Source organism: Cellulomonas sp. EB106-03-03-XG116, assembly GCF_058792015.1.
The window spans coordinates 1-46,088 of the sequence record NZ_JBYTEP010000025.1 but is presented as its reverse complement, the minus strand read 5'-3'; the positions used below and the strand labels follow the sequence as shown (position 1 = coordinate 46,088).

The window sequence follows — 46,088 nt, the reverse complement described above, 5'->3', positions numbered from 1 at the left end:
GGGGTCCCTTCTTGGCGGACCCTCTCTCGTCCGACAGTGGAACGTCGTGACCGACACGCCGTCGGCGTGTTGGTCACGACGTTCCACCGTGAGGGAACGCGGGCGGCCCGGGACCGGACCGCGAGCGCTCCGGGGGTCAGCCGCGGGCCGCGGCCTCCTGGCGGCCGCGCTCCGCGAGGGCGCCCAGGCGGGACAGCGCGCGGTAGTACTTCTTCCGGTACCCGCCGGCGAGCATCTGCTCGGTGAACAGCGCGGACTCCCCCGCGCCGCCGAGCAGCACCGGCACGTCCCGGTCGTACAGCCGGTCCACCAGCGACACCAGCCGCAGCGCGACGTCCTGGTCCGGCACCGGCCCGACCCCGGTCAGCCCGACGAGCCCGACCCCGTCCAGCAGCGCCCCGTACCGCGAGGCGTGCACCGTCGACAGGTGCGCGAGCAGGTCGCCGAAGTCGTCCAGCGTCGCGCCGGCGACCCCCGCGGCCGCCGCCCGCACGGCGTCGTCGTCCAGGCCGGGTGCGTCGGTGACCGCCTCGCGCCGCCGGTAGTCCTGCCCGTCGATCCGCAGCACCTCGAACCGGTCGGAGAGGTCCTGGATCTCCCGGAGGAAGTCGTCGGCCGCGAACCGGCCCTCGCCGAGCGACTCGGGCAGCGTGTTCGACGTCGCCGCGAGCGCCACGCCCCGGTCGGTGAGCTCGCGCAGCAGCCGGGACATCAGCACGGTGTCGCCGGGGTCGTCGAGCTCGAACTCGTCGATGCAGACGAGCTTCCGGGTGGCCAGCGCGTCGACGGTGGGCCGGAACCCGAGCGCGCCGACCAGGTTGGTCCACTCGACGAACGTCCCGTACGCCGCCGCCTCGGGGCCCACGGCCGCGGCCAGCGACGCCAGCAGGTGGGTCTTGCCGACGCCGAACCCGCCGTCGAGGTACACCGCGGGCACCGCGGCGGGCCTGCGCCGCAGCCGGCTCAGCAGGCCGCCGGAGCCGCCCGCGCCGGTCAGCGTGGTCGCGACCTCGCGCAGCCGGGCCACGGCGGCGGCCTGGCTCGGGTACTCCGGGTCGGGCCGGTAGGTGTCGAAGGACTCGCCGGCGAAGTGCGGCGGCGGGACGCGCTCCGCCAGCAGGCGGTCGCGGCCGACGTCGGGGCGCCGGGAGGTCAGGCTGGCCGTCGTCGGCGTGGCGGGGCTCGGGCTCACGGCCGCACAGCCTACGACTAGCCTGACCGCCATGCCCCGCGAGCTCCCGCCCCTGGACGTGCTGCTGCCCCTCGACCGCGCCGGCGCGACGCTGGCCCCCGAGGCCGGCGAGCCCGCGCTGCACGGCCTGTACGCCCACCCGGAGCCCGCGCCCGGCCGGCCCGCCGCGGTGCGCGCGAACATGATCGCCACCGTCGACGGCTCCGCCCAGGGCCCCGACGGCCGGTCCCGCAGCATCAACGGCCCCGCGGACTGGCGGGTGTTCCGGGTCATGCGCGCGGTGGCCGACGTGGTGCTCGTCGGCGCCGGGACCGCCCGCGCCGAGGGGTACACGCCGCTGTCCGTCCCCGCCGACCTGCGCGCGGCCCGTGCCGCCCGCGGACAGGCGCCCGACCTCGAGCTCGCCCTGGTGACGGCGTCCGGCGAGCTGCCGGAGGGCCTGCGCGGCACCGACCGGCCGCCGTACGTCGTCACCGTCGCCGCGAACCCGCGGCTCGCCGACCTGCGCGCCGAGCTGGGCGACGACCGGGTCCTGGTGGCCGGCGAGCACGACGTCGACCTCGCCGCGGCGCTCGCCACGCTGGCCGACCGCGGCCTGACCCGCGTGCTCGCCGAGGGCGGTCCGCGCCTGCTGACCGACCTCGTGCGGGCCGGGCTGGTGGACGAGCTCTGCCTGACGACGAGCCCGCTGGTCGTCGGCGGGCCGGGCCTGCGCGCGGTGCAGGGCCCCGCGTGGCTCGACCCGCTGCCGGCCCGCCCGGCCCACCTGCTGCACAGCGGCGGGATGCTGCTCGGGCGCTGGGTCCTCGGCGCGGCCGGCTGACCCCGGGGCGCGCGGCCGCCTGACCGGGTGAGCAGCGCCGACGCCCGCTAGGGTCGAGCCGTGACCGACACGATCCTGGTCCTCACGGAGGACACCCTCGCCGCCGCCGACGTCGCGCACATCGTCTCGCTGCACGACGGCGAGCAGCTGCAGTACCGCGTGCTCGTCCCCGCCGACACCGAGCGCAACGTGCTCGTGTCGCTCGTCGACCAGCTCAGCCTGGGCGAGCTCCGCGAGGCGCTCGACACCGTCCTGGGCCGCGAGCCGGAGCCGACCGAGGCGACCGCCGACGCCGCCGAGCAGCTCGCCGACAGCCTGGCCGCGTTCGCCGACGCCGGCGTGAGCGCGTCCGGGACGGTCGTCGACGACGACCCGCTGCCCGCGCTGCGCGCCGCCGTCGCGTCCGAGGGCGCCCGCGAGGTGGTCGTCGTGACCTACCCGCACGCGCTGGAGGACACGTTCCACCGCGACTGGGCGTCCCGCGCCCGCGAGGAGCTGCACGTGCCGGTGCTGCACCTGTACTCGGGGACGTCCGAGCTGGGCTGAGGCCGAGGGGACCCGTGGTGAGGCCCCCGCTGCCCGGACCTAGGGCACGGATCGGGCCGCCGACCCGCCGGTAGCGTGGCGGCGTGACCGCCGCCGCCCCCCACCCCGAGCAGGTCGGGCACGTCGTCGCGTACCTGCAGGACGCCATGCACGTGCACGTGGCCGGTCTGCGCGCCTCCGGCCGGTCCGCCGTGGTCGCGCACGTCACCGACCGGCTGGCGGCACTCGGCGTGTCCACAGTGGCCGTACGGGGCATCCGGGCGCTGCGCGACCGGCCGCTCGGCGCGCTCGCGGTGGCCGGCGTCCCGATGGCCAGCACGCCGCACCAGCTGCGGCTCCTGACCTCCGCGGTGGACGGGCTCGTCGAGCGTCTCGGCTCCCCGTCGTCCGTCCTGCTGGTCGACGACGCCGACGAGCTGGACAGCGTGTCGATGGCCGCGATCGTCGCCGCGCAGGCCCGGCTCGGCGCCCGGGTCCTGACCACCAGCCGCCCCGCCGCGCACCCCGGGATGCTCACCGACGAGCTGCAGCCGGCCGCGCGGATCGTCCTCGACCCGCTGCCGTTCACCGAGGTGCACCGGCTGCTGCACGCGCGGCTCGGCCGGGCGGTGGAGCCGACGACGGTCGCGCGGGTCGCGGCGGCCTCCGGCGGCCTGCCGGGACTGGTCGTGGCGCTGGTGGACACGGCCCGGCGGGAGAACCGCCTGGTGCTCCGGGACGGCGTCTGGCGCGCCCGGGGCAGCCTGTGGACGACGGCGCTCACCCAGGCGGTCGACCCGTTCCTCACCGAGCTGTCGGACGACGACCGCGACGCGCTGACCACGCTGTCCTTCGCCGGCACCGTCGACCTGCCCACCGCCGACGACCTGGTGGGCACCGAGCGGCTCACCCGGCTGGACGAGTCCGGCCTGCTGCAGGTGGTCTCGGACGGCGACCGGGCGCTGGTCGGGGTGTTCCCGGCGCTGGTGGCCGACTACCTCGTGCACGAGAGCGCGACGACCCGCGGCCTGCTGGCCTCGGCGCGGATCGGCGGCGCGCGCGAGCGGCACGCGTCCCCCGAGGTGCCCGTGGGTGCGCGCACCGCCACGCCGGTCGTCGCGCGGCTGTTCGCCGAGCACTGGGAGCGGCGGCGCCGGTCGCTGCACCAGCGGTGGCGCGCCGAGCCGCGCGACGCGAACCTGGCCGCCGACCTGGTCGAGGCGATGCAGCTCACGCACGCCAGGCCGCACGAGATCGCGGACGTGCTGGCCGGCGCCGGGCTGGCGGAGGACTCCCCCGTGCTGGCCCCGGTGACCGGGCACCGGCACCTGCCGCCGGACGTCCTGGCCGCCGCGGACCCGGACCTGGCGCGCGCGGCGCGGGCCGAGGCGGCGGTCGCGGAGGGCCGTGCCGTGACCGCCCTCGACCTGCTGGACGGATTCGTCCCGGCCGATCCTCGGGTGCGCCGGGTGGCGGACACCGCGCGCGGGCTCGCCCTGCTCTACACGTGCGACGTGGCCGGTGCGGTGTCGACCGCGCTGGCGGGTGTGGAGCGCGCCCGGCAGGAGCTGGACCCCCTGGGGATGCTCGCGCACTCCACCGTAGCGGGCCTCGCGCTCGCCGTGCAGGGCCGGGCCCTGGACCTGGAGGGGCTGGTCGGGGACGCACTGGCCCTCGTCGCGGGCTGCCCGCACGAACCGCACCTGCGCACCGGGCTGACGGCGCTCGCCGCGGAGTCGGCGACCTGGCAGGGCCGGCGGGAGTTCGCCGACTCCCTGGTCGCCCAGGCGGGGCCGATGACCGGGACCCCCGGCCCGCACCCGTACCAGGACGCGGCGCTGATCGCCCCGCTGACCCGGGACGACGACGACCCCGCGGTCGCCGCGGCCGGCGCGGACAGGATCTGGCGCGTGGCCCAGGAGCGGCTCGCCGCGGGCTACCGTCCCGCGGGCGTCCTGGCGGGCGTGCTCGCCGTCGACCGGTTCCCCGACCCGCGCCGGGCGGCCCGGCTGCGCGAGGTGGCGGCGCAGTGCGAGGCACCGATGCTCGGCCACCTCGCGGACTACGCGGTCGCGGTCGCGTCCGGCGACCCCGCGCAGCTGGCGGAGATGGAGCCGGTGCTGCACGCGGCGGGGCTGCGCCAGTTCGCGGTCCGGGCCGCGGTGGCGCGGGCGGTCCGGCTGCTCGCCGACGGGCAGCCGGCGGCGGCGGTCGCCCGGGCGGACAGCGCGTGGAGCCAGGGCGGCCTGCGCGGCCGCGACCTGTGCGGCCTGTTCCTGCCGTTCGACCGCGCGGTGCGGCTGACCGCCCGGGAGCGGGAGGTGGCGGTGCTGGTGGCGCGCGGGCTGTCCTCCCCCGAGATCGCCACCCGCATGGTGCTCAGCGCGCGCACGGTGGAGCACCACATCCTGTCGGCCTGCCGGAAGGTCGGCGTGAACTCGCGCGACGGCCTGGCGCGCGCGGCCCGCACCTGGCTGACCTGCACCCAGCGCTGACCCCCACGGGGTCCGCCCCTGGTGCCGCGCGGCGGGCGGGCGCACCGCCGGCACCCGCCGCGCGACCGCTCACCCCTCGCGGAACGCGATGCCCATGCCCCCGCGCGGGTAGAACCAGGTCAGCACCCCGGGGTCGGCGACCGCGAGGCACGCCCCGCACTCGAGGCACGCGGCGTGCTCGACGCCGATCGTGCCGTCCGTCTCGCGGGTGTAGACCTTCGCCGGGCAGACCGCGATGATCCGGTCGCCGCTGCCGGTGGCCCGGGCCAGGTCCTGGTCGACCCGGATGTGCGACTCCTCCTCGTCGGTCAGGTAGCTGTTCGCGGCGAGCCGCTCGGTCACCGGTGGGATCCTCACAGCGCCCGCACCCCCGCCAGCCCGTCGGCCACCAGGTCGCGCACCCGGACGCCGGACCGCCGCAGCTCGCCGAGGGCGACGGTGCGCAGGTGCCGCCGCGGGCGCAGGTCGTGGTCGTAGACCGCGCGGAGGACGTCACCGAGCAGCGGCCCGTAGTCCTGGTACATCCGTCCCCTCTCCAGGAAGGCCGGCGCCTTCGCGTAGGTACGCAGGTCCCTCCCGGTGGTCGACGCCAGCAGCGCCTCCCGGTAGCCGGCGAGCCCGCGTGCGCTGACGTCGCCGGCGGTGAGCGCGGCGTCCACCGCGTCCGCGGCGACGAGGCCGGACTCGGCGGCCAGGTCCATGCCGCGCACCGTCAGGCCGGTGTTGAGCGTCAGCCCGGCGGCGTCCCCGACCACCACCATGCCGTCGCAGGCCACCTCGCCGAGCATGTCGAGGCCGCCCTCGGCGACCAGGTGGCTGCCGTACTCGACCAGGCGGCCGCCCGCGAGCAGCGGGGCGAGGGCCGGGTGCCCGAGGAAGTGCTCGAAGATCTCGGCGGAGTCCGCGCCGCGCGCCACCAGGTCGTCCAGCCGGAGCACGACCCCGACGGAGAGCGACTCCCGGTTGGTGTAGAGGAAGCCGCCGCCCGCGATGCCGCGGGTGCAGTCCCCCACGACGGCGTGGGCCGCGCCCTCGCCGTCCCCGACGCCGAACCGGTCCTCGATCGTCGCGGCCGGCAGCGCCACGACGCCCTTCACCCCGAGCGCCAGGTGGTGGGTCGGCGGCGGGCGCCGCAGCCCGGCGGACCGGGCGAGGAACGAGTTCACCCCGTCCGCGGCGACCACGACCCGCGCGGTCAGCTCCTCGTCCCCGGCCCGCACGCCGGTGACCCGGCCGCCGGAGCGCAGCACGCCGTCCACACGGACGCCCGCGAGCAGGTCGACCCCCGCCTCCTCGCACTGCGCGCCCAGCCACTCGTCGAGGTGCGCGCGCAGCACGGTGACGGCGTTCACCGGGTCGGCCAGGCGCCCGTCACGGTAGTCGACCGCGACCGCGGAGTCGGCGTTGAGGAACTGGACGACGTTGCGAGTGATGCGCCGCTCCACCGGGGCGCTGTCCAGCAGGTCGGGGAACACCCGCTGGAGCGACCGGCAGTAGAGCACGCCGCCCGACAGGTTCTTGCTGCCGGGGGCGACGCCGCGCTCGACCAGGATCACGGACCGACCGGCGCGGGCGAGCCGGTACGCGGCGACGCAGCCCGCGATACCCGCGCCGACCACGACGACGTCGACGTCGGGCTCGGTCATGCCAGTGCCTCGGTCAGCGCGGGCACGACGGCGTAGAGGTCGCCGACCAGGCAGAAGTCGGCCTCCGCCGCGTACGGACACCCGGGGTCGCTGTTGACGACGACGACGGTGCCCGCGCCGCGGGCGCCCACGGCGTGCTGCAGCTGGCCGGACACGCCCACCGCCAGGTACAGATCCGGGGCGACCTGCTGACCGGTGACCCCGACGTACCGGTCGTGCGGGAACCAGCCGACGCCCTCGGCCAGCGGGCGCGAGCACGCCAGCTCGGCGCCCAGGCGCTCCGCGAGCTCCTCCAGGAGCCCGAGGTCCTCCCGGGCGCGCAGCCCGCGGCCCACCGCGACGATCCGGTTCGCCCGGCCGAGGTCGGCCGCCGCCCGATCGGCGGTCCGCTGCTCGGTGACGGCGAGGCCGGCGACGGCGACCGTGGCAGCCTCGCTCACCGGCGCGCCGGCCCCGTCGCCGGTCGGAGCGGTGCCGCCCTCGGCGACCAGGACGGCGGTGCCGGTCACCCGCTCGGTGCGCACGGCCACGCCGCCGGCCACCGGCCGGGTCACGTCCACCGTGCCGGCCGCGTCGTCGGCGGTGACCGCCGTCACCCCGCTCAGGGCGGGGGCGCCGAGCCGCGCCGCGACCGCGCCGGCCAGGACCCGCTCGGCGGGGCGCGCGGCCGCCAGGACCACCGCGGGCGGGGCGGCGGCGACCAGGTCTGCCACCGCGCCGGCCGCGGCCTCGGCGGGCAGCCCGTCGGCGAGCGGCACCCAGGTCACGGCGGCCACGCCCGGGGCGGCGGCCACCGCGTCGGCGGCGGCCCGGTCCCCCACCACCACGGCGGCCACCGGGGCGGGCGCCAGCGCGAGCAGGCCCGCGACCCGCGGGTCCGTGGTCAGGACGATCGTGCTCATGGTGCTCTCCTCAGATCACGGCGTCGGCGCGCAGCGCCGCCACCAGCTCGGCCGCGGCAGCCGCGGGGTCGGACGCGTCGATCACGCGGCGGCGCCGGTCGCGCAGCTCCGGCGGCGCGGTGGCGATCACCTCGACCGCGGCGCCGTCGGCGGGGACCTGCGTCGCGTCGACCTGCTCGACGGGCCGCTTGCCCGCCGCGAGGATGTCCTTCATCCCGGGCACCCGCGGCACCGCGGCGTCGGCCGCCACGGCCAGGACGGCCGGCCCGGTCAGCGCGAGCACCTGGGAGCCGCCGGCGTGCGCGCGGTGCACCGTCAGGTGCCCGGGCGTGCCGGACACCGAGGTCACGCCGCTCAGGGCGGGCCAGCCGAGGGACCCGGCGAGCACCGCGGGAACCAGCTGCGCTCCCACGTCGACGGACGAGTCGCCCGCCAGCACGAGGTCGACCCCGCCGAGCCGCTCGACCAGCGCCGCGAGCGCCGTCCCGGTGCGGGTGCTGCCGGCCTCCGCCAGCGCGGCGTCGGCGAGCACGACGGCCCGGTCCAGCCCCCGGGACAGCGCGGCCTTCCGGGCCAGCGGCGTGGCCACCCCGGGGCCGCCCACGCTGATCCCGACGAGCTCGGCGCCGGCCTCGTCGGCGAGGCGGCGGCCGACCTCGATCGCCACGAGGTCGTACTCCGACACGGCGGGCTTGGCCCGGCTCCAGTCCACGACGCCGTCGGGTCCGACGGTCGCGTCCTGGGGGTTCGGCGCCCACTTGTAGGCGACGGCGATCCTCATCTGGTCCTCCTTCGGCCGAGCGGCAGGGCCGCCGACTCGGTCAGCGTCAGGCCCCGGGTCTCCGGGGCGAACAGCAGGGACACCACCAGGCCGAGCCCGGAGATCGCGGCGCCGGCGAGCATGGTGGCCCGGGTGCCGTAGGTCAGCAGGAACCCCGGCAGCACATAGGTGGAGATCACGGTCCCGATCCGGCTGAACGCCATGGCGGCGCCCACGGCGGACGCACGGATCTCGGTCGGGAACAGCTCGTTCGGGTACAGCCACTGCAGGTTGCCGGGGCCGCCGGAGAAGAACGCGTACAGCCCGAGGCAGCCGACGACGGCGAGCATCGCGGGGGCCGGCAGCGCACCGAGCAGCCCGAGCGCGGCGGTCATGATCGTGAAGCTCAGGATCAGCAGCCGACGCCGGCCGAGCGAGTTCGCCCAGTACATCGCCGGGAGGCAGCCCACCAGGAAGAAGGTGCCGATCACGATCTCGCCGATCGTCGCGACCTGCCGCTCCCCGAAGCCCAGCTCGGCCATGATCTGCGGCCCGTAGGTGTAGATGGCGAACATCGGCACGGCCTGGCACAGCCAGATGGTGCCGACGAACAGCACCTTGCCCAGGTAGCCGCGACGGAACAGCGCGGCGTAGGACACCTTGCCGCCGACCTCCGGCTCCAGCTCGACGTCCGCGCCGAGCACCCGGTGCACGATCGCCCGGGCCTCGGCGACCCGGCCGCGGCGCGCCAGCCACCGCGGCGACTCCGGGATGTCCCACCTGCCGACCAGGATCACCAGGCACGGCACGACCGCGCTGGCCAGCATCCACCGCCAGCCGCCGTCGACGTCGAGCAGCAGGTAGCCGACCAGGTAGGCGACGTTCGCGCCGAGGTACCAGGCCGCCGCGATGAGGCCCATCGAGATCGACCGGTACCGCCGCGGCGTGAACTCCGCGACCAGCGAGGTCGCGATCGGGTAGTCCGCGCCGATCACGATGCCGATCGCGAACCGCATCACCACGAGCTGCCACGGCTCGCCGACGAACGCGGTGCCGACCGAGATCGCGCCGATGCCGACGATGTCGATGACGAACATCCGCTTGCGGCCGATCCGGTCGGTCAGGTAGCCGCCGACCGAGGTGCCGAGGAACAGCCCGGCGAGCGCGGCGGCACCGATCAGGGCGATCCACCGCGCGTCCAGGTCCAGGGCGGGCGTGAGCTGGATGAGCGCGACTCCGATGATGGACAGCACGTAGCCGTCCAGGAACGGGCCGCCCGCCGAGAACGCCGTCACCCGCTTGAGGAACCGCGTCATCGGCACGTCGTCCAGCCGCACCCGCCCGGACCCGGGCTGGCGGGCGGTCAGGCCCACTCGACGACCCCCCAGTTCAGGAAGGGCTTCGCACCCGGGTCGTCGGCGTCCACGAGCCGGAAGTGCGCCCGGTGGTCGTCCATCCGCCACAGCTCGGTGCGCACCGTGGTGCCGGGCAGCACCGGGGCGGTGATCCGGGTCTTGAACCGGGTCAGCCGCTCGGGCTCGCCGGGCAGCAGGGTGCGGATCGCGTGCCGGCACACCACCCCGGCGAACGACACCGCGTGCAGGATCGGCCGGGGCTGGCCGTTCGCGGCCGCGTACTCCCAGTCCACGTGCTGCGGGTGGTAGTCGCCGGAGAGCCGGTAGATCAGCGCCTGGTTCTCGGGGATGCGCTCCTCGACCGCGACGTCCGCCGGCCGGTCCGGCATCTCCACCAGGTCCTTGGGCGCGGCAGGGCCGCCCCAGCCGCCGTCGTAGATCAGGCAGTCCCAGGACTCGTTGGTGAACAGCAGGTTCCCGTCGCCGTCGTAGGTGTCCCCGACGTGCTGGGCGAGCAGGCCCTTGCCCGGGCCGCGGTCGTACAGGCCCTTGAGCAGCACCTTCGTCGACAGCCGCCCGGCGAGCTGGGTGATCGGCCGGTGGAACCGCAGGTCGAAGCTCCAGTGCAGCGAGCCCGCGTAGTCGTAGCCGTAGTCGATGGTGCGGGTCACCTCGGAGTCCACGATCGGCATCGCGCCGAAGGTGGGCAGCACCTTCATGTCCTTCTCGTACACGTACTCCAGGTCGGTGCGGCCGTCGACCGCGCAGCCGGAGCCGAGCGCGAACAGGCTCAGGTCGCGGGTGGTGTACTCCTGCTCGAACGGGCCGAACCACTGCCCGACCATCTCGGTCTTGATCGCCATCTCGTCGTCCTCTCGGGTGCCGGTCGGATCAGGTCAGGGCGCCGGTGGCGACCTTGTAGCTGCGGGTGCGGGGCAGGCGGTCCACCAGGTCGACGACGGTGGGGACCATGTACCGGGGCAGGCGGGCGGCGCAGTGCGCCCGCACCGCGGCGGCGGTCAGGCCGCTGCCCGGCGCCGGGACCACCACGGCGCGGACCGCCTGGTCGTACACCGGGTCCGGGACGCCGTGCACGACGACCTCGGCGACGCCGGGGTGCTCGGCGAGCACCGCCTCGACGCGCGCCGGCGCGATGTTCTCGGCGCCGCGCTTGATGATCCGCGAGCGCCGCTCCACGTAGTAGAACCAGCCGTCCGCGTCCCGCCGGCCGAGGTCGCCCGTGCGCATCCAGCCGTCGGCGGTGTACAGCGCGGCCGTGGCCTCCGGGTCGTCCAGGTAGCCGGACATCAAGGACACGCCGGGCTCGCCGCGCAGCTGGATCTCGCCCACCTCGCCGGGCGGCAGCTCCCGGCCGTCGTCGTCCACGACCCGTGCGGCGTACCCGGGCGCGACCCGGCCGACCGACGGCCAGCGCCGCGGCCCGGTCGGCGGGTCGGTGAGCGGGGCGACCAGGCACTCGCTGGTGCCGTAGGAGTTGAGCAGGCGGACACCGAACCGGTGCTCGTACTCCGCCTTCTCGGCATCGGAGATCGGCAGGTAGTACAGCACCTCGCGCACGCGGTGGTCCCGCTCCCCCGGTTCGACCGGCCGGCAGAGCTGGGTGCGGACCATCATGGCGACGGACTGCACGACGGTGGCGCGGTGCTCGCGGACCTGCCGCCAGAACCGGGTGGCCGAGTACCGGTCCACGACGACCAACGTCGCGCCCGCGGTGAGCACGGGCAGCAACGCGTTGAGCTGGAAGTTCACGTGGCAGGCCGGCATCGTGGTCAGCAGCCGGTCGTCCGCGGTGAGCGCGGCCTGCCAGGTGACGAACCGGCCGGAGAACACCAGGTTGGCCTGGGACAGCACGACGCCCTTCGGCGTGGCGGTGGACCCGGAGGTGAACACGATGCTCGCCGGGGCGGCCGGGTCGAGGTCGGGCACCGGGACGCCCGCCCCGTCCGCGGCACCCGCCCCGTCCGCCCAGGCCGCGGCGTCGAGCACCGTCGGCGGCGTGCCCGCGTACCGGGTCGCCACCGCCGGCGCGGCGACCACGACCCGGGCCCGGGTGCGCGCGACGACCTGCGCGCACTCCGGCGCTGGCGTGCCGGGGTGCAGCACCACCGCCACCCCGCCGAGCCCGGACACCGCGAGGTACGCCTGCACCAGCTCCGGCCCCAGCGGCAGGTGCAGCACCACCGCGTCCCCCGGGCCGACCCCGGCGCGGGCGAGGTGCGCCGCACCGGCGGCGGCCAGCCGGTCGAGCTCGGCGTAGCCGTGCCGCCGGACCGCGCCGTCGCAGGCCACCGTCACCAGCGCGAGGTGGTCGCCGCGGCGGCCGACCTGCGCCCGCCAGAGCTCGGGCAGCGTCCGCGCCCGCCCCGGGTCCGTCACCGTCACCGTGCTCACCCCCGGCGGATCGTGCCGTTCGCGGCCAGCCGGGCGATCCCCTCCGGGGTGTAGCCGGCCTCGGCCAGCACCGCGTCGGTGTCCATGCCGTGCGTGGGCATGGGGCGCCAGATCCGGCCGGGGTTGCGGGTGAACTTCGGGACGATGCCCACCCCGCGCACCGCGGTGCCGTCCTGGGTCTCCCAGTCGACGATCGCCTCACGCTCCGCCAGGTGCGGCTCGGCGAGCAGCTGGTCGAACTCCAGCACCGCGTTGGCGGCGATCCCCACGGCGGAGAACTCGTCCTCCAGCTCCCGGGCCTGCTGGGTCAGGCAGAACTCGTCGAGCTTCTGCTCGATCAGGTCCGCGGCCGGGCCGTCGAGCCACAGCGCCGCGGTGTCCTCCGGGTAGTCCTCGGTCCCCCACAGGTGCCCGAGGCCGATCCGCTCCAGCAGGTACTTGTTCTGCGGCACCCCGTACACGCACAGCCCGATGAAGCCGTCGGCGCACCGGTACTCGCCGATGCCGCACAGGTTGGGGTGCCGGGCGCCCGGGCGCGGGTAGCGCGTGCCCGCGTTCAGGTAGTCCATCAGGTAGTACGCGCCGACCCGGAGCATCACCTCGTACATCGCCACGTCGATGCTGTCGCCCTGCCCGGTGGCCCGGGCGCGGTGCAGCGCCGCGAGCGCAGAGGCGGTGACCATCTCCGAGGTGAAGTAGTCCCCGACGTACGGCAGCGGGGCCATCGGCTGCTCCGGGGTGCCGTTCTGCGCCAGGTACCCCGAGTAGGCCTGCACGGTCAGGTCGTACGCGGCCCGGTTCACCCGCTCCGGCACCCCGTACTGGCCGAACCCGGACACGTGCACGATGACCAGCGCCGGGTTCCGCTCCCAGAGCAGCTCGTCGGTGATGCCGCGGCGGGCGTAGGTCGGGCCCTTGGAGGACTCGATGAAGATGTCCGCGTCCGCGATCAGGTCCAGCAGCACCTCCCGGCCCTCGTCCGTGAACGGGTTCAGCCCGATCGAGCGCTGGTTGCGCCGCTCCATCTCCTTGACCCAGGTGGTGTCGCGCATCGAGTCGCCGGTGCGGGTGTTCTCCACCCACACCACGTCCGCGCCCCACTCCGCCATCAGCGCGGCGGCGGTCGGCGCGGCGATCTCCACCGCGGCGTACACGACCTTGACCCCGGACAGCGCCCCGAACGCGGGGACCGCCCCGGGCATCAGCGGTACTCCTTCAGCGCGGCGCGCCCGACGGTCAGCACCATCATCTCGTCGGTGCCGCCGCTGATCCGCTCCACCCGCAGGTCGCGGTAGAACCGCGCGACCCGGTGCGCCCCGGTGACCGCGATCCCGCCCAGGACCTGGATCGCGTCGTCCACCACCTGCGCGGCGGCCTGGGTGCAGTACAGCTTGGCCATCGAGCAGTCGCCCTTGCCGAGCAGGCCGTTGTCCGCCTTCCAGGCCGTCTCGTAGACCATGTTCCGCATGGTGCTGAGCGCGATCCGCATCCGGGCGACCTTGTCCTGGATCAGCTGGTAGCGGCCGATCGCCTGCCCGCCCTGCTCGCGCTGGTTGGCGTACCGGCAGGCGTCCTCGTACGCGCACAGCGCCCAGCCGTAGTCGCAGGCGGCCACGAGGAACCGCTCCAGGTCGAAGTCCGCGACGGTGCGGGCGAAGCCCTCGCCCTCCCGCCCGAACATGTCCTGCTCGCGCAGCTGCACGTCGTCGAAGTAGACCTCGCAGCACGAGTCCATCCGCAGGCCGAGCTTGTCCAGGGGTTCGCGGGTGATGCCGGGCAGCGACAGGTCGACGAACCACTCGGTGTACTGGTCGAGGTCGTCGGCGTTCCGGGCCATCACGACGAGCTGGTCCACGCCGAGCGAGGAGGTGATGAACGTCTTGTGCCCGTTCAGGTACACCTTGCCGTCCCGGCGGGAGTACGTGGTCGCCATCGCGGCGAAGCTCGACCCGGCGCCCGGCTCGGTCATCGCGAAGTTCCAGATCTGCTTGCCGGTGCCGACGTAGGACAGGATCTTCTCGATCTGCTCCGGCGTGCCGACCTCCAGCACCGTCCCCAGCGTCGGCAGCTGGTAGAGGACGTACGTCGGCACGCCGTGCCGGCCGAGCTCCTCCCACACGGCGGCCACCGTGGTCCAGCCGGCAGCCAGCCCGCCGTGGGCCTCGGGCAGCAGCAGGGTGTCCACGCCGAGCTCGCACAGCGCGGCGACGAACCGCTCCGGGTAGGCGTGCTCGGCGTCGCAGCGCGCGAAGTACGGCTCCCAGGCCTCGCGCTCCATCAGCTCGCGGACGGCCTGGACCATCAGGTCCTGGTCCTCGGTCAGTCGGAAGTCCATCGGGGGGCCTCTCTCGAAGGGTGGGACGGGCGGGGGTCGCCGGCGTGGGTCCGGCGGTGCGCGGCGTGGAACTCGGCGCCGGCCGCGAGCGCCGCGCGCGCCTCGGGCAGGTCGCGGGAGCAGTGCAGGAAGGCGTGCAGCACGCCCGGGAACACCTGCAGCCGGTGCGGCACGCCCGCCGTGCCCAGCAGCCGGGCGAGCGCCACCGAGTCGTCCAGCAGGGGGTCGAGGTCCGTCGCCGCGAGGTACACCGGCGGCAGGGCCGACAGGTCGGCGGCCAGCAGGTCCACCGCCGGGTCGTCGGCCTCGTCGCCGAGGTACGCGGCGACGTACCCCGCCAGGTCGGCCGGGGTCAGCCCGTCCCAGGGGCCACCCAGCAGCCGGCGGGACACCGAGTCCCGCAGGCCGTACAGGCCGTACCAGAGCAGCAGCGGCCCGAGCGCGGGGCGGTCCCGGTCCGCGAGGTGCAGCGCGGTGGCCAGCGCCAGGTGCGCGCCCGCCGAGTCGCCGGCGAGGGCGACCGGGCCCTCGCCGGCGACCGCGACGTCCCGGACCACGGCCGCGCACTCGTGCACCGCCTGCGGGTGCCGGGCCTCCGGGGACAGCGTGTAGTCCACCGCCGTGACCCGCGCCCCGGTCCCGGCGGCGAGGGTGCGCACGATCCGGTCGTGGCTGTCCAGGCCGCCGAGCACGAACCCGCCGCCGTGCAGGTAGACGACGTGGCCCGCGGCGGGGTCGTGCTCCGGGGCCGGGTGCTGCTCCCGGACCCGCACCGCCCCGTACGGCGTCGGCACGGTCCGCTCGACGGTGCGGGCCATCGCCGGGCCCCCCTCGTTCCAGTACCGGTGCTCGGCGTCGTAGCTCGCCCGTCGCGCGGCCAGGTCGTCGCCGGGGACGCCGACCTCGGTGGCCAGCCGCTCGGTCGTGGCGAGCACCGCGCGCATCCGCGGGGTGCACCGGGCGAGCACGTCGACGCCGGCCACGTCAGGCCGCCGCCTCGGCCGCCGGCGCCGCCTCGTACGCCGCGGCGAGCCCGTCGCGGCGCGACCGGACGTAGGTCGAGAGCCCGAGCGCGGCGGCCGCGGCCAGCGCGGCGATGCCCGCCAGGATCCAGAACACCGTCGGGTAGGCGGTGGTGACGTCGCCGGCCTCCTCGGCCCGGTCCAGGATCGAGCCCAGCCAGATCGCGGAGAACGTGTCCGGCAGGAAGCCGATCACGGACAGCACGCCGGTGGCGGCGCCGAAGGCGGACAGCGGCACCTTGCCCTCGGTGAGCATCCCGGAGCAGATGCCGAACACGCCGTTGGAGATGAATCCGAGCGCGACGGCCAGCACGGCGATCGCCACGATGCTGCCGCGGTCCCCGGGCAGCAGGGCCACCCCGGCGAACGCGACCGCCGCCAGGACGCAGCCGATCCAGATCACCAGGGACGACTTCTTCGCCCGGTGCGCCAGCATGCCGAACAGCGGGCCGGCCAGCAGCGTGATGCCGTAGGTGCGGACCACCGACACCGCGTTCGTGACGTTCGCGTCCGCGCCGAGCGCGGTCATGTACGGCGCCGTGTACGACGTGCAGGTGTAGAAGAAGTAGACGAAGAACAGCGTCACCGAGGTCAGCAGCACGACCGGGTTGGTCAGCGCCCGCGCCGCGTCCGCGACCACCGCCCCCACCGAGCCACCGCTGCTGATCTCGCCGTCGAACCGCGGGATGCACACCAGGGACAGCACGCCGAGCACCGTGATCATCGCGCCGATCACGACCAGGAACATCTGGAACGCGGCCGCCGGGTCGTCGGAGAACGCCCCGAGGATCCAGGTGCCGATCACGCCGATCAGCAGACCCGCCGCGCCGTAGAACCCGTACGAGATGCCGATCTGCCGGGAGTACTCCTCCTCGGTGGAGATCAGCCGGACGAGCTTGTACCGGCAGCCCCACCACAGCAGGATCGAGGAGAAGCCCATGCCGATGAAGATCGCGATCAGCAGCCCGAACGACGGCAGCATCGCGTAGGCGAACGTCAGGGCGGCCGTCGTGAAGAAGCCCGTCGCGCTCAGCGTGCGCATCCGCACCCGGTCCGCGATGAGGCCGGAGAACAGGTAGGTGGCCACGGCGGTCCAGGCGTAGGCGCTCATCAGCTGCCCGACCTGGGTGTTGGTGATGTGCAGCGCCTCGAGCTGGGCGTCGTAGAAGGTGTTCTTCAGGTAGGCCGGGGCGTAGATGGTGGAGCTGCCCATGCTGACCAGGATCAGCACGGCCCACCGGCGGGCCGGGCTCAGATCGGCTGCCCGGACCCCGCTGACGGCGGCGGTGCCGTCGGTGCTGCGCGCCATGGCGTCGTCCTCTCCGCGGGCCCGGCTGCATGCCGGGCGACACGGGGAGCCTGTCGAGCGCGCGGCGGCCCGCCGGACCACCTCTCGCGGTTCGCGCGCCCGATGGGTAGCCGGGCGGGCGCGGTTCGGTAGTGACCTGCGTCGCATCCGTAGCTGTCCGCGCGACCTTGCGCCTCGGGTCACAAGCGTCGGTCGGGGCACGCAGCACGGCCCGGTCGCGACGGGTGCGTCGCGGACCGGGCCGTGGGGTCGTGCGGTGGTGCGGGGCCGTGCGGGGTCAGAACCCCGTGCTCGTCGGCTCCGGGTAGTACCGGCGGAACTTGCGCACCTGGTTCAGCCCGGCGGCGAGCACGTACCAGCGCCGCTTGAGCCCAGCGTCGCGCCGGTACCGCAGCGGGTGCGCCACCCGCCCGGCCCGGATGAGCCCGCGCACCTTCCCGGCCAGCGCCGGGTCCAGCACGTACCGCAGCAGCAGCCGGTGCGGCAGGATCGAGTACAGCACCTCGGTGTCCACCACGACCGGCTCGACGGCGCGGTCGAGCACCCGGTCCTCGACGAGGAACCGCGCGACGTTCGCCCCGGCGGCCGTCACGTAGTAGTTGTTCCGCCCGATGCGCGGGTTGACCTCGAAGAACCGGAACGACCCGTCCCGGGGGTCGACCTTCACGTCGAAGTTCGCGAACCCGACGTAGCCCACGCCGCGCAGGAGCGCCGCCGCCTGGTCGAGCATCCCCTGCTCCCGGGTGACGACCATCGCGGCCGGGTTGCCCAGGCCGGACGGCGTGTGCTCCTCGAGCAGCACGTGCGCGGAGGCGAGCAGCGTGATCGAGCCGCGGGAGTCCACGTACGCGGTGATCGACCGCATCTGGGTGTCGTCGCCCGGAACGAGCTCCTGGACGACGAACCGCCCGCGGAACCCGGCGGCCTTCAGCGACGCCCACAGCGCGTCGAGCTCGTCGGCCGAGGCGATCTCGAAGACCTTCTTCTTCCCCGGGAACTCGACCTCCTGGTAGTCGGCGCTGCTGGCCGCCTTGGCGATCAGCGGGTAGCCGACGTCCACCGGGACCGGCGCCCAGGCCGGGTCGTCGGCGAGCGCGAAGTCCTGCACGATCGTCCGCGGCACGGCGAGGCCCAGGTCGGTGGCGATCTCGGCGAACGTCGCCTTGTCCGACAGCCGGTCCAGGAGGTCCTCGTCGAGGAACGGCACCACGTAGTGCGGCTCGAGCTCCGCGCGGTGCTGGACGACCACCCGGACGAGCCAGTCCGAGTTCGCCAGCAGCACCAGCCGCTTCCCGGCCTGCTCGCGGGCCACCTCGAGCACGGCGTCCACGAGCTGCCGCGGGTCGTGCCCGTCCGCGACGAGCCGGTTGTCCACGATCCGGGAGTCGGCGACCGGCCCGAGGGCGGCCCCGCTCACGACGACCGACCGGACGCCGTACGCCTCGTGGAACGCCCGCGCGAGCGCGTACACGCCGATGTCGGCGCCGAGCATGACGGGCTGCAGGTCGCGCAGCCCCTCCGCGCCCGGCGCCGTGTCCGCCGCGCTCACGCCTCGTGCTCGGCGCGGTCGCCGGACCACTCGGTGTGGAACGTGCCGTCCTTGTCCACGCGCTTGTAGGTGTGCGCGCCGAAGAAGTCGCGCTGGGCCTGGATCAGCGCCGCCGGCAGCCGCTCGGCCCGCACGCCGTCGTAGTACGACAGCGAGGACGAGAACGCCGGGGTCGGCACGCCGGCCAGCGCGGCCTGGGCCACGACCCGGCGCCACGCGGGCACGCCGTTGCCGACCGCGCCGGTGAAGTACTCGTCGGCGAGCAGCAGCGGCAGGTCCGCGTCCCGCTCGTACGCCTCGGTGATCCGGTTGAGGAACCGGGCGCGGATGATGCAGCCGCCGCGCCAGATGCGGGCCATGGCACCGCGGTCGATGTCCCAGCCGTTCTCCGCGGAGGCGGCCGCGATCTGGTCGAAGCCCTGCGAGTACGCGACGACCTTCGACGCGTACAGCGCCAGGCGGACGTCCTCGATGAACGCGTCCCGGTCGGCGACCTCGAAGGCGCCGGCGTGCGCGGGGAGCGTGCCGCGGGCGGCGGTGCGCTGCGGGACCGAGCCGGACAGCGCGCGGGCGAACGTGGCCTCCGCGATGCCGGTGATCGGCACGCCCAGGTCCAGGCCGTTCTGCACCGTCCAGCGGCCGGTGCCCTTCTGCTCGGCCTGGTCGAGGACGACGTCCACGAACGCGGACCCGGTCTCGGCGTCGACCTGGGACAGCACCTCGGCGGTGATCTCGATGAGGAACGACTCGAGGTCCCCCTCGTTCCAGGTCCGGAAGATGTCGGCGATCTCCGCGGCGGACGCGCCCAGGCCCTGCTTGAGCAGGTCGTACGCCTCGGCGATCAGCTGCATGTCGGCGTACTCGATGCCGTTGTGCACCATCTTGACGAAGTGCCCGGCGCCGTCGGGGCCGACGTAGGTGCAGCACGGGGTGCCGTCGACCTTGGCGGAGATGTCCTCGAGGATCGGGCCCAGCACCGCGTACGACTCGCGCGAGCCGCCCGGCATGATCGACGGGCCGTTGAGCGCGCCCTCCTCGCCGCCGGACACGCCGGTGCCGACGAAGTGCAGCCCCTTGGCCCTCAGCGCGGCCTCGCGGCGGCGGGTGTCCGGGAAGTGCGCGTTGCCCGCGTCGATGACGATGTCGCCCTCGTCCAGCAGCGGCACCAGCTCGTCGATCACCGCGTCCGTCGGGCCGCCGGCCTTGACCATGATGATGACCTTGCGCGGCCGCTCGAGCGACGCCACGAACTCCTCGGTGGTCACCGACGGCACGAAGGTGCCCTCGTCGCCGTGGTCCGCGATCAGCGAGTCGGTCTTCGCCTGCGAGCGGTTGTGCACCGCGACCGTGTAGCCGTGCCGGGCCAGGTTGCGGGCGAGGTTGCGGCCCATGACGGCGAGGCCGGTGACGCCGATCTGTGCGGCGGGTGCAGACATGCGCGGGTGCTCCTTCGAGGGGGTGCCAGGGCAGGTTCACCCTAGTCCGGGGCCTCGCCGCCCGGCGTGCCGCGACCGCAGGACGAGAGCGGCGCCCCTACGCTCGGCGCTGTGAGCACCGGCCCCCGCGACGCGCCACCGGAGTTCCTGCGCGCCCTGCGGTCGCTGCGGGGCGTCACCCTGCGGCCCGAGGTGTCCCTCGAGGAGGCGCCCGGTCCCGCGCGCATCGCCCCGTACACCGCGGCCCTCGTCGCGGACGTCCGCAGCGGCCGCCGCGACCCCGACGCCGAGGAGCTCGCGTCCGGCCGGTTCGTCGTGCTGCACGACCCCGCGGGCCAGGAGGCCTGGGACGGCGCGTTCCGGCTCGTGACCCTGGTGCGCGCGACGCTCGAGCCCGAGGTCGGCCAGGACCCGCTGCTCGCCGAGGTGGCGTGGAGCTGGTTCTCGGACGCGCTCGCGTCCGCCGACGTCGACGCCCGCGCCGCCGGCGGCACCGTGACCCGCGTGCTGTCCCAGTCGTTCGGCGCCCTGGACGAGCGCCCGGAGCTCTGCGAGCTCGAGCTGCGTGCCTCCTGGACGGCGCGCGACGAGGACCTCGCGCCGCACCTGCGCGCGTGGGGCACCCTGCTGTGCACGGTCGCCGGGCTGCCGCCGCTGCCCGAGGGCGTGGTCGCGCTGGGGCCGCGGCACTGAGCGCGCCCGTGACAACCGGGTCACGAGCGGGTCACGATGTCACCCGATCTGCTCAAGACACCTCGGCGGCGGACCGATAGAAGGGGCAAGTGGTGGACCGTCAAGGGGGCACAGCAGTGAGCATCGAGCCGATTCGACGAGGCACCGGCCTCGCGCCGGGCGTCCCGGCTGCCCGCGCGGGCGCGGTCGCCACGCAGGCGCGCCGCCCCGGCTCGCAGGGCGCCGGCACGGGCACCGACCCCCGTCGGCGGCCCCTGGGCCAGATGTGCGTCGTCGTCACCGAGCTCGCCGAGGGCGACGGGCAGACCCTCGTGCGGAACCTGCGCCGCCGCGGCTCCGGCCGCGTCATCCTGCTCGCCCGCCGGGCCGGGCGCCGTGACCTCGTCGGCCTGCTCACCGGCGGCCTCCGGGGCGCCGTCGCCACCGAGCCCAACGCGACCGTCGGCCAGCCCGGCGCCGCCCCGGGCGCGGTGCCGTCGCCGTTCGCGCGCACCCGCCCCGACCTCACGTCGCGCGAGCTCAGCGTGCTGCGCCTCGTCGCCGACGGGTTCAGCAACCGGGCCATCGGCGACGAGCTCGGCCTGTCCGCGCTCACCGTGAAGAGCCACCTCGCACGCATCTCGCGCAAGCTCGGCACCGGCGACCGCGCCGCGCTGGTCGCCATCTCCATCCGCACCGGCCTGCTCGCCTGACGGTGGCGGTGGCGGCGGCGCCGGACGGTGCGCGGGGCACCGCCCCTGCGCGCCGGACCGGGAGCGGCGCCCCGACAGCCTACGGTTGTCCCATGCAGTCAGTCCCGCACCCGGCCGGTACCCCGGCCGAGGAGACCAGCGCCCCGGCCGGCGCCGACCACGACGTCCCCGGGGACGCGACCGAGCCGACGACGCCCGCCGAGCCCGCCGTCGTCCCGCTCACCGAGCCCGCCGAGGGCGTGCCCGCCGTCGTCGACACCCCCGAGGCCTTCGCCCGGGTGGTCGAGGCGTTCGGCGCGGGCACCGGCCCCGTCGCCGTCGACGCCGAGCGCGCGTCCGGCTACCGGTACGGGCAGCACAACTACCTGGTGCAGGTGCGCCGCGAGGGCGCCGGCACCGCGCTGATCGACCCCGTGGCCCTGCCCGACCTGTCCCCGCTGTCCGACGCCCTCGTCGGCGTCGAGTGGGTGCTGCACGCCGCCTCCCAGGACCTCGGGGCGCTCGCCGAGCAGGGCATGCGGCCGTCGCGCGTCTTCGACACCGAGCTCGGCGCCCGGCTCCTCGGGCTGGAGCGGGTCGGCCTCGCCGCCGTCGTCGCCGAGCTGCTCGGCCTCGGGCTGGCCAAGGAGCACTCCGCCGTCGACTGGTCCACCCGCCCGCTGCCCGAGCAGTGGCTCCGGTACGCCGCGCTCGACGTCGAGGTGCTGGTCGAGCTGCGCGAGGTGCTGGCCGAGCGGCTGGCCGTCGCGGGCAAGGCGCAGTGGGCCGCCGAGGAGTTCGAGGCCGTGCGCCTCGCCCCGCCGCCCGCGCCGCGCGTCGAGCCGTGGCGCCGGGTGTCCGGCGTGCACGCGATCCGCGACCCGCGCCGGCTCGCCGTCGTCCGCTCGCTGTGGGAGACCCGCGACGAGAACGCCCGGCAGCGCGACATCTCCCCCGGGCGCGTCCTGCCCGACGCCGCGATCGTCGCCGCCGCCCAGGCGCTCCCCCGGTCCGTGCCGCAGCTCGTGGCCCTGCCGCAGTTCTCCGGCAAGGGCACCCGGCGCCGCGCCGCGCTCTGGCAGCGCGCGATCGACACCGGCCTGCAGCTCCCCGACGACCAGCTGCCCAGCAGCCGCGGGCCGCGCACCGACGCCCCGCCGCCGCCGCGCGCCTGGGCCGACCGCGACCCGGCGGCCGCCGTCCGGCTCACCGCGGCGCGCGCCGTCGTGGCCGAGCTGTCCGAGACGCACACCGTGCCGGCCGAGAACCTGCTGCAGCCGGACCTGCTGCGCCGGGTCTGCTGGGCCCCGCCGACCCCGGCCGACGAGCAGCACCTCGCCGAGCGCCTCGCGGCCGGCGGCGCGCGGCCGTGGCAGATCGGGCTGCTGGCCCCGCGCCTGGCGGAGGCCTTCGCCGCGGTCGCGACCCCGGCCTGACCGGCTCCGCGGCCGGCGTGCCGCGCCCCACTGCCCCACTGCCCCGCGCCCTGCGCGCCGCCCCGCGCCGGATGCACCGCGAGTGCACATCCGACGCGTCGAGTGCCTCTCCACGGGATAGGCACTCGACGTGTCGGTTGTCCCCTCGGCGACCGGAGGGGGCACCGGGCGGGCGGCTGACGTGCCGACGCCGACCCTCGCTGACCTGCGGGGCCGCGGCGCGCCGTCGCCCCGGCGCCGCGACAGCGGGCACCGGCGCGACTAGGGTCACGGTGTTCCGACCGGACACCGTCGTCCCCAGGGAGTGCTGCATGCGTCACGCCGCCACCGAGCCGTCCCCGTCGTCCGCCCCGCGCGACCCCGCCGCGCCCGGCGCCCACGCGCACGGCGCCGCCGCAGCGCCCCGCGACCTCCCCGCCGAGGCCGACGACCACGTCCTGCGCGTCACCGCACGGGACGTCGACCTGCCGGACGGCGCCGGCGTGCTGGCCCTGCTCACCCTCACCGCGACCGACGAGCGCCGCCCCACGACCCTCGGCCCGCGCGGCCTCGCCGTCCTCCGGGAGGCCCTGGACGCCGTGCGCGCCCGCGCCGAGGCCGGCGAGATCGCGGCCGTGGCCGTCACCGGGCGCCCGGGCTGCTTCGTCGCCGGCGCCGACCTGTCCGTCGCCCGGCGCCTCGACGGGCTCGAGCAGACCCGCGCCCTCGCCGAGGCCGGCCACGCCGCGCTCCGGCCGCTCGGCGAGCTGCCGGTGCCGACGTTCGCCTGGCTGACCGGCCACGCCCTGGGCGGCGGCCTGGAGCTGGCCCTGCACTGCGACCACCGCGTCGCGGCCGCGGGCATCCGGTCGATCGGGCTCCCGGAGGCGTCGCTCGGCATCGTGCCGGGCTGGGGCGGGTCGTGGCTGCTGCCCCGCCTGGTCGGCCTGACCGCCGCCGTCGACCTCGCCGTGCTGCGCCCGCTCGCGAACAACCGGCTCACCACCGCCGAGCAGGCCCTGGAGCTCGGCCTGGTGGACGCCGTGCTCCCCGTCGAGGGCTTCGAGCAGTCCGCGCTCGCCTGGACCGCCGGCGTGCTGCGCGCGGGATCGCCGGACCGCCGCGCCGCGACGGTGCCGCCCGTGCCGGAGGGCGAGCCCGACCCGGTCGCGCGCGCCGCCGCCACCCTGGACGCCCGGCTGCACGGCGCCGCCCCCGCGTACGCGCACGTCCTGGACCTGCTGGCCCGCGCGGGGTCGCGCGACCGGGAGGCCGGCTTCCACGCCGAGGACGACGCCCTGTCCCGGCTGCTCGCGTCCGACGAGGCCCGCGCCGCGCTCTACGCCGCGGAGCTCACCGGCCGGGGCGCCCGCCGCGCCGCCCGCGCCGAGGCGGACGACGCCGCACCCCGCGAGATCCGGGGCGTCGGCATCGTCGGCGCCGGGCTGATGGCCGCGCAGCTCGCCGTCCTGCTCGGGTCGCGGCTCGGCGTGCCGGTGGCGATGCGCGAGGTCGACGAGGAGCGGGCCGCCGCCGGGCGCGAGCGGGTGCGGGACCTCGTCGGGTCCGCGGTGTCGCGCGGCCGGTTGGCCGAGGACGCGGGCCGCGCGCTGCTCGACGGCGTCCGGGTCGGCACCGACCTGGCCGACCTCGCCGACGCGGACCTCGTGATCGAGGCGGTCACCGAGGTGCTCGACGTCAAGCGCGCCGTGTTCGCCGAGGTGGAGGCGCTGGTCCGGCCGGACTGCGTCCTCGCCACCAACACGTCCGCCCTGTCGGTGACCGCGATGGCCGACGGCCTCGCGCACCCGGAGCGGGTCGTCGGGCTGCACTTCTTCAACCCCGTCGCCCAGATGCCGCTCGTCGAGGTCGTCGCCACGCCGTCCTCGGACGCCGCCGCGCTCGCCACCGCCGTCGACGTCGCGCGGCGCGCGGGCAAGACCGTCGTGCGCACGACCGACCGGCCCGGCTTCGTCGTCAACCGGGTGCTCCTGCGGATGCTCGCCGACGTGCTGGGCGCGGTCGAGGACGGCACGCCCGTCGAGGCCGCGGACGCCGCGCTGCGCCCGCTCGGCCTGCCGATGAGCCCGTTCGCGCTGCTGCAGCTCGTCGGCCTGCCCGTCGCCCGGCACGTCCTCGTCACGCTGCACGACGAGCTCGGCGACCGCTACCCGCGGTCTCCGGGCCTGGACGCGCTGGTCGAGCAGGGCCGCGGCGTCGCCGTGCCAGGCCCCGCGGGCCTCCCCGTCGTCGACCCCGCGATCCAGGACGCGTTCGGGGCGCCCACGGCCGGCGGGACCCGCGCCGAGCAGGAGGCCGCCGTGCTCGACCGTGTGGCCCACGGGCTGGCCGAGGAGATCGGCTCCCTGCTGGACGAGGGCGTCGTGCCGTCGGCGGACCAGGTCGACCTGGCGATGCTGCTCGGCGCCGGCTGGCCCGCGCACCTGGGCGGGATCTGCCCGTGGCTGGACCGCACCGGCTGGTCCGAGCGCGTGCTCGGGCGCCGGCTGCTCCCGCCGGGTGTCGCCGACGCGAGCGCGGCGGCGGCCTGACCGGCTCGACGCTCAGCCGGCCTCGAGGTAGCGGTCGAGCGCGTCCCGCACGATCTGGCTCCGGGTCAGACCCTGCTGCTCGAGGCGCTCGATCGCTGCCTCCTGCGCGGCGCTGATCGTCACGTTGACCCGGGGCGACCGCACGCCTCGGCGTCCCGCGCCACCACCCACCCGGGGGCGGCCGACCGAGCGCTCGACGGCGCGGACGTCGACACCTGCGGCCTCGAGCAGGGAGCGCCCGTAGGCAGATGCGGCGTCGCCTGTCAGGATCTCGCGCGGCTCGCCCCAGGTCGCCGGGTCGGCGGCGAACGCCGCCAGACGCACCTCGTCGTGCTCCGTCATCTCGCTCACCCCTCCTGGTACCCGACTCGCGAGCGGGTCGACTCCCGCAACCGCATCACGTGGAAGATCCACACCCGGTCCGGCGGGGTCACGTCCGCCAGCACCTCCAGGGTGCCGAACCGGCTCGGGCCGATGAACAACGTCGGCGCGGTCGGGCCGATGCGCGGCTGGCCGAACTCCCGGACCACCACCCGGGCGTGCGCCATCGCGTAGAGCGCCTCGTCGTGCGGAATCGCGTGCTCGTCGGCGCTCGCCGCCCAGGTCACGCCCACGTCACTGTCCCATCCCGGCGGGGATTGTGTCCACCACTAGTAGACGCAGGGTCCAGCAACGGTCGTCGGCGCTCGGCGCGGGCACGGCTCAGAACACCGTCAGCCCGCGGTCCCGGAACTGCTGCCGCACCCGCGCCACGAGCTCGGGGCTCGGCGGCTCGGTGTCCTCCAGCTCGTACGCCAGGCCCAGGCTCTGCCACTTGTCCCGCCCCATCTGGTGGAACGGCAGCACCTCCACCCGGCTGACGGTGGACAGCGAGGCGACGTAGTCGGCGACCGCGTCGACGTTCTCGGGCGCGTCGGTCAGCCCGGGCACGAGCACGAACCGGATCCAGATCTCGGTGCCGCTCGCCGCGACCCGGCGGCCGAAGTCGAGCGTCGGCTGCAGGTCCCGGCCGGTGGTCGTCTTGTACGTCTCGGGGATGCCCGACTTCACGTCGAGCAGCACCAGGTCGATGTCGGCGAGCATCGCGTCCGAGCAGTGCGCGCCGAGGTAGCCGGAGGTGTCGATCGCGGTGTGCACGCCGAGCTCCTTGGCCCCGCGGAGCAGCCGGGCGACGAACGCGGGCTGCATGAGCGGCTCGCCGCCGGAGATCGTCAGGCCGCCGCCGGTCACGGCGAACACCGGGACGTACCGCCGGATCCGGCGCAGCAGCTCCTCGGCCAGCACGGGCTCGCCGCGGCGCATCTCCATCGTGTCGGGGTTGTGGCAGTAGAGGCAGCGCAGCGGGCAGCCGGCCAGGAAGGTCGTGAGCCGGGTGCCGGGGCCGTCGACCGCGGTGACGAGCTCCCAGGAGTGCAGCGACCCCAGCTCGCCGGCGCGCATCTGCGCGAACTTCTCGCTGCGCTCCGCGTCGCTCACCGCGAGGCCCGCGGTGCCGGCCGTCGACCGCTCGTGCGAGCCGCCCGTGACGGGCAGGCCCAGCTCGATGACCGGGGCGCCGCCCTCGCCGACGACGGACTGGCTGCTGCTCATGGTCGCGACCTCCTCGCGGGGTCCTGCTGGGTGGTGCGGGTGGTACGGGTCGTGCGGGGCGGGGCCGCCCGGCCCGGGGCTGCTCCCCCGGGCCGGGCGGTGGTCCGCCGGTGCGGCGTCAGACGCCGCCGTGGAACGTCCGGGACAGCACGTCGAGCTGCTGCTCGCGGGTCAGCCGCACGAAGTTCACGGCGTAGCCCGACACCCGGATGGTGAGCTGCGGGTACTTCTCGGGGTGCTCCATGGCGTCCTCGAGGGTGTCCCGGTTGAGGACGTTGACGTTCAGGTGGTAGCCGGAGGACACGTTGTACGCGTCCATGAGGCCCACCAGGTTCGCCACCTGCTCCTCCTTGGTGCGGCCGAGGCCCGAGGGCACGACGGTCGAGGTGAGCGAGATGCCGTCCATCGCCTCGGAGTACGGCAGCTTCGCGACCGACATCGCGGAGGCGAGCATGCCGTGCGAGTCGCGCCCGTTCATCGGGTTGGCGCCCGGGGCGAACGGCTCGCCGGCGCGGCGGCCGTCGGGGGTGTTGCCCGTGGCCTTGCCGTAGACGACGTTCGAGGTGATGGTCAGCACCGACTGCGTGTGCAGCGAGTTCCGGTAGGTCTTGTGCCGCCGGATCTTCTCCATGAACGCCTTGGTGATGCCCACGGCGATGTCGTCGGCGCGGTCGTCGTCGTTGCCGTACGTCGGGAAGTCGCCCTCGATCACGTAGTCCGTGACCAGGCCGTCCTCGTCGCGCACCGGCGTGACCTTGGCGTACTTGATGGCCGACAGCGAGTCCGCCACGACCGACAGGCCGGCGATGCCGCAGGCCATGGTCCGGAGGATCTGCCGGTCGTGCAGCGCCATCTCGAGCCGCTCGTACGCGTACTTGTCGTGCATGTAGTGCACGCAGTTCAGCGCGTCGACGTAGGTCTCGGCCAGCCAGTCGAGCAGCGCGTCGTACTTCGCCGCCACGTCCTCGTAGTCGAGGACGTCGCCCTCGACCGGGGCGGACACCGGCGCGACCTGCTTGCCGGAGACCTCGTCGCGGCCGCCGTTGATCGCGTACAGCAGGGCCTTGGCGATGTTGACGCGGGCGCCGAAGAACTGCATCTGCTTGCCGACCCGCATCGGGGACACGCAGCAGGCGATCGCCGCGTCGTCGCCCCACGAGGTGCGGATCAGGTCGTCGGACTCGTACTGGATCGCCGAGGTGTCGATCGAGACCTGCGCGCAGAACTTCTTGAAGCCCTCGGGCAGCCGGTTGCTCCACAGCACGGTCAGGTTCGGCTCCGGGGCCGGGCCGATGTTGTACAGCGTCTGCAGGAACCGGAACGACGACTTGGTGACGAGCGGGCGCCCGTCCTCGCCGATGCCGCCGATCGACTCGGTGACCCAGGTCGGGTCGCCGGAGAACAGCTGGTCGTACTCGGGGGTCCGCAGGAACCGGACGATGCGCAGCTTGATGACGAAGTCGTCGATGAGCTCCTGCGCGAACTCCTCGGTGATCGCGCCCGACGCGAGGTCGCGCTGCAGGTACACGTCGAGGAAGGTCGAGGTGCGGCCCAGCGACATCGCCGCGCCGTTCTGCTCCTTCACGGCGCCCAGGTAGGCGAAGTACAGCCACTGGACGGCCTCGCGGGCGGTGGTCGCCGGCTTGGAGATGTCGTAGCCGTAGGACGCGGCCATCTGCTTGAGCTCGACGAGCGCGCGGATCTGCTCCGCGTTCTCCTCGCGGTCGCGGATGACGTCCTCGACCGACGGCTCCATGTCCATCTCGTGCCGCTCCAGGCGCTTGGCCTCGATCAGCGCGTCCACGCCGTACAGCGCCACGCGGCGGTAGTCGCCGATGATGCGGCCGCGGCCGTAGGCGTCGGGCAGGCCGGTGATGAGGTGCGACGAGCGCGCGGCCCGGACGTTCGGGGGGTACACGTCGAAGACGCCGTCGTTGTGCGTCTTGCGGTACGTGGTGAAGATCTTGGCGACCTCGGGGTCGACGTCGTAGCCGTAGGTCTCGAGGCTCTTCTCAACCATGCGCCACCCGCCGTTGGGGATCATCGCGCGCTTGAGCGGGGCGTCGGTCTGCAGGCCGACGATCAGCTCGTTGTCCTGGTCGATGTAGCCGGCCGGGTGCGACACGATCGTCGACGGGGTGTGGTTGTCGATGTCGTAGACGCCCTTGGCCCGCTCGGCGGGGAACATCTCGCTGAGCCGGGCCCAGATGCCGGTGGTGCGCTCCGTGGGGCCGGCGAGGAAGTCGGCCTCGCCGGTGTACGGCGTGTAGTTGCGCTGGATGAAGTCGCGGACGTCGATCCCGTCACACCAGGGTCCGGTGACGAAACCGTCCCAGGCCGGCGCGGTGGCGTCGGACCCGGTCGTGGGTACTGCGGTGGTGGACATCTGAAGCTCCCTCGCTGAGTGCGTCGTACTTGCGACGCTATTCACGAGGTCATGGGATGTCTTGGGACGGAGGTCCCTGCCCCGGTCCGGGGGCGCGCGGGGGGCGCGTGACGGTGCTCACGTCACGGACGGAGGTCCCGTCAGGCGGTCGCGCCGAGCGCCGCGAGCACGTCGCGGGCGAGGTCGGGCGCGGTCAGCCGGAGCCCGGTCAGCAGCTCGTCCCGGCTCGCGTGCTCGAGGTACCGGCGCGGCACCCCGAACGCCTGCACGGGCGTCGCGATCCCCGCGTCCCGCGCCCGGAGCCCGAGCGCCGACCCGACGCCGCCCTCGCGCACGCCGTCCTCGATCGTCACCGCGTGGTCGTGCTCCCCCACGAGCTTCACCAGCGCCGCCGGCACGGGCAGCACCCAGCGCGGGTCGACGACCGTCACCCGCAGGCCGTGCTGCGCCAGCAGCTCGCCGAGCGCCAGGGCGGTGCGTGCCATCGAGCCGACGCCGCAGACCAGCACCGACCGCGCGGCGCCGTCGGCCCCCGCGACCCCGTGCCGCGCGAGCACGTCCACGCCGTCGACGTCGTCGACCGCGGGCAGCGCCTCGGTCAGCGCGCCCTTCGGGTACCGCACCACCGTGGGCGCGTCGTCCACGTCCACCGCCGCGCGCAGCGCGGCCCGCAGCGTGTCCTCGTCGCGCGGCGCGGCCAGCCGCAGGCCCGGGACGACCCCGAGCAGCGCCATGTCCCACATGCCGTTGTGCGACGGGCCGTCGTCGCCGGTGAGCCCCGCCCGGTCCAGCACGAACGTCACCCCGGCCCGGTGCAGGCCCACGTCCATCAGCACCTGGTCGAAGGCCCGGTTGAGGAACGTCGCGTACACCGCGACCACCGGGTGCAGCCCGGCGAACGCCATGCCCGCGGCCGTCGTCACGGCGTGCTGCTCGGCGATCCCGACGTCGAACGTGCGGTCGGGGAACGCCTCCGCGAACGGCGCGAGCCCGACCGGCTGCAGCATCGCCGCCGTGATCGCCACGACGTCGGGCCGGCGGCGGCCGATCCGCACGATCTCGTCCGCGAACACGCCCGTCCAGCCGAACCGCGACGGCGCGACCGGCAGCCCGGTCTCGGGGTGGATCTGGCCGACCGCGTGGAACCGGTCCGCGACGTCCTGCTCGGCCGGGGTGTAGCCGCGGCCCTTCTCGGTGATGACGTGCACGATCACCGGCCCGCCGAACGACCGTGCCCGGCGCAGCGCGAACTCCACCGCCGCCTCGTCGTGGCCGTCGACGGGGCCGACGTACTTGAGGCCGAGGTCCTCGAACATCCCCTGCGGGGCGACCACGTCCTTGATGCCCTTCTTCAGGCCGTGCAGCGCGTCGTACGCCACCCGCCCGGGCGGCCCGGAGCGACGCAGCGCGCGCTTGCCCCAGGACAGGACCGTCTCGTACCCGCGGGTGGTGCGCAGCGCGTCGAGGTGCAGCGCGAGCCCGCCGATCGTCGGCGCGTAGGACCGGCCGTTGTCGTTCACCACGACCACCAGCCGGCGGTCCGCGCCGTCGGCGATGTTGTTGAGCGCCTCCCAGGCCATGCCGCCGGTGAGCGCCCCGTCGCCGACGACCGCCACGACGTGCCGGTCACCGCGGCCGGCGAGGGCGTTCGCCCGCGCGATGCCGTCCGCCCAGGACAGCGCGGTGGACGCGTGCGAGTTCTCGACGACGTCGTGCTCGGACTCGGCCCGGCTGGGGTACCCGGACAGCCCGCCGCTCTTGCGGAGCCGGGCGAAGTCCTGCCGGCCCGTCAGCAGCTTGTGCACGTACGCCTGGTGGCCGGTGTCGAACACCAGCGTGTCCCGCGGCGACTCGAACACCCGGTGCAGGGCGATCGTCAGCTCGACCACGCCGAGGTTCGGCCCCAGGTGGCCGCCCGTGCGGGACACCTGGTCGACCAGGTAGCCGCGGATCTCCCCGGCGAGCGCCCGGACCTGCCCGGCGGACAGCGCGCGCAGGTCGGCCGGGGACCCGATGCGGTCCAGCAGCCCCATGTCCCACCGCCCGTCGCCGTCGTCCGCGCGGCTCGCGTCCGAGAGGACCCCACCCTAAGGGGCCGGGTCGCCCCGGGCGCGGGCGACGTGCCCGAGACCGGCGGCGGCTCCGGCACGGCCGGTGCGCCGGAGCCGCCGCCGCGCTCAGGACCGCAGGTGCACCGCCACGTCGGCCTCCGCCTCGACCTGGACCGAGCCGTCCGCGCCGACCCGCACCGCGAGCGGCGCGCCGCCCAGGCGCAGCCCGCGCACAGCCACCGCCCCGAGGGGCGACGGCACCGGCGGCGCCACGGTCAGCCGGCCGCCGGGCACGTCGGGCGCCAGCCCGAGCGCAGCGCCGAGCACTGACACCGCCGCCGCGGCCGACCAGGCCTGCGGGCGGCACGCCGCGGGGTACGGCACGGCGCGCGGGACGGTGCCGCGGGCGTCGCCGCCGTAGAGCTCGGGCAGCCGCTGGTCGAAGTCCTGCGCGGCCGCGAGCAGCCCCTCCGCGAGCGCCGCCGCCTCCCGGGCGTGCCCGGCGCGCGCCAGGCCCTGCACGACGATCGCGGTGTCGTGCGGCCACACGGCGCCGCCGTGGTACCGCAGCTCCCAGTAGCCGGCCGACTCGGTCGACATCGTGCGCAGGCCGTAGCCGGAGTCCATGTCGGGGCCGACGAGCCGCGCGGCGACCGCCGCCTCCTCCTCGGCGGACAGGATGCCGGTGCCCAGCAGGTGACCGATGTTCGACGTCACCGTGTCCACGACCCGCTTGTCCGCGTCCAGCGCGATCCCCGGGTAGGCGCCGCGCTCGTCCGAGGTCCAGAACGACGCCCGGAACCGCTCGGCCAGCGCGGCGGCCCAGGACCGCCAGCGGTCGCCGCCCTCGCGCCCGAACGCGTCGAGCAGCGCGGCGCCGGCGACGGCGGCCTCGTGGGCGTACCCCTGCACCTCGGCGAGGGCGATGGGGCCCGTCGCGAGCCCGCCGGCCTTCCACTGCACCGAGTCGCCCGAGTCCTTCCAGCCCTGGTTCGCCAGGCCGGACCCGCTCTCGTCGGCGTACTCGAGGAACCCGTCGCCGTCCGAGTCGCCGTGGTCGGACATCCAGGCCAGCGCGCGCTCCATCGCGGGCAGCAGCGCCTCGACCTCCTCGGCCGGCATGCCCCAGCGCCAGGCGTCGTGCAGCAGGCAGATCCACAGCGGGGTCGCGTCGACCGTGCCGTAGTACACCGGCGGCAGCACCGTGCCCTCGCCGGGCATGGACAGCTCGGCGCGGCGCACCTCGTGCAGGATCTTGCCGGGCTGCTCGGCGGTGGTGGGGTCGACCCTCGTGCCCTGCAGCGTCGCGAGCGTCCGCAGCGTGCCCGCCGCGAGCTCGGTGCCGAGCGGCAGCAGCATCCGCGCCGCCCAGATCGAGTCCCGGCCGAACAGGGTGAAGAACCACGGGGCGCCCGCGGCCAGGAACACGTCGTCCGGCGCGAACCGGGCGCTCAGGCGCAGCGTGCCGAGATCGGCCAGGGCCTGGTCGAGCAGGGCGGGCAGCCGGCGGTCCGCCGCCTCGACGTCCAGCGGCTGCCACTCCGGCTCCGCGCGGCGGGGCGCCGTCACCGGGCCGGCCGCGTCGGTGACGTCAAGGGTCCAGGCGACCGCGGCCGGCTCCCGGGTCGCCGCCTTCACGTCCCAGGCCAGCCGCACCGTCCCGTCGGCCGCCACGGCGACGTCCGCGCCCGGCGCGGACAGCACCGCCGCCACGTCCGCGTCGGCCTGCCAGCGCGCGCCGTCGGCGGTGCGCTCCGGAGTCGGCGCCGCCTGGACCGCCGCGCCCGACTTGATCCAGTCCATGGGCGTGCCGTCCGGGCGCAGCGCCACCTCGAGGCGCGCCGCCACGGGCTCCGCGGTCGAGCAGGACAGCGTCAGCGTCTCGGTGACCCGCCCCGGGACCACCTCGCGCAGCCGCTCCAGGCGCGCGGTGGGGTCCGCGCCGGGGCCGTCCACCGAGCGGGCGAGCAGCACCGTGCGGGCGCGGCCGGGGCCGTCCGCGCCGGACGCGACCGCCTCGGGCACGGCGCCGCCGACGGTCAGCCGGGCGCCGGCCAGGACCCGCACGTCGCCGTGGTAGACGCCCTGGGCGCCGCGGCCGTCCGCCAGGGCGATCTGGCCGTCGGCGTCCGACCACGCCTGCGTGGGGGCGTGGACGGCGACCATCAGGTCGTGCAGCAGGGGCTGGAGCTCCATGGGTACCTCGTCGTTCGGGAGGGGTGTGCGGTGGTCGGTGGCGGGGCCCGCCGAGACCGGATCGTGACCCGGGACGGCCCCACCCGGCTTGACAGGCCCGGGGGCGCTGGCAACTCTAGGGGCATCCGTTTGAGCGTTCCAATCGCAACTTGGAACGATCATATGCACACCGACCGACGCGAGGGAGCGCCCGTGGACGCCACGACGAGGCCGACGCTGGAGAGCGTCGCCCAGCGTGCCGGCGTGTCCCGCCAGACCGTGTCGAACGTGCTCAACGCGCCGCACCTGGTGCGCGCCGACACCACCGACCGGGTCCGCGCCGCCATCGACGCGCTCGGCTACCGGCCGTCCTCCGCCGCGCGCCAGCTGCGCACCGGCCGGTCCCGCGTCCTGGGGCTGCGCCTCGAGCCCGTGCACGACGGCATCAACGGCGCCGTGCTCGACCGGTTCCTGCACGCGCTCACGGAGAGCGCCCAGGCGCGCGGCTACCGGCTCATGCTGTTCACCGCCCCCGACGACGCCGGCGAGATCGCCCAGTACAGCGAGCTGCTCGACACGGCGGACCTCGACGGGTTCGTCCTCACCAGCACCCACCGCGAGGACGAGCGGGCCGCCTGGCTCGCGGAGCGGGACGTGCCGTTCGTGACGTTCGGCCGGCCCTGGGGCGCGCGGCCCGCGGACGCCGCCGCCCACCCGTGGGTCGACGTCGACGGCGCCGCCGGCACCCGCGCCGCCGTCGCCCACCTGCGCCGGCTCGGCCACGAGCGGATCGCCTACCTCGGCTGGCCGGACGGCTCCGACGTCGGCGAGGACCGGGCCGGCGGCTGGGCGGCCGCGATGGTCGACGCCGGACACGACGGCTCCCTGCTCCGCCGGCTGCACGCCCGCGTCCCCGACGGCGTCGCCGCCGGCGCCCAGGCGATCGAGCGCGTGCTCGCCGACGCCGCGCCCACCGCCGTGGTGTGCGCCTCCGACTCCCTGGCCCTCGGCGCCCTCACGGTCGCCCGGAGCCAGGGCACGACGCTCGCCGTCGTCGGCTTCGACGACACCCCCGTCGCTGCCGCCGTCGGCCTGACGTCCGTGGCCCAGCCGCTCTCCGAGGCCGCGCAGCGCGCGCTCGACCTGCTGCTCGACCAGCTCGACGGCACCGGGGGGACCCGCAGCCGCGAGGTCCTGCTGGCCCCGCACCTGGTCGAGCGCGCGTCCAGCCGCACCCCCTGACCACCCGACCCTCCGTGCACCACCCCCTGAAGGAGAGAACCCCCATGCAGCACCGCATCCCCGTGCGAGGACGGCGCCTCCTGGCGTCCACCGCCGTCGGCGCAGCCGGCATCCTCGCCCTGTCCGCCTGCGGCGGCGGCTCCGGCTTCGACGACGACGGCGCCGACGCCGCGTCCACCGAGGGCGGCGGCTCGCTCAGCATCCTCATCGGCTCGTCGGGCGACGCCGAGACCGACGCCGTCAAGGCCGCCGTCGCCGCCTGGTCCGAGGAGTCCGGCGTCGACGCCACCGTGCAGGTCGCCTCCGACCTGACCCAGGAGCTCAGCCAGGGCTTCGCGTCCGGCGACCCGGCCGACGTGTTCTACGTGAGCGCCGACCAGTTCCAGACCTACGCCGCGAACGGCTCGCTGTACCCGTACGGCTCGGAGCTGGACAACGCCGACGACTTCTACCCGTCGCTGGTCGAGCAGTTCAGCTACGACGACGAGCTCGTCTGCGCGCCGAAGGACTTCTCCACCCTCGGCCTGATCATCAACAACGCCGCGTGGGAGGCCGCGGGCCTCACCGACGCCGACGTCCCGACGACCTGGGACCAGCTGACCGACGTCGCCGGGAAGCTCACCACCGACGGCCAGGTCGGCCTCGGCTTCTCCGGCGAGTACGCCCGCGTCGGCGCGTTCCTCGCCCAGGCCGGCGGCACGCTGGTCAGCGCGGACGGCACCGAAGCCACGGCCGACTCCGCCGAGAACCTCGAGGGCCTCACCTACGTCCAGCAGCTGCTCGCGTCGGGCTCCGCGGCCTACGCCGCCGACCTCGGCACCGGCTGGGGCGGCGAGGCGTTCGGCACCGGCGCTGCCGCGATGACCATCGAGGGCAACTGGATCACCGGCGCCATGGAGAACGACTACCCGGACGTCGACTACCGCGTCGTCGAGCTGCCCGCCGGCCCGGCCGGCCAGGGCACCCTGCAGTTCACCAACTGCTGGGGCGTCGCCGCCGACTCGTCCAGCCAGTCCGACGCGGTCGACCTGGTGCAGTACCTGACCGCCACCGACCAGCAGCTCGCGTTCTCCGAGGCGTTCGGCGTCATGCCGTCCGTGCAGTCCGCGGCGGACGGCTGGAAGGAGCTGTTCCCGGAGATGACCGCGTTCATCGACTCGGCCGACTTCGCGCAGAACGTCGTCAACGCCCGCGGGGCCGCGGACGTCATCACCGACTTCAACGCCCAGCTCGAGGGCCTGAAGACCGGCGACCCGGCCGCGATCCTCGGCTCGGTGCAGACGAACCTGCAGGCCGTGCTCGACGAGAACGCGTCCTGACACCATGACCGCTGTGCCCGCGACGGCGCAGGTGCTCCGCCGCCGGTCGCGCGGCCCCGGGTCCACCCGGGGCCGCGAGGCCGCGTCGGGGTGGCTGTTCCTCACCCCGATGCTCGTCATCCTGGGGCTGTTCCTGGTCGTGCCCGTCCTCATGGCGCTCTGGGTCAGCCTGTCCGACTGGACCGGCCGCGGCAGCCCGCTGTCGTCCGACGTCGGGTTCGTCGGGCTCGACAACTACGAGCGCCTGCTGCTCGGCGGCGGCCTCGCCACCCAGGACTTCGGCACGGCGATGCGCAACAACGCGTACTACGTGCTGCTCGTCGTCCCGCTGCAGACCGCCCTCGCGCTGTTCCTCGCCACGATGGTCAACCGCGCCGCGCTGCGCGGGAAGGGCTTCTTCCGGACGGCGTTCTACTTCCCGTCGGTGACCTCGTCGGTCGCGATCACGGTGCTGTGGCTGTTCCTGTTCTCCGCCTCCGGCACGATCAACGCGATCCTCGCGAAGCTGTCGATCACCGGGCCCAACTGGTTCAACGACCCCCAGGGCGTGCTCCACCTGCTGCTCGGCACCCTCGGCGTCGACTCGGCGCCGGCCGCGCTGGCGCAGCACGGGTTCCTCGGCATCTCGCTGTGGGAGTGGGCCGCCGGCCCGTCCGTGGCGATGACCGCGTTCATCCTGCTGGCGATCTTCACCACCTCCGGCACGTTCATGCTGCTGTTCCTCGCGGCGCTGCAGGCCGTGTCGGCGGAGGTCGAGGAGGCCGCGCTGATGGACGGGGCCAACGCCCGGCAGCGGTTCTTCCGGGTCACCCTCCCGATGCTCAAGCCGACGGTGTTCACCGTCCTGACCCTCGGCCTGATCGGCACCTGGCAGGTGTTCGACCAGATCTACACGGGCACCCAGGGCGGCCCCGCGAAGACCACCCTCACCCCGGCGTACCTGTCGTACACGGCGGCGTTCCAGAACAACGAGTGGGGCCGCGGCGCCGCCATCGCGTTCGTGCTGTTCGCGATCATCGTGCTGCTCACCGTCCTGCAGCGGGTCGTGCTCCGGGAACGCGACGTTCCCCGGCGCAAGCGGTTCCACCGGACCCCGCCCGCTCCCCCGGCCGCCGTCGCCGCGACCGCCGCCACGACCGGCGGGCCCGGCGCGGGCAGCACCACCTCCACCTCGACGACCGGGAGCGACCGATGACCGCCGCCACCGTCACCAGCGGCACCCGGGGGTCGTCCCGGGGCACGGCCGGGCGCTCCGGCGGCGTCGCCGTGCGGCCGCGCCGCAGCCGGCGCCGGATGCTCGCGACGTCGTTCACCTACGCGGTGCTCGTCGTCCTGGCGATCCTGTACGTCTACCCGTTCCTCATCCAGGTCGCGACGTCGTTCAAGACCGACGCCGAGGCCGCGCAGAACGCGATCTCGCTGATCCCGCAGACCTGGTCCACCGCGGCGTACGAGCGGCTGTTCCTGCGGTCCGACTTCCCGCTGTGGTTCCGGAACTCGGTGGTCGTCACGGTCGTCGTCACGATCGGGCGGGTGTTCATCAACTCGCTCGCCGGGTACGCGCTGGCGCGGCTGCGGTTCCGGGGGCGCGGGCTCGTGTTCGCCGGGCTCGTCGCGGTCATGGCCGTGCCGAACGTCGTGCTGCTCATCCCGAAGTTCCTGGTGATCAAGCAGGTGGGCATCTACAACTCGTTCGCGGGCCTGATCATCCCGCTGCTCGCGGACGCCGCCGGCATCTTCATCATGAAGAACTTCTTCGAGTCGATCCCGCCGTCGGTCGAGGAGGCCGCCCGCATGGACGGCGCGGGGACGTTCCGGGTGTTCTGGTCCGTCGTGCTGCCGATGGCCCGGCCCGCGCTGGTCACCATCGTCATCCTGTCGTTCCAGGGCTCCTGGAACGAGCTGTCGCACTTCATCGTCGCGTCCCAGGACCCGCAGCTGGTCACCCTCACCAAGGGCGTCGCCCAGCTGGCGTCCGGGCAGCTGTCCCAAGGCACGCAGTACCCGCTCAAGCTGGCCGCCGCGGCGATCATGACGATCCCGGTCGCCGTGCTGTTCTTCATCTTCCAGAAGCGGATCATGAACCAGAGCGCCGGTGCTGTGAAGGAGTAGTGCCCGTCCCGCGGGGCCCCGGTGCGGGGTCCCGCGGTCCCGGGTGGGTGCCGCACGGCGCCCGGTAGCATCGGGCGGAAAGGGGAACACACCTATGCGCTTCCTGCCCGGGCACCAGCCCTCCTCCGACCTCACCTACGGCGACGTCTTCCTCGTCCCGTCGCGGTCCGAGGTCGCCTCCCGCTTCGACGTCGACCTGTCGTCGACCGACGGCACCGGCACCACCATCCCGGTCGTCGTCGCCAACATGACCGCCGTCGCCGGCCGCCGGATGGCCGAGACCGTGGCGCGCCGCGGCGGCCTCGCCGTGCTGCCGCAGGACGTCCCGACCGACGTCGTCGCCGACGTGGTCGCGTCCGTCAAGGCCAAGCACACCGTCGTCGAGAGCGCCGTGGTCGTGTCCCCGCAGGACACCGTGCACACCGCGCTCACCCTCATCGGCAAGCGCGCGCACGGCGCCGCGGTCGTCGTCGAGGGCGACCGGCCGGTCGGCGTCGTCACCCCCGCCGACTGCGAGGGCGTCGACCGGTTCACCCAGATCGCCGACGTCATGTCCGGCGACCCGACGACCGTCGAGCTCTCCGTCGTCGAGTCCGGCGGCACCGCCGGCCTGGAGGCCGCGTTCGAGCGGCTGCACGGCTCGCGCCGCAAGTTCTCCCCCGTCGTCCGCGACGGCCGGCTCGTCGGCGTGCTGACCCAGGTCGGCGCGCTGCGGTCCTCGATCTACACGCCGGCGCTCGACGCGCAGGGCCGCCTACGGGTCGCCGCCGCCGTCGGCGTGAACGGCGACGTCAAGGGCAAGGCGGCCGCGCTGCTCGACGCGGAGGTCGACGTCCTCGTCGTCGACACCGCGCACGGCCACCAGCGCAAGATGCTCGACGCCCTGGAGGCCGTCCGCTCGCTCGACCCGCGGGTGCCCGTCGTCGCCGGCAACGTCGTCACCGCGGAGGGCACGCGCGACCTGATCGCCGCGGGCGCCGACATCGTCAAGGTCGGCGTCGGCCCGGGCGCGATGTGCACCACCCGGATGATGACCGCCGTCGGTCGGCCGCAGTTCTCCGCCGTCCTCGAGTGCGCCGCCGCGGCCCGCGAGCTCGGCAAGCACGTCTGGGCCGACGGCGGCGTGCGGCACCCCCGCGACGTCGCGCTCGCCCTGGCGGCCGGCGCCTCGCAGGTCATGGTCGGGTCCTGGTTCGCCGGCACCCACGAGTCCCCCGGCGACCTGCACGCCGACGGCGACGGCCGGCTCTACAAGGAGAGCTTCGGCATGGCCTCCGCCCGCGCCGTCGCCGCCCGCACCCGCGGCGGGTCCGCGTTCGACCGCGCGCGCAAGGCGCTGTACGAGGAGGGCATCTCCTCCTCGCGGATGTACCTCGACCCCGAGCGCCCCGGCGTGGAGGACCTCGTCGACCGGATCACCTCCGGCGTGCGGTCCTCCTGCACCTACGTGGGCGCGACCTCGCTCGACGAGTTCGCCGAGCGCGCCGTCGTCGGGATCCAGTCCGCCGCCGGCTACGACGAGGGTCGCCCGCTGCCCGACGGGTGGTGACCGGCGCGACCGCGGTGCGACCGCGCCGCGTGCCGAGGTGACGGACGGGCCCGGGCCCGGGGTGCGGCAGCCCCGGCCCGGGCCCGCCGTCGTCCCGCGGGTGCCGGGCCGCGCACCGGTTAGGGTCGGCCCGTGAGCCAGCCGCGTCCCGTCCTCGTCCTCACGCACGTCGCGCACGAGGGGCCGGGCCTCGTCGCCCGCGCGCTCGACGGCCTGCCGATCACGACGCGCACCGTCCTCGACGACCCGTCGCCGCGGCTGCCCGCCGTGGCCGACCTGGCCGGCCTCGTCGTCATGGGCGGACCGCAGGACGCGGACGACGACGCCGGGCACCCCGGCCTGGCCGCCGAGCGCCGGCTGCTGGCCGAGGCCGTGGACGCGGGCCTGCCGACGCTGGGCGTGTGCCTCGGCATGCAGCTGCTCGCGCTCGCGCTCGGGGCGCCGCTGCACCGGCGGCACGGCACCGAGATCGGCTTCGCGCCCGTCGACGTCGTCGCGCACGACCCGCTGCTCGCCCCCGCCGGCCCGCGGCCGACCGTGCTGCACTGGCACTCCGACGCCGTCGACCTGCCCGCCGGGGCCACCCTGCTCGCGTCCACGGGGACCACCCCCGTGCAGGCGTTCCGCGCCGGGTCCGCGGTCGGCACGCAGTTCCACCTCGAGGTCGACCCAACGGTGCTCGACCTGTGGCTGACGACCCCGCAGATGGTCGCCGACCTGGAGCCCGACGAGGTCGCGGCGATCCGGCTGGGCTCGCGGCAGCACCTCGCCGCCCTGCGGCCGGGCGCGGACCTCGGACTGGCGTCGTTCGCGGCGGCCGTGCGGGAGCGGGCGTGACGACGGGGCTGGCCGCCGGGCCGGGCTCGGGCGGGGCCACCGGGGCGCTGGCCGACCTGGTCGCGCTCTGCGCCGAGCGACCGGTCTGGGCCCCGGACCCCGAGCGGGCCTTCGACGCGCCGCCCCCGGGCCGGGAGGCGGCGCACGCGCGGCCGGTCCGGCAGTCGGCGGTGCTGGTCCTCTTCGGCGTCCTCGACGCCGCGGACGCGCGCGCGGACCACCCCGCCGTGCCGGCCGACCTCGACGTGCTGCTCACCCGGCGCTCCCCCACGCTGAGCCACCACCCGGGCCAGGTGTCGTTCCCCGGCGGCGGCATCGACCCGACCGACGCGGGCCCCGAGGCGGCTGCGCTCCGCGAGGCCCGGGAGGAGACCGGGCTCGACCCGGCGGGGGTCCGCGTGCTGGGCACCCTGCCGCTGCTGCCCGTCACCGTGAGCCGCAACCTCGTCACGCCCGTGCTCGCGTGGTGGGACCGCCCCTCGGCCGTGGCGGCGGCCGACCCGGCGGAGACCGTCGACGTGTTCCGGGTGCCGGTGGCCGACCTGGTGGACCCCGCGCGGCGGGTGACGACCGTCCTGCGCCGCGGCGGCCACGAGTGGCGCGGGCCGGCCTTCGACGCCGACGGCGTGCTCGTGTGGGGCTTCACCGCGTTCATCCTCGACCGGCTCCTCGACGCGGTCGGGTGGGCCGTCCCGTGGGACGAGGGCCGGACGGTGCCCGCGCCGGTGTGACGTCGCCCGCAGCGGCCGGTCGAACGGGTGGGATCGCCCGGACAAACCTCTGGTCAACGGCCGTCGAAACGATACGATCGGTGCAGCGGCGCGACGGCACGACCGGAGACCGCCCCTCCCCCGCTCGACCGATCCCCACCCACCCCCGCCCTGCCCCGGAGCACCCTCGTCATGGCCAAGGTCCTGACCGCCGGCAGTCCCTGGCGCGTCATCCTCGTGTTCGCCGTCCCCCTGCTGGTGGGCAACGTCGTCCAGCAGCTCTACCAGTTCGCCGACGCGGTCGTCGTCGGCCGCCACCTCGGCGTCGACTCGCTCGCCGCGGTCGGCGCCACCGGCAGCCTGCTGTTCCTGCTGCTCGGGTTCGCCTGGGGCATGACCTCGGGCTTCGCCATCCCCACCGCCCAGGCGTTCGGCGCCCGGGACGCGGCCGCCGTGCGCCGCTCGGTCGCCGCGGGCACGATCCTGACCGGCGCGACGAGCGTGCTGCTCACCATCGGGGCACCCTTGCTGGCCGGGCCGGCGCTCGCGCTGCTGCAGACCCCCGAGTCCCTCATGGCGGAGGCGACCACCTTCGCGCAGGTGAGCTTCCTCGGCGCGGGCGCGATGATGTTCTTCAACTTCCTCGCCGCGGTCATCCGCGCGATCGGCGACTCCCGGACGCCGCTGTGGTTCCTCACGCTGGCGTGCGTGCTCAACGTCGTCCTGGTCGTCGTCATGGTCGGGCCGATGGGCCTCGGCGTCGGCGGGGCCGCGCTCGCGACGGTCGTGTCGCAGGCGCTGTCGGTCGCGCTGTGCCTGGAGTACGTCCGGCGGCGCGTGCCCGTGCTGCACGTGCACCGCGCGGACTGGCGCGTGCCGCGGGCCGAGCTCGCCGAGCACCTGCGCCTTGGGCTGCCGATGGGGTTCCAGGCGTCGATCATCGCGATCGGCACGCTCGCCGTGCAGGTCCGGCTGAACACCCTCGGCGCCGACGCCGTCGCCGCGTACACGACCGCCGCCCGCGTGGACGGCCTCGCGGTCGCGCTGCTGCAGTCGCTCGGCCTCGCGGTGTCGATGTTCGTCGCGCAGAACCTCGGCGGCGGGCGTCCCGACCGCATCCGGCAGGGCGTCGTGCAGGCGTCCTGGCTCGCGGTCGCGGGCTCGGCCGTGCTGGGCGTGGTGCTGTTCGCGTCGGGTGCCTCGCTGGTGCGGCTGTTCGTCGGCGACGGCGCCCCCGAGGTCGTGACGATGGCGACCCAGTTCCTGCACATCAACGCCGCGCTGTACGCGGTCCTCGGCGTGCTGTTCGTGCTCCGCGGCGCGCTGCAGGGCCTCGGCCGCACCGGGGTGCCCACGCTCACCGGCGTGATCGAGCTGGTCATGCGGGTCGGCGCCGCGATCGTGCTCGGCGCGGCCTTCGGGTTCGTCGGCGTCGTGTGGGGCAACCCGCTCGCCTGGGCCGGGGCCGTGGTGCTGCTGGTGCCGGCGTACCTGCGGGCGCACCGCGCGCTCGGGCGGCAGCCGATCGCGCCGCTCGACCGGGTCGGGGCGACCCCGGTGCCGGTGCCGGTCGAGGGGCCGACCGACGGGTCGATGGTCGTCGACGCGGTCGTGCCGCTGCCCGCCGAGCCGGACGCCGGCGCGGGGACGGGCGCCGGCACGGGCGTCGGCGGCGCGGGAGCTGCCGGCGCGGACCCGGCGGCCCACGGCGTCCCCACCCCGCGCGCGGACCGGACGACGCCCTCCGGCGGCGGGACGACGTACCCGCCACCTAGGCTGCCCGCATGCACGAGTTCCTCGCGGGCGCCCGCCTCCTCGGCGGCGGTTGGTCCTGGTGGCGGCGACGACCGGGCGCGATGGCGCGCGGGCTGATCCCCGCGGCGATCGTCGGCGCCGTCGTCCTGGCGGCGCTGACCGCCCTCGTGGTCAACCTCGACGCGGTCGGCGAGACGCTCACCCCGTTCGCCGACGGCTGGTCGCCCGGTTGGGAGCGCACCGCCGAGCTCGCCGCGCAGGGCGTGGTCCTGGTGTCCGCGGTCGTGCTCGTCGTCGTGACGTTCACCGCGCTGACGCTCGCGGTCGGCGAGCCGTTCTACGACCGGATCTGGCGCGCGGTCGAGCAGGACACCACCGGCACCGTCCCCGAGGGCTCGACCGGCGTGTGGCGCGGCGCGGCCGACGGCGTGGCGCTCGTCGCTCGCGGCCTCGTCGCCGCCGCGGTCGCGGGGCTGCTCGGGCTCGTGCCGCTCGTCGGCGCGCCCCTCGGGTGGATCGCGGGCGTCGTCCTCACGGGCTGGGTGCTCGCGCACGAGCTGTCGTCCCGCGCGCTCGTCGCCCGCGGGCTCTCGCGCCGGGAGCGCGACGCGCTGCTCCGCGCGCACCGGGCGCGGGCTCTCGGCTTCGGCGTCGCGACGCAGCTGTGCTTCCTCGTCCCCGGCGGGGCGGTGGCGACGATGCCGGCCGCCGTCGCCGGGTCGACGCTGCTCGCGCAGTCGGTGCTGCCGCGTGGGGTGGCGCCGCTCCCCGTGCCGGCGCGGGCGTCCGGCACGGGCGAGGTCGGCTCGGCACGGCCGCCGGCCGGGGGCGACGCCGGGCGCCGCTGACCGCCGGCGTCGGCGAGGACGTCCGCGCCGTCCAGGACGTTCGCGCCGTCGAGGGCGGAGCCGCACGGCACCGGGTCGCGACCGGCCCGCCGGCCCGCCTGGTCGCTCCCTGCGCCGGTGTCCGACGGGCAGCCGTGGGACGAGTAACCTGACCGGTCCGCCCGGGCGCGCCGTCCGGGGTCCGCCGTGCCGCATCCGAGGAGCCCGCCGTGCCCGTCAAGCCGCCCGCCGAGGTCGACCTCACCACCGACCTCGTGCGCGCGCTGCTCCAGGACCAGCACCCCGACCTCGCAGCCCTCCCCCTCCGGCTGGCCGCCCACGGGTGGGACAACGCGACGTTCCGGCTGGGCGGCGACCTCGCCGTCCGGCTGCCGAGGCGCGAGGTCGCCGCGCACCTGATCGAGCACGAGCAGCGCTGGCTCCCGACGCTCGCCGCGCTCTGCCCGGTCCCCGTGCCCGCGCCCGTGCGGGTCGGCCTGCCGGGCCCGCGGTTCCCGTGGTCGTGGAGCGTCGTGCACTGGGTCGGCGGGGTGCACGTCGCCGACCAGCCCGTCGCCGAGCGCACCGCGTGGGCGCCCGAGCTCGCCGAGGCGCTGGTCGCGCTGCACGTGCCAGCACCGGCGGGCGCGCCGGTGAACCCGTTCCGCGGCGGCGCGCTCGCCGGCCGGGCCGCGACGCTGGAGGCCCGGCTCGACGGCGGCCACCTCGACGCCGCGATCGCGGCGGCGGCTGAGGCTGCGGCGCCGGGCGCGGCAGCGGGCGCAGCGGACGGGAGCACGGGCGCGGCGCACCGGGTGACGGACGCCGCAGGCGAGGCCCCGGGCCCTGGCGCAGCGGAGCGGCGCACGGGGCCGGCGGACAGAGGTGCTGGGCCGGTGGGTGCGGACGCCAGGGCAGCGAGCACCGACACGAGCGGATCGCTTGCTCCCGCCAGGACGTCGGGCGGCCGTTCGCGTCTCGATGCCGTCTGGCGGGATGCGCTGCACGCCCCGGCGTGGCCGGGGCCGCTCGTCTGGCTGCACGGCGACCCCCACCCCGGTAACCTCGTCGCCGCGGGCGGTCGCCTCGCAGGCCTGCTGGACTTCGGCGACATGACGGCCGGCGACCCCGCGTGCGACCTCGCGACCGCGTGGCTGACCTTCGACGCCGACGGCCGTGCCGCCTTCCGGGCACGCGCCGACGCCGTGTCCGACGCCCGCGGCCCGCGCGACCCCGGCCGCTGGCGCCGCGCCGCCGGGTGGGCGCTGGTCATGGCCTCGGCGCTGGCGACCCACGGGGACGACGACCCGGTCATCGCCGCCGCCGGGTCCCACGCCCTCGCGGAGCTCGTCCGCGGCGACTGACCCCGGCTGGCGTCACCGGTCGTGGACCGCCGACCCAGGCAACCGGCGCCTGCCGTCGAGCGCCGCCCCCGCAGCCGACGCCGACCGTCAAGCGCCGAGCGCCAAGCGCCAAGCCACGACACCTGAACCGACACCGACACCGACACCGAGAGCGACACCGATCGTCGAGCGCCGCCCCACCGCACCAGCACCGATCGTCGAGCGCCGACCACCCACCGTCGAGCGCGGACCGACGGAACCCCCGCCCATCGCCGGGCGCCTCCGGCATCATGGACGCATGGCCGACTCCCCGAAGACCGCGCCGACCGACGCGGACGTCGACGAGTTCCTCGCCGCGGTGCAGCCCGAGCGCCGACGCCGGGACTCGCTACGGGCACGCGACCTGCTCGAGCGGATCACCGGGGAGCGCGCGGTGCTGTGGGGGCCGTCGATCGTCGGGTTCGGCAGCACGCACTACCGGTACGCGTCGGGCCGCGAGGGCGACTGGCCGCCGGTGGCCTTCGCCCCCAGGAAGACGGCGCTCACCCTGTACCTGATGGACGGCCTGGAGGCGCACGCCGACGACCTCGCGACGCTGGGGCCGCACACGGTCGGCACGGGCTGCCTTTACGTGAAGGACCTCGACGCCGTCGACCAGCCGACGCTCGAACGCATCCTCACCCGCAGCTGGAACGCCCGCGGCAGCAACCCTCGAGCGTGACCCCGCCGCACCTCGGTCGCCGACTCTCCGTTCCGGTACTCCACACGACAGCGGCGCCGCAGTCCACGAGTGGAGACTCGCCGACGTGCCGCCGCGACCAGAACCCGAGCACTCGCGCCACCGAGTGGGCAGGAGATGCTGCCTCCAGCGGGCGGACAGCAGCATCTGCTGCCCACTCGGTGACTTGGGCGGGCTCGGAGCGGCCCCGCTACGAGCAGGTCGTCGCGCGTGTGCCGGCGCTCGCGCGAGCATGCCGCGGTGGCGGGGTTCTGGGGAAACAGAAAGAGCCACCCCCGAAGGGATGGCTCTTTCTGAAATGATGTCCGGCGGCGTCCTACTCTCCCACACCCTGGCGAGTGCAGTACCATCGGCGCTGAAG

At 75.4% G+C, this 46,088-nt stretch carries 38 protein-coding genes; 18 read left to right on the top strand and 20 right to left on the bottom strand.

Annotation, left to right across the window (positions count from 1 at the left end):
- Window positions 1-136 precede the first annotated feature (136 nt).
- Window positions 137-1,192 carry a cell division protein ZapE gene (zapE, locus tag AC3WUG_RS11110; protein WP_492327714.1) on the bottom strand — a complete coding sequence of 352 codons (1,056 nt, stop codon included), beginning with the start codon at window positions 1,190-1,192 and terminating at the stop codon, window positions 137-139.
- Between the two features lie 31 nt (window positions 1,193-1,223).
- Between zapE and AC3WUG_RS11105 the strand changes: the two genes are divergently transcribed.
- From AC3WUG_RS11105 to AC3WUG_RS11095, 3 genes are all read left to right on the top strand, one after another.
- Window positions 1,224-2,015: a dihydrofolate reductase family protein gene (locus AC3WUG_RS11105; protein WP_492327713.1), complete on the top strand. Its 792-nt coding sequence runs from the start codon at window positions 1,224-1,226 to the stop codon at window positions 2,013-2,015.
- A 60-nt stretch (window positions 2,016-2,075) separates the two neighbouring features.
- Window positions 2,076-2,561 (top strand): hypothetical protein, encoded by a 486-nt coding sequence (locus tag AC3WUG_RS11100; RefSeq protein WP_239194266.1) that lies wholly within the window; start codon window positions 2,076-2,078, stop codon window positions 2,559-2,561.
- Window positions 2,562-2,644: 83 nt separating this feature from the next.
- Complete coding sequence (locus tag AC3WUG_RS11095; RefSeq protein ID WP_492327712.1) at window positions 2,645-5,035, top strand: helix-turn-helix transcriptional regulator; 2,391 nt, start codon at window positions 2,645-2,647, stop codon at window positions 5,033-5,035.
- Between the two features lie 69 nt (window positions 5,036-5,104).
- On the opposite strand, the gene AC3WUG_RS11090 is transcribed toward AC3WUG_RS11095, so the two are convergent.
- From AC3WUG_RS11090 to gnd, 13 genes are all read right to left on the bottom strand, one after another.
- Entirely contained in the window at window positions 5,105-5,377 is a 273-nt protein-coding gene (locus AC3WUG_RS11090) for a ferredoxin family protein (protein WP_492327711.1), read from the bottom strand.
- Window positions 5,378-5,388: 11 nt separating this feature from the next.
- Window positions 5,389-6,681, bottom strand: coding sequence for an FAD-dependent oxidoreductase (locus AC3WUG_RS11085; RefSeq protein WP_492327710.1), 1,293 nt, complete (start codon window positions 6,679-6,681; stop codon window positions 5,389-5,391).
- Window positions 6,678-7,583 (bottom strand): electron transfer flavoprotein subunit alpha/FixB family protein, encoded by a 906-nt coding sequence (locus AC3WUG_RS11080; protein ID WP_492327709.1) that lies wholly within the window; start codon window positions 7,581-7,583, stop codon window positions 6,678-6,680. Before AC3WUG_RS11080 ends, AC3WUG_RS11085 begins: the two co-directional genes overlap by 4 nt.
- Window positions 7,584-7,593: 10 nt before the next feature.
- Window positions 7,594-8,364, bottom strand: coding sequence for an electron transfer flavoprotein subunit beta/FixA family protein (locus AC3WUG_RS11075; protein ID WP_492327708.1), 771 nt, complete (start codon window positions 8,362-8,364; stop codon window positions 7,594-7,596).
- Complete coding sequence (locus AC3WUG_RS11070) at window positions 8,361-9,716, bottom strand: MFS transporter (protein WP_492327707.1); 1,356 nt, start codon at window positions 9,714-9,716, stop codon at window positions 8,361-8,363. Before AC3WUG_RS11070 ends, AC3WUG_RS11075 begins: the two co-directional genes overlap by 4 nt.
- Window positions 9,707-10,561, bottom strand: a complete 855-nt coding sequence (locus AC3WUG_RS11065) for a MaoC/PaaZ C-terminal domain-containing protein (RefSeq protein WP_492327706.1) — start codon at window positions 10,559-10,561, stop codon at window positions 9,707-9,709. The genes AC3WUG_RS11070 and AC3WUG_RS11065 overlap by 10 nt, the downstream gene beginning before the upstream one ends.
- A gap of 28 nt (window positions 10,562-10,589) precedes the next feature.
- Entirely contained in the window at window positions 10,590-12,110 is a 1,521-nt protein-coding gene (locus tag AC3WUG_RS11060) for an AMP-binding protein (RefSeq protein WP_492327705.1), read from the bottom strand.
- Complete coding sequence (gene caiB, locus AC3WUG_RS11055; RefSeq protein WP_492327704.1) at window positions 12,107-13,312, bottom strand: L-carnitine CoA-transferase; 1,206 nt, start codon at window positions 13,310-13,312, stop codon at window positions 12,107-12,109. The genes AC3WUG_RS11060 and caiB overlap by 4 nt, the downstream gene beginning before the upstream one ends.
- Window positions 13,312-14,445: a crotonobetainyl-CoA dehydrogenase gene (gene caiA, locus AC3WUG_RS11050; RefSeq protein WP_492327703.1), complete on the bottom strand. Its 1,134-nt coding sequence runs from the start codon at window positions 14,443-14,445 to the stop codon at window positions 13,312-13,314. The genes caiB and caiA overlap by 1 nt, the downstream gene beginning before the upstream one ends.
- Window positions 14,430-15,428 carry an alpha/beta hydrolase fold domain-containing protein gene (locus AC3WUG_RS11045; protein ID WP_492327702.1) on the bottom strand — a complete coding sequence of 333 codons (999 nt, stop codon included), beginning with the start codon at window positions 15,426-15,428 and terminating at the stop codon, window positions 14,430-14,432. Before AC3WUG_RS11045 ends, caiA begins: the two co-directional genes overlap by 16 nt.
- A gap of 1 nt (window position 15,429) precedes the next feature.
- On the bottom strand, window positions 15,430-16,776 hold the full coding sequence (locus tag AC3WUG_RS11040; protein ID WP_492327701.1) for an MFS transporter: 1,347 nt from the start codon (window positions 16,774-16,776) through the stop codon (window positions 15,430-15,432).
- Window positions 16,777-17,053: 277 nt separating this feature from the next.
- Window positions 17,054-18,325, bottom strand: a complete 1,272-nt coding sequence (locus AC3WUG_RS11035) for a carboxylate--amine ligase (RefSeq protein WP_492327700.1) — start codon at window positions 18,323-18,325, stop codon at window positions 17,054-17,056.
- Complete coding sequence (gene gnd, locus AC3WUG_RS11030) at window positions 18,322-19,761, bottom strand: NADP-dependent phosphogluconate dehydrogenase (RefSeq protein WP_492327699.1); 1,440 nt, start codon at window positions 19,759-19,761, stop codon at window positions 18,322-18,324. Before gnd ends, AC3WUG_RS11035 begins: the two co-directional genes overlap by 4 nt.
- A gap of 111 nt (window positions 19,762-19,872) precedes the next feature.
- On the opposite strand from gnd, the gene AC3WUG_RS11025 reads away from it, so the two are divergent.
- The 4 genes from AC3WUG_RS11025 to AC3WUG_RS11010 all read left to right on the top strand — a co-directional run bounded on the left by AC3WUG_RS11025 (window position 19,873) and on the right by AC3WUG_RS11010 (window position 25,092).
- Complete coding sequence (locus tag AC3WUG_RS11025; protein ID WP_147796503.1) at window positions 19,873-20,454, top strand: DUF3000 domain-containing protein; 582 nt, start codon at window positions 19,873-19,875, stop codon at window positions 20,452-20,454.
- A gap of 116 nt (window positions 20,455-20,570) precedes the next feature.
- Complete coding sequence (locus tag AC3WUG_RS11020; RefSeq protein WP_492327698.1) at window positions 20,571-21,146, top strand: helix-turn-helix transcriptional regulator; 576 nt, start codon at window positions 20,571-20,573, stop codon at window positions 21,144-21,146.
- A gap of 92 nt (window positions 21,147-21,238) precedes the next feature.
- On the top strand, window positions 21,239-22,561 hold the full coding sequence (locus tag AC3WUG_RS11015; protein ID WP_492327697.1) for an HRDC domain-containing protein: 1,323 nt from the start codon (window positions 21,239-21,241) through the stop codon (window positions 22,559-22,561).
- Between the two features lie 311 nt (window positions 22,562-22,872).
- Window positions 22,873-25,092 carry a 3-hydroxyacyl-CoA dehydrogenase NAD-binding domain-containing protein gene (locus AC3WUG_RS11010; RefSeq protein ID WP_492327696.1) on the top strand — a complete coding sequence of 740 codons (2,220 nt, stop codon included), beginning with the start codon at window positions 22,873-22,875 and terminating at the stop codon, window positions 25,090-25,092.
- Window positions 25,093-25,104: 12 nt separating this feature from the next.
- On the opposite strand, the gene AC3WUG_RS11005 is transcribed toward AC3WUG_RS11010, so the two are convergent.
- From AC3WUG_RS11005 to AC3WUG_RS10980, 6 genes are all read right to left on the bottom strand, one after another.
- The gene (locus tag AC3WUG_RS11005; protein ID WP_492327695.1) at window positions 25,105-25,443 is read right to left on the bottom strand and encodes a hypothetical protein; all 339 of its coding nucleotides are present in this window, start codon (window positions 25,441-25,443) and stop codon (window positions 25,105-25,107) included.
- Window positions 25,440-25,700: a hypothetical protein gene (locus tag AC3WUG_RS11000; RefSeq protein WP_492327694.1), complete on the bottom strand. Its 261-nt coding sequence runs from the start codon at window positions 25,698-25,700 to the stop codon at window positions 25,440-25,442. The genes AC3WUG_RS11005 and AC3WUG_RS11000 overlap by 4 nt, the downstream gene beginning before the upstream one ends.
- 94 nt (window positions 25,701-25,794) lie before the next feature.
- Entirely contained in the window at window positions 25,795-26,682 is an 888-nt protein-coding gene (gene pflA, locus AC3WUG_RS10995; protein WP_492327693.1) for a pyruvate formate-lyase-activating protein, read from the bottom strand.
- Between the two features lie 118 nt (window positions 26,683-26,800).
- Window positions 26,801-29,068: a formate C-acetyltransferase gene (pflB, locus tag AC3WUG_RS10990; protein ID WP_492327692.1), complete on the bottom strand. Its 2,268-nt coding sequence runs from the start codon at window positions 29,066-29,068 to the stop codon at window positions 26,801-26,803.
- Window positions 29,069-29,208: 140 nt separating this feature from the next.
- On the bottom strand, window positions 29,209-31,101 hold the full coding sequence (gene dxs / locus AC3WUG_RS10985; RefSeq protein WP_492327691.1) for a 1-deoxy-D-xylulose-5-phosphate synthase: 1,893 nt from the start codon (window positions 31,099-31,101) through the stop codon (window positions 29,209-29,211).
- Window positions 31,102-31,245: 144 nt separating this feature from the next.
- Window positions 31,246-33,315, bottom strand: a complete 2,070-nt coding sequence (locus AC3WUG_RS10980; RefSeq protein WP_492327690.1) for a glycogen debranching N-terminal domain-containing protein — start codon at window positions 33,313-33,315, stop codon at window positions 31,246-31,248.
- A gap of 192 nt (window positions 33,316-33,507) precedes the next feature.
- Here AC3WUG_RS10980 and AC3WUG_RS10975 point away from each other — a divergent pair, with 192 nt between their 5' ends.
- The 11 genes from AC3WUG_RS10975 to AC3WUG_RS10925 all read left to right on the top strand — a co-directional run bounded on the left by AC3WUG_RS10975 (window position 33,508) and on the right by AC3WUG_RS10925 (window position 45,709).
- Entirely contained in the window at window positions 33,508-34,536 is a 1,029-nt protein-coding gene (locus AC3WUG_RS10975; RefSeq protein WP_492327689.1) for a LacI family DNA-binding transcriptional regulator, read from the top strand.
- A gap of 44 nt (window positions 34,537-34,580) precedes the next feature.
- Window positions 34,581-35,855, top strand: a complete 1,275-nt coding sequence (locus AC3WUG_RS10970; protein ID WP_492327688.1) for a sugar ABC transporter substrate-binding protein — start codon at window positions 34,581-34,583, stop codon at window positions 35,853-35,855.
- Window positions 35,856-35,859: 4 nt separating this feature from the next.
- The gene (locus AC3WUG_RS10965; protein ID WP_492327687.1) at window positions 35,860-37,050 is read left to right on the top strand and encodes a carbohydrate ABC transporter permease; all 1,191 of its coding nucleotides are present in this window, start codon (window positions 35,860-35,862) and stop codon (window positions 37,048-37,050) included.
- A 98-nt stretch (window positions 37,051-37,148) separates the two neighbouring features.
- Window positions 37,149-37,967 (top strand): carbohydrate ABC transporter permease, encoded by an 819-nt coding sequence (locus tag AC3WUG_RS10960; protein WP_246855414.1) that lies wholly within the window; start codon window positions 37,149-37,151, stop codon window positions 37,965-37,967.
- A gap of 94 nt (window positions 37,968-38,061) precedes the next feature.
- Window positions 38,062-39,516 (top strand): GuaB1 family IMP dehydrogenase-related protein, encoded by a 1,455-nt coding sequence (locus AC3WUG_RS10955; RefSeq protein WP_158372015.1) that lies wholly within the window; start codon window positions 38,062-38,064, stop codon window positions 39,514-39,516.
- A gap of 132 nt (window positions 39,517-39,648) precedes the next feature.
- The gene (locus AC3WUG_RS10950) at window positions 39,649-40,353 is read left to right on the top strand and encodes a type 1 glutamine amidotransferase (protein WP_492327686.1); all 705 of its coding nucleotides are present in this window, start codon (window positions 39,649-39,651) and stop codon (window positions 40,351-40,353) included.
- A complete protein-coding gene (locus AC3WUG_RS10945; protein ID WP_492327685.1) occupies window positions 40,350-41,084 on the top strand; it encodes an NUDIX hydrolase in 735 nt (244 codons plus the stop codon). The genes AC3WUG_RS10950 and AC3WUG_RS10945 overlap by 4 nt, the downstream gene beginning before the upstream one ends.
- Before the next feature lie 171 nt (window positions 41,085-41,255).
- The gene (locus tag AC3WUG_RS10940; RefSeq protein WP_492327684.1) at window positions 41,256-42,935 is read left to right on the top strand and encodes an MATE family efflux transporter; all 1,680 of its coding nucleotides are present in this window, start codon (window positions 41,256-41,258) and stop codon (window positions 42,933-42,935) included.
- The gene (locus AC3WUG_RS10935; RefSeq protein ID WP_492327683.1) at window positions 42,848-43,666 is read left to right on the top strand and encodes an EI24 domain-containing protein; all 819 of its coding nucleotides are present in this window, start codon (window positions 42,848-42,850) and stop codon (window positions 43,664-43,666) included. The genes AC3WUG_RS10940 and AC3WUG_RS10935 overlap by 88 nt, the downstream gene beginning before the upstream one ends.
- A 209-nt stretch (window positions 43,667-43,875) precedes the next feature.
- Window positions 43,876-45,009: a phosphotransferase gene (locus tag AC3WUG_RS10930; RefSeq protein ID WP_492327682.1), complete on the top strand. Its 1,134-nt coding sequence runs from the start codon at window positions 43,876-43,878 to the stop codon at window positions 45,007-45,009.
- Window positions 45,010-45,286: 277 nt separating this feature from the next.
- Window positions 45,287-45,709 (top strand): DUF1801 domain-containing protein, encoded by a 423-nt coding sequence (locus tag AC3WUG_RS10925; protein ID WP_492327681.1) that lies wholly within the window; start codon window positions 45,287-45,289, stop codon window positions 45,707-45,709.
- Window positions 45,710-46,088: the final 379 nt, after the last annotated feature.

Coding starts and splice junctions, on each gene's coding strand:
- AC3WUG_RS10980 (WP_492327690.1), bottom strand. CDS start 33,315: ATGGAGCTCCAGCCCCTGCTGCACGACCTGATGGTCGCCGTCCACGCC.
- dxs (WP_492327691.1), bottom strand. CDS start 31,101: ATGGGGCTGCTGGACCGCATCGGGTCCCCGGCCGACCTGCGCGCGCTG.
- AC3WUG_RS10955 (WP_158372015.1), top strand. CDS start 38,062: ATGCGCTTCCTGCCCGGGCACCAGCCCTCCTCCGACCTCACCTACGGC.
- AC3WUG_RS10970 (WP_492327688.1), top strand. CDS start 34,581: ATGCAGCACCGCATCCCCGTGCGAGGACGGCGCCTCCTGGCGTCCACC.
- AC3WUG_RS10960 (WP_246855414.1), top strand. CDS start 37,149: ATGCTCGCGACGTCGTTCACCTACGCGGTGCTCGTCGTCCTGGCGATC.
- pflA (WP_492327693.1), bottom strand. CDS start 26,682: ATGAGCAGCAGCCAGTCCGTCGTCGGCGAGGGCGGCGCCCCGGTCATC.
- AC3WUG_RS10925 (WP_492327681.1), top strand. CDS start 45,287: ATGGCCGACTCCCCGAAGACCGCGCCGACCGACGCGGACGTCGACGAG.
- gnd (WP_492327699.1), bottom strand. CDS start 19,761: ATGTCTGCACCCGCCGCACAGATCGGCGTCACCGGCCTCGCCGTCATG.
- AC3WUG_RS11080 (WP_492327709.1), bottom strand. CDS start 7,583: ATGAGCACGATCGTCCTGACCACGGACCCGCGGGTCGCGGGCCTGCTC.
- AC3WUG_RS10935 (WP_492327683.1), top strand. CDS start 42,848: ATGCACGAGTTCCTCGCGGGCGCCCGCCTCCTCGGCGGCGGTTGGTCC.
- AC3WUG_RS11010 (WP_492327696.1), top strand. CDS start 22,873: ATGCGTCACGCCGCCACCGAGCCGTCCCCGTCGTCCGCCCCGCGCGAC.
- AC3WUG_RS11105 (WP_492327713.1), top strand. CDS start 1,224: ATGCCCCGCGAGCTCCCGCCCCTGGACGTGCTGCTGCCCCTCGACCGC.
- AC3WUG_RS10965 (WP_492327687.1), top strand. CDS start 35,860: ATGACCGCTGTGCCCGCGACGGCGCAGGTGCTCCGCCGCCGGTCGCGC.
- AC3WUG_RS11085 (WP_492327710.1), bottom strand. CDS start 6,681: ATGACCGAGCCCGACGTCGACGTCGTCGTGGTCGGCGCGGGTATCGCG.
- pflB (WP_492327692.1), bottom strand. CDS start 29,068: ATGTCCACCACCGCAGTACCCACGACCGGGTCCGACGCCACCGCGCCG.
- AC3WUG_RS11015 (WP_492327697.1), top strand. CDS start 21,239: ATGCAGTCAGTCCCGCACCCGGCCGGTACCCCGGCCGAGGAGACCAGC.
- AC3WUG_RS11075 (WP_492327708.1), bottom strand. CDS start 8,364: ATGAGGATCGCCGTCGCCTACAAGTGGGCGCCGAACCCCCAGGACGCG.
- AC3WUG_RS10940 (WP_492327684.1), top strand. CDS start 41,256: ATGGCCAAGGTCCTGACCGCCGGCAGTCCCTGGCGCGTCATCCTCGTG.
- caiB (WP_492327704.1), bottom strand. CDS start 13,312: ATGCCCGGGGCGGTCCCCGCGTTCGGGGCGCTGTCCGGGGTCAAGGTC.
- AC3WUG_RS11040 (WP_492327701.1), bottom strand. CDS start 16,776: ATGGCGCGCAGCACCGACGGCACCGCCGCCGTCAGCGGGGTCCGGGCA.
- caiA (WP_492327703.1), bottom strand. CDS start 14,445: ATGGACTTCCGACTGACCGAGGACCAGGACCTGATGGTCCAGGCCGTC.
- AC3WUG_RS11065 (WP_492327706.1), bottom strand. CDS start 10,561: ATGGCGATCAAGACCGAGATGGTCGGGCAGTGGTTCGGCCCGTTCGAG.